This window comes from Streptomyces sp. NPDC025833 (genome assembly GCF_055558055.1).
In genome coordinates, this window is sequence record NZ_JBVHNF010000022.1 from 63,492 (window position 1) to 119,731 (window position 56,240).

The following is a 56,240-nucleotide window of genomic DNA, read 5'->3' on the forward strand; positions in this document are numbered from 1 at the left end:
CGGGGGCAGGTCGAGGAAGGGGTGGGTCACGGCGGTGCTCTCTTCGTTCTCGGGGGACCGGCTCCACCGATCTTAGGTCGAAGGGCTTCTTGGCCATCGGTTTGATTTGAGAGACTCAAACCCCTCCTTATAATCGGAAGCCGTCGTTCCCCGACAGGAGATCCCCATGAAAACGCTCGCAGGGCGCCGGACCCGCCTTCTGGCCGCCACCACCGCGACCGCCGCACTCGTGCTCGTCGTGGCCGGCTGCTCCTCCGGCGGTTCGGGGAGCGGCAAGACCACCGTCAAGGGCGTCCACCTCGCCAAGGCGGGACAGCTCACCACGTGCACCCACCTGCCGTACCCGCCGTTCCAGTCCGAGGTGGACGGCAAGGTGCAAGGCTTCGACGTCTCGCTGATCGACCTCGTCGCCAAGGACCTCGGTGTCGAGCAGCACATCCTCGACACGCCCTTCGAGAACTTCAAGACCGGCGCCTTCCTGAACTCCGGGGAGTGCGACCTGGCCGCCGCCGGCATGACCATCACGCCCGAGCGCAAGAAGAACGTCGACTTCTCCGTCCCGTACTTCGAGGCCACCCAGGCCGTCCTCGTCGACAGGAGCAGCGGGATCGGCTCGCTCGCCGACGTCGAGGCCAAGGGCGGGAAGCTCGGCGCCCAGGCGCAGACCACCGGTGAGGACTACGTCCGGGGCAAGGGCTACGACCCGATCTCCTTCGAGTCCTCCGACGCGGTCCTCAACGGCCTGCGCACCGGCCAGGTCGAGGCCGTCGTCATCGACTACCCGGTCGTCCAGGGCTGGCTGAAGGACAAGGCCAACGCGGACAAGTTCAAGGTCGTCGACAACATCAAGACCGGCGAGCAGTACGGCTTCACGGTCAAGAAGGGCAACAAGGCGCTGCTCGGCGCGATCGACAAGGCGATCAGGACCGCCAAGGCCGACGGCGCGTACAAGAAGATCTACGAGAAGTGGATCGGCCCGTACGACGCCTCCGTCGCGTCCCCCGCCGCCTCGTGACCGACACCGACGCGACGCTGCGGCCGAGGAGGAAGGGACTGACCCGGCGCCGGAAGCGCACCCTCGCGCGCGCCGTGCAGTACGCCGTCTTCGCCGCCGCCGTGATCGCCTTCGCGGCCACGGCGGACTGGGGACGGCTCTCGAACCAGTTCGCCCAGGCGGACATCGCCCGGCAGATGTTCCCGGACGTCATCACGCTGGCGCTGAAGAACACCGTGCTCTACACGCTGTCCGGCTTCGTCGTCGGACTCGTCCTCGGCATGGCCGTCGCGCTGATGCGGCTGTCCTCCGTCGGCCCCTACCGCTGGCTGGCGAGCGTCTACATCGAGATCTTCCGCGGCCTGCCCGCGCTGCTGATCTTCATCTTCGTGGGCGTCGCCGTGCCGCTGGCCTTCCCCGGCACCGAGATCCCCGGCGGCACCTACGGCAAGGTGGCCATCGCGCTCGGCCTGGTCTCGGCCGCCTACATGGCGGAGACCATCCGCGCCGGCATCCAGGCCGTGCCCAAGGGGCAGCTGGAGGCGGCCCGCTCGCTCGGCTTCTCACCGGCCCGGGCCATGGTCTCGATCGTCATCCCGCAGGCCTTCCGGATCATCCTGCCGCCGCTCACCAACGAACTCGTCCTGCTCTTCAAGGACTCCTCGCTGGTGCTGTTCCTCGGCGTCACCCTGGAGGAGCGCGAACTGTCCAAGTTCGGCCGCGACCTCGCCAGTACGACCGCCAACTCCACGCCGATCCTGGTCGCGGGCCTGTGCTATCTACTGGTCACCATCCCGCTCAGCCTCGTCGTGCGCCGCATGGAGTCCAAGTCCCAGGAGGCGATCCGGTGACCCGCCCGGAGATCGAGGTACGCGCACTGCGCAAGTCCTTCGGCGGCAACGAGGTGCTGCGCGGCATCGACCTGGAGATCGGCCGGGGCGAGGTCGTCTGCGTCATCGGCCCCTCCGGCTCCGGCAAGTCGACCCTGCTGCGCTGCGTGAACCTGCTGGAGGAGCCCACCGCGGGCCGGGTGTTCGTCGGCGGCACCGAGCTGACCGACCCCGACGTCGACATCGACGCCGTACGGCGCCGGATCGGCATGGTCTTCCAGCAGTTCAACCTCTTCCCGCACCTGAGCGTCACCGGGAACCTCACGCTGCCCCAGCGCCGGGTCCTCGGGCGGGACAAGGCGGCCGCGGCCCGGATCGCCGCCGAGAACCTGGCCCGGGTCGGCCTGTCCGAGAAGGCGGACGCCTACCCGTCCTCCCTCTCCGGCGGCCAGCAGCAGCGCGTCGCCATCGCCCGCGCGCTCGCCATGGGCCCCGAGGTGATGCTCTTCGACGAGCCGACCTCCGCCCTCGACCCGGAGCTGGTCGGCGACGTCCTCGCCGTCATGCGCATGCTGGCCCGGGAGGGCATGACGATGATGGTCGTCACCCACGAGATGACCTTCGCGCGCGAGGTCGCCGACCGGGTCGTCTTCATGGACGGCGGGGTGATCGTCGAGGACGGCAGCCCGGAGCGGGTCATCGGCGATCCCCGGCACGAGCGCACCCGGCACTTCCTCTCCCGCCTGCTCGACCCGGCCATGGCCGAGGTGGAGGAGGAGTCCGGTGGGGGCCTGCCCTCGGCGGGGAGGACCGAGCCGTAGGCCGTTAGGGTGCGGTGCATGAGCGATGGGGCGGTGCTGCACGTGAAGGGCCGGGTCCTGACGGGCCCGGCGGACGTCCGCGACGAGCTGTGGGTGGTCGGCGGGCGGGTCTCCTACGACCGGCCCGCCGGGGCCCGGGACGTGCGGACCGTCGAGGGCTGGGCGCTGCCCGGCCTGGTGGACGCGCACTGCCACGTGGGCCTGGACGCGCACGGCCCGGTCGACGCGGAGACCGCCGAGAAGCAGGCGCTCACCGACCGGGAGGCCGGGACCCTGCTGGTCCGGGACGCCGGCTCGCCCTCCGACACGCGCTGGATCGACGACCGGGAGGACCTCCCGAAGATCATCCGCGCGGGCCGGCACATCGCCCGCACCCGCCGCTACATCCGCAACTACGCCTGGGAGATCGAACCCGAGGACCTGGTGGCGTACGTCTCCCGGGAGGCCCGGCGCGGCGACGGCTGGGTCAAGCTGGTCGGCGACTGGATCGACCGCGACCTGGGCGACCTGGCCCCCTGCTGGCCGCGCGGGGCGGTGGCCGCGGCCATCGCCGAGGCCCACCGGCTCGGCGCCCGCGTCACCGCCCACTGCTTCGCCGAGAGCTCCCTGCGCGACCTGGTCGAGGCGGGCATCGACTGCATCGAGCACGCGACCGGTCTCACCGAGGACCTGATCCCGCTCTTCGCCGAGCGGGGCGTCGCGATCGTCCCCACCCTCGTCAACATCGCCACCTTCCCCCGGCTCGCGGACGGCGGCGCGGAGAAGTTCCCCCGCTGGTCCGCCCACATGCGCCGGCTGTACGAGCGCCGCCACGACACCGTGCGCGGCGCCTACGACGCCGGCATCCCGGTCTACGTCGGCACGGACGCGGGCGGATCGCTCGCCCACGGACTGGTCGCCGAGGAGGTCGCCGAACTGGTCACGGCCGGCATCCCGCCCGTCGAGGCCCTCTCGGCGACGAGCTGGGGCGCCCGCGCCTGGCTCGGCCGGCCCGGCCTGGAGGAGGGCGCCCCGGCCGACCTGGTGGTGTACGAGGCCGATCCCCGGGCGGACGTACGGGTGCTCGCGGCGCCGCGCCGGGTGGTGCTGAACGGGCGGGTCGTCGAGTAGGCGTGCCCCTGATTCGAATCGGCGTGCGGAATATCCACGTTTGAGTGAAGCGCCTCAGGATCGCTGACCGTTCACCCGCAGTGCGTACAAGGTTGACGAGTCCCAAGCATGTCCATCTGGGGGGCTCACCGCCTTGAACAGCAACAACTTCCGCATGCCCGCACGCCGCCTCGCCGCGCTCGCGGCGGTCACCGCCCTCACCGCGGCACCCGCGGCCCTGGGCGCGGGCACCGCGCACGCGACCGCCGAGCACGGCCGCGCCTCCGCCGTCGTCCTGCGCACCGGGCTCGACGTGTCCCTGCTCAACAAGACCGTGAACGTCCCGCTCGCGCTCTCCCTGAACGAGGTCCGGGCGCCGCGGAGCGCGGACGCGACCACCCTGTCCGCCCGGCTCGACGGCGTGAACGACGGCAAGCCGTTCACGGTGCTCGCCGCGGACGTCGCCTCGGCGAAGGCCACGACGACAGCGCGGCGCGCCGAGGGCTCGGTCCGGGTCGTCCACGCCCGGCTGCACGTCCCCGGCCTGCCGCTGCTGTCCCTGATCGAGGCCGACGCGATCACCGCGAAGGCCACCTGCGAGGTCGGCCGGGCGCCGGTCGCCTCGACGAGCGCCGGTACGGTCACGGTCCTCGGCAAGCGCGTCGCCCTGACCGCCGGCGGGCCGGTCCGGGTCCAGGTGCCCGGGGTCGGAGAGGTCCGCCTCGACCTCGCGCGGCGGACCACCACGACCCGCACGGCCGCCGCGACCGCCCTGCGGCTCAAGGTCTCCGTCAACCCGCTGAAGCTCAACGTGGCCGACGTCGAGGGCACCGTCACCCTGGCCGAGGCCACCTGCGCGTCCCCGATGGTCCCGCCGACCGGCAAGCCGGTGCCGAGCCACGACCCGGCCGCCGACGTCCGCCCGCAGGGAGCCCCGGCCGAGGCCGACCTCGCGGAGACCGGCGGCAACTCGGCGACCCCGTACATCGCGGGCGGCGCGCTGGTGCTGCTGCTGGCCGGCGGGGGAGCCGTGGCGATGACCCGCCGCCGCAAGGGCTGACCCGCGGCCCGGCCGCCGCCCGCCCCGGCCGTCCCCCGGGGCGGGCGGCGGTCCCGGAGCGCACCGGCTCCGGGCGGGCCGCTCAGCCGGGCGGCGTCAGGGCGGCCGACAGCGCCGCCAGGAAGCCGTCCACCGTGCCCCGGTCCCGCACCGCCACCCGGACCCAGTCCGCGCCGAGCCCCGGGAACGTGTCCCCGCGCCGCACCGCGTAGCCGAGGTCCCGCAACCGCCGCCGGACCCCGGCCGCGTCCGGCACCCGCACCAGCACGAACGGCCCCGCCGCGGGCCCCGCCACCCGGACCCCGCGGCCGGCGAAGGACGCCAGCCCGGCCACCAGGTGCGCGCGGTCCCCGGCGATGCGGTGCGCCGCGTGCCCGGCCTCGGCCAGCGCACGCGGCGCCACGCACACCCGGGCCGCGGTCAGCGCCGGCGTCGACACCGGCCACAGCGGCTGCGCCCGCTCCAGCCCGGCGATCACGTCGGGCGCGGCCAGCACGTAGCCGATGCGCAGCCCGGCGAGCCCCCAGGTCTTGGTGAGGCTGCGCAGCACCACCAGGCCCGGCACCCCGGTCCGCCCGGCCAGCGCCTCCCGCTCGCCCGGCACGGCGTCCATGAACGCCTCGTCCACCACCAGGAACCGCCCCGGCCGGGCCAGTGACGCCACCGTCTCCGCCGGGTGCAGCACCGACGTCGGGTTGGTGGGGTTGCCGATCACCACCAGGTCGGCGTCCTCCGGCACGGCCGCCGGGTCGAGCCGGAACCCGTCCTCCTCCCGCAGCAGCACCCGTTCCACGGTGTGCCCGGCGTCGCGCAGCGCGGCCTCCGGCTCCGTGAACTGCGGGTGCACCACGACCGGCCGGCGCACCCGGAGCGCCCGCGCCAGCAGCACGAACGCCTCCGCGGCCCCCGCCGTCAGCAGCACCCGCTCCACCGGCAGTCCGTGCCGCGCCGCCACCGCCGCCCGCGCGGCCCGCCCGTCCGGGTAGGCCGCGAGCGAGGACAGGGAACGGGCGAGCTCCTCGCGCAGCCAGGCCGGGGGCGTGTCCGCGCGGACGTTGACGGCGAGGTCGGTCAACCCGGCCCCGTCGTCCCGTACCTCGGCGTCCCCGTGGTACCGCAGGTCGTGCCCGGCGCCGCCGGTGTCCTCAGTGCGCATGGCTGTGCGAGTGCCCCCCGTGGTGGTGCCCGTGGTGGTGGCCGTCGTCGTCCGGGTGGAAGTGCGGCTGCTGCGGCAGGCCGACCTTGTCCTCGAAGCCCGGCAGCGCGATCCGGTACACGCACGAGTCGCAGTTCATCCGCAGATCGCCCTCGACGGCCTCCGCGTACCGCTCCATCACCAGGTCCAGCAGCTCCGGCTCGGGCCCGATGACATCGGCCGACAGCACCTCCGCCTCCGGGTGCGCGGCGGCCCACTCCCCGGTCTGCCGCCGCACCCGGTCCGGCAGGATGCCGGTGAACAGGAAGTAGGGCAGGACGACGATCCGCCGCGCCCCGAGCCGTACGCACCGGTCCAGGCCGTTCGGCACGTCCGGCGCGGCCAGCGACACGAACGCCGTCTCCACCCCGGCGTACCCGCGGCCCTCCCACAGCAGCCGGGCGGCCTTGTGCACCTCCGCGTTGGCGTCGGGGTCGGTCGAGCCGCGCCCGACGAGCAGCACGGTGACGTCCGAGCGGTCCCCCTCCGTGCCGCCGAGCGCCTCGTCCAGCCGGCGCTCCAGCACGTTCAGCAGCGCCGGGTGCGGGCCGAGCGGACGGCCGTAGGTGTACGAGATGCCCGGGTGCCGTTCCTTCTCACGGGCCAGCGCGGCCGGGATGTCGCCCTTGGCGTGCCCGGCGGACACCAGCATCAGCGGCACCGCGGCGAACCGCCGCACCCCCCGCTCGACCAGCTCGGCGACGGCTTCGCCGAGCGGCGGCGGGGACAGTTCGATGAAGCCGCCCGCGACGGGCAGTTCGGGGTGGCGGCGGCCCAGCTCGCGGACGAAGTCGCGGAACGCCTCGGCTCCGGCGTCGTCACGGGTGCCGTGGCCGGCGATCAGCAGGGCGGGCGGGGTGGTCACGGGTTCTCCTCAGACGGAAGGGGGTGGTAAAGCAGGGCGTTGAGCGCGGCGGCGGCCACCGCCGAACCGCCCTTCTCGGACACGTTGCTCACGGCGGGCAGTCCGCTCGCCCGCAGCGCGGCCTTGGACTCGGCCGCGCCGACGAAGCCGACGGGCAGGCCGATGACGAGCGCGGGGGAGGCGTCCAGGGTCAGCAGCTCCTCCAGGGCGGTCGGCGCGCAGCCGATCACCCACAGGGCCCCCGGCCCGACCTCCTCGTAGGCGAGCCGGACCGCGTGGGCGGAACGGGTCAGCCCCGCACCGGCCCGGGCGTCCCTGAGGCGGCAGACGGTCTCGCGCCGGGTGATGCCGGCCGCGACCATCTCCACGTCCGCGACGACGGGCGCCCCGGCGTGCAGCGCGGCGTGCGCCCGCACCAGGTCGTCCTCGGCCGTGACGAGGTCGGTGGCGTACTCCAGGTCGGCGGCGGAGTGGATGACCCGCTCCACCACCGCCCGGGTCAGCGGCGGGAAGTGCGAGGTGTCCAGGCGGGCGCGCAGCCGCCGGAAGGACTCCTGCTCGATGGGGTGGACCACGCGGTTCACCGGGCCCCCTCCCGCTCCGCGGCCGGGCCGCCGGCCGGTTCGGTGTCCTGCCAGCGGTAGCCGCGCGGGGTCACCATGCGGCCCGCGACGTTCCGGGTCGCGGTGTTGCCCACGGTCACGACCGTCATCATGTCGACCGTCGCCGGGTCCAGGCCGGCCAGTGTCGTGATCCGGTCGGACCCGTCGGGCCGGGAGGCGTTGCGGACGACCCCCACGGGCGTCGCCGGCTCGCGGTGCCCGGCGAGGATCGCCAGGGCCGCGGGCAACTGCCAGTCCCGGCCCCGGGAGCGCGGGTTGTAGAAGGTCACGACGAGGTCCGCCTCGGCCGCCGCCCGCACCCGGCGCTCGATCACCTCCCACGGCGTGTGCAGGTCGGACAGGCTGATGGAGACGTGGTCGTGGCCCAGCGGCGCGCCCAGGACGGCAGCGGCGGCCAGCGCGGCCGTCACCCCGGGCACCCCGACCACGTCGATGTCGTCCGACGCCTCCGCGAGCGCGGGGGAGGCCATGGCGTACACGCCCGCGTCCCCGCTGCCGATCAGCGCCACCGCGTGCCCCGCGCGGGCCTCGGCGACCGCCGTGCGGGCCCGCTCCTCCTCCGCGCCCAGCCCCGACTCCAGTACCCGGGTGCCGGGCCGCAGCAGATCGCGGATCTGGTCCACGTACTGGTCGAGCCCGACCAGCACCGACGCCCGCCGCAGCTCGGCCGCCGCCCGCGGGGTGAGCAGGTCCCGGGCGCCCGGCCCGAGTCCGACCACCGCGAGCCGGCCGCGCCCCGGACGCCGGACCACGGCGCAGGTCGCCCGGGCCGGCTGCCCGTCGGGCCGTACCGACTTCCGCTTGGGCACGACCAGTTCACCACCGCGCAGCAGCGCGGCGGCCTCCGCCACCGACGGCGTCCCGACGGCGGCCAGCGGCGCGCCCGACGGGTTCGGCACCTCGACGCCGGCCAGGTCCCCGGCCGGGTACGTCACCAGGGGCACCCCGAGCCGCCCGGCGGCGGCGACGATGCCCGGCTCCTCGGCCTTGGCGTCCACCGTGGCCAGTTCCGCCACGGACTTCGGCGAGAGCCCCGCCCCGGCCAGCGTCTCCTCGATCAGCCCGAGCACCTCCTCCGCCGGCGCGCCCTTCGACGCACCGACCCCGACCACCAGCGTCGGGGGCCTGAGCAGCACCTCGCGCTCGCCGGGCGCGACGGCCCGGTCGGTGAGCCGGACGGTGCAGGACCCCCCGGCCGCGAACGGCAGCGGCGGCAGCGGCCAGGCCACCTCCGCCGCCAGCGTCACCGGCTCGCCGTCCAGTAGCGCCCGGGACACCGCGGCGACGGCACCCTCGTACGGCAGCCCGAGCGTGTCCAGGCCGGGCAGCCCGACGGCGTCGGTCGCGGTCGTCACGACCGGCTCCGCGCCCAGCAGCGCGCCGACCTCGCGGGCCAGTTCGTTGGCGCCGCCGCCGTGCCCGCCGGCCAGCGACACCGCGAACCGGCCGCCCTCGTCCACGCACACCACGCCCGGGTCGGCCGCCTTGTCGCCGAGCAGCGGCGCGACCAGCCGTACCACCGCCCCCGTGGCCAGAAAGCACACCAACTGCTCGCACTCCCGGAACGCGGACCGTACGGCCTCCGCGACGGGACCGCCGTACACGCGCGTACGGTCCGGCCAGGCCGCGGCCAGCCGGTCCCGCGCCGCGGCTCCCGCCGCGGTGGCGGAGATGAGGCCGATCACTGGGCGACTCCTTCACTGGACACCGGGGTGCGCACACCCCACAGCAGAAAAACGGGATTGGTGGCCGCCAGCCGGGTCACGTCCCCGGGCAGCGGCGCCAGACGCGAGGCGTGCAGCAGCACCCCGTCGCAGGTGAAACCGGCCGCCGTCAGCGCCGCACGCGCCGCCGGCACCCGGTCCAGCGCGGCCACGGCGACGACGACCGTGCGCCGCGCCCGCCGCGCGCACGCGGTGACGACGGCCGGCAGCTCCCGGCCCCCGCCGCCGACGAACACCGCGTCCGGGTCCGCGGCCAGGCCGGTCAGCGCCTCGGGGGCCGAGCCGTGCACCACCTCCACGGCCACCCCGTGGGCGCCGGCGTTGGCACGGATCCGCTCGACCCCGTCCGCGGCCTTCTCGACGGCGACGACGGCCGCGCCGAGCCGCGCGCACTCCACGGCGACCGAACCGGACCCGGCGCCCACGTCCCACACCAGGTCGCCCAGCCGCGGACCCAGCCGGGCCAGGGCCAGCGCCCGCACCTCGAACTTGGTGATCATCGAGTCGCGGTGCGCGAACTCGTCCTCGTCCAGGGCCCAGCGCTCCGGCGCCCGCGGCACCCCGGCCACCGTCCGCACCGCGCCCAGCGCCCGCGCCTCGTCCAGGCACAGCACCACGCTCACCGCCGTGCCCCAGTCCCGGGTGGCCGCCTCGGCGGCCGTCACCCGCTCCACGCGCTCCCGCCCGGGGGCGCCGAGGTCACGCGCCACGACCAGCACCCGGTCCCCGGGCAGCGCGGCGCCCAGCTCGGCCGGCCCGGCCCCCGGCCCGGTCAGCACCGCCACCTTCGGCCGCGTCCGGCACACGTTCACCGCCGTGCGCAGGTCCCGGCCGTGCGCGCTGACCACGACCGCGTCGTCCCAGGGCAGCCCGAGCCGGGCGAAGGCCGCGGCCACGGAGGACACCCCCGGCCGCACGTCCAGCAGCCCGGCCCCGAACCGCTCGGCCAGCGCCCGCACGATCCCGAAGAACCCGGGATCGCCGGAGGCCAGCACCACGACCGGCAGCTCCTTGCCGACGTACTCCCCGATCGTGTCCAGGGCGGGCGCCAGCGGCCCGAGCACGAGCCGCGCGGCGCCCCCGGGCAGCGGTACCGCGTCCAGGTGCCGCCGCCCGCCGACGACCAGCGAGGCCCCGGCGAGCACGGCACCGGGGACCGGCGCCCCCGTCCCCGTGCCGACGACCGTGATCAACTCTTCGCCCGCTGCTCGCGCAGCGCCCGCCGGGCCTCCGGGTCCGCCTTGCGGTACCCGTGGAAGTGCCCCGGGTGGTACAGGTGCGAGCGGGTGCCGTGCGCGTCCAGCGCCGGACCGACCAGGAACAGCGTGTGCTTCCAGAGCCGGTGCTCCTTGACCGTCTCCTCCAGCGTGCCGATCGTGCACTTCACGACCAGCTCCTCCGGCCAGGTCGCCTGGTAGGCGACCACCACCGGGGTGGACGTGGGGTAGCCGCCCTCCAGCAGCTCCCGCACGAGCTGGCCGCTGCGCGCCGCCGACAGGAAGACCGCCATGGTGGTGCCGTGGCGGGCGAACTCGCGCACCTCCTCGCCGGGCGGCATCGGCGTCTTGCCCCCGCCCAGCCGGGTCAGCACCACGGACTGCGCGACCTCGGGGATGGTCAGCTCGCGCCGGGCCAGGGCCGCCACGGCGGAGAAGGCGGAGACGCCCGGGACGACCTCGGTCGCGATGCCGAGTTCGGCACAGCGGTCGAGCTGCTCCTGCGTGCCGCCCCACAGCGCCGGGTCGCCGGAGTGGATCCGGGCCACCCGCAGCCCGTCCGCGCGCGCACGCCGGTACACGGCGACCACGTCCTCCAGCGACATGACCGCCGAGTCCAGGATCTCGGCGCCCTCGCGGGCGTGGTCGAGGACCTCCGCCTGGACCAGGCTCGCCGCCCAGATCACGACGTCGGCCTCGGCGATGGCCCGGGCGGCGCGGAACGTCAGCAGATCGGCGGCGCCGGGGCCGGCACCGACGAAGGTCACCTTGCCGGTGGTGGCATCGGCCATGGGAATCGGTCCTCTCCTACGAGTACGTGAACGGCTGTCGGACGTGCGGGAACGCCGGTCCATCGGATACCAAGGGCCTATGGCGGTCTTCGTCGCGCTCGGCGCGTTCCTGATGACGCTGGCCGGCGGCTGGACGGCACAGCGCGTGACCGACCGCCGCCACCTGGTCCTGGGGCTGGCCGGCGGCCTGATGCTGGGCGTGGTCGGCCTGGACCTGCTGCCGGAGGCGCTGCACTCCGCCGACCGCGAGGTATTCGGCGTCCCCGCCGCCCTGCTGCTCTTCGTCGCCGGCTTCCTGCTGGCCCACCTGGTGGAGCGCACCCTGGCCGCGCGCCGTGCGGCGCACGGCGGCGCCGAGGACCACGGTCACCGGGCGCCCGAGGTGGGCCTGGCGGCGGCCGGCGCGATGGTGGGCCACAGCGCCATGGACGGGGTGGCGATCGGCGCCGCCTTCCAGGTGGGCGGCGGCATGGGCACGTCCGTCGCGCTCGCCGTGATCGCCCACGACTTCGCCGACGGCTTCAACACCTTCACCGTCACCAGCCTGTACGGCAACGCCCGCCGCCGGGCCCTGGCGATGCTGTTCGCCGACGCCTGCGCGCCCGTGCTGGGCGCGCTGTCCACGGCGTTCGTGCACATCCCCGCACCGGTGCTCGGCTGCTACCTCGGCCTCTTCGGCGGCGTGCTGCTCTACCTCGCCGCCGCCGAGATCCTGCCCGAGGCCCACCACGAGCACCCGGCCCGCTCCACCCTGCTGTGCACGGTGGCCGGGGCCGCGTTCATCTGGCTGGTGGTCGGCCTGTCCGGCTGACCGCGGGGACCCGGTCACAGCTTCCCGCCCCGGCCGCCGTCCCGCCGCGGCGGCGCGATCAGCGTCGACAGGTACGGCAGCGGCGCCCCGTCCAACTCGGCGGCCGGCCGCACCGACTCCTCCGGCAGCCCCAGCGCGGACCCCCACACGGCGTTCCCGAGCCGCCCGGTGCGCGCGAGCGCCTCGGCCACCTCGGCGGCCTGCCGCCCGAACTTGTACGCGACCACGGTCCCGGGCCCGGCCAGCGCGTCCTCCAGCACGGCCGACCCCGCCGTGACCGGCACCAGCGTCAGCGGCTCGGTGCCCTCGGTCAGCACGGCGCCGGAGCGCGCCGCGAGGTCCTGCATGGCGGTGATCCCGGGCACGGTCTCCACCACGACCCCCGGCACCAGCTCGGCGATCGTCTGTGCGAGATAGGTGAACGTCGAGTACACGTTCGGGTCGCCGATGGTCGCGAAGGCCACGGACGCGTGCCGTCGCAGCAGCTCCGCGACCCGGCCGCCGGCCACGTCCCAGGCGGCCTCCCGGCGCGCCCGGTCGGTCCGCTCGTTCAGCGCGAACACCACCCGGACGACCTTCCCGGCGGGCACGTAGTGCAGCACGGTCGCCTCGGCCCGGCCCGGCTCCCCGCCGTCCGTCCCGTCGGGCGCGGCCATCACCGGTACGACCACGACGTCGGCCGCGCGCAGCGCGTTGACCCCCTTGACGGTCACCAGCTCCGGATCACCGGGACCGACCCCCACCCCGACCAGCTTGCTCATGACGTCCGGCACCTCTCCACGAACCGACGGGCGACACCGGGCTCGGACGCCCAGTGCGTGTGCAGGTAACTCGCGTGCACGCCCTGCTGTACGAAACCTTCGACCCGCCGGACCGGGGTCCGCACACCCCAGGCGGGGGCGGCACCGGCACCCGGCTCGACGACGGTGCGGTGGAACTCGTGCCCGCGCATCCGCGTCCCGGCCGGCGCCAGCACGCTGTCGCCGACGGCCACCGCGTCCCGGTAGCCGAGGGTCAGCCGCCCGGTCATCCGGGCGCCCGCGTCCAGCACGCCGCACATGGGGAGGCCGTCCAGCTCCCGGCACAGGTAGAGCAGCCCGGCGCACTCGGCGGCCACCGGGGCACCGGAGCGCGCCAGTGCGGCGACCGCCTCGCGCAGCGGCTCGTTGGCCGACAGCTCGGCCGCGTACACCTCGGGGAACCCGCCGCCGACGACCAGCCCGGCCGTGCCCTCGGGCAGCCGCTCGTCCCGCAGCGGGTCGAAGGTGACGACCTCCGCGCCGGCGGCGGTGAGCAGCTCGGTGTGCTCGGCGTAGGAGAAGGTGAAGGCGGGCCCGCCGGCGACGGCGACCACCGCACGCCTTCCCGGCGCCCGCACGGGCGGCTCCCAGGGCGGGCACGACAGGTCTCCCGCGCTCCGCGCCAGGCCGAGCAGGGCCTCCAGATCACAGCCGCGCTCCACCTGGGCGGCCATCGCGGCCACCGCGTCCGTCGCGGCGGAGCGCCGTTCGGCGACCGGCACCAGCCCGAGGTGCCGGGACGGCGTGTCCACCCGCGGGGCCCGCCGCAGGGCCCCCAGCACCGGCACCCCCGCCGCGTCCAGCGCCTCCCGCAGCAGCTCCTCGTGCCGGTCGGACCCCACCTTGTTCAGGATCACGCCGCCGATCCGCACCTCCGGGTCCCAGGAGGCGAACCCGTGCACCAGCGCGGCCACCGACCGCGACTGCGACGACGCGTCCACGACCAGCACCACGGGCGCCCGCAGCAGCTTGGCCGCCTGGGCGGTGGACGCGAGCTCGCCCTCGCCCGCCGCCCCGTCGTACAGGCCCATCACGCCCTCGACCACGGCTAGGTCGCAGCCCCGCGCCCCGTGCAGGAACAGCGGGGCGACCAGCTCCGGCCCGCACAGGTACGCGTCCAGGTTGCGCCCCGTCCGCCCGGTGGCGAGGCAGTGGTACCCGGGGTCGATGTAGTCCGGCCCGACCTTGTGCGGGGACACGGCGAGCCCCCGCGCGGCGAACGCGGCCATCAGCCCCGTGGCCACGGTGGTCTTGCCGCTGCCCGAGGAGGGCGCGGCGACGACCAGCCGGGGCACCGCCGGCCTCACCACTCGATGCCCTTCTGGCCCTTCTGGCCCGCGTCCATGGGGTGCTTGACCTTGGACATGTCGGTGACGAGATCGGCGAACTCCACCAGCTTCCCCGGCGCGTTCCGGCCGGTGATCACCACGTGCTGGGTGCCGGGGCGGGCGCGCAGCACCTCGACCACCTCGTCGGTGTCGACCCAGCCCCAGTGCATCGGGTAGGCGAACTCGTCGAGGACGTACAGCCGGTAGGTCTCGGCGGCCAGGTCGCGCTTGACCTGCTCCCAGCCCTCGCGGGCCTTCTCCTCGTTGTCGAGCTGCGCGTCCCGCTGGACCCAGGACCAGCCCTCGCCCATCTTGTGCCAGTCGACCGTGCCGCCCTCGCCGGAGGCGCCGAGCACGCGCAGCGCGTTCTCCTCGCCGACCTTCCACTTCGCCGACTTGACGAACTGGAACACCCCGATGGGCCACCCCTGGTTCCAGGCCCGCAGCGCGAGCCCGAACGCGGCCGTGGACTTGCCCTTCCCGACGCCCGTGTGCACCACGACCAGCGGACGGTTGCGGCGCTGACGCGTCGTCAGCCCGTCGTCCGGCACGGCACTCGGCTGTCCCTGCGGCACTACGCGGCCCTCCCCTGCGTACCCTGCACATCCCTGACCAGCCCGGCGATCGAGTCGGCCCGCAGCTCCTGCAGCGTCACCGCCGTACCGCCCAGCTCACCCGCGAGCAGTCCGGCGAGACCCAGCCGCACCGGCCCCGACTCGCAGTCCACGACCACCGACGCGGTGCCCTGGGCCGCGAACAGCCGCGCCGCCCGCCCCGCCGTCGCGACCGGTTCCGGTCCTCCGGTGGCGCGCCCGTCGGTCACCACGACCACCAGCGCCCGCCGCGCCGGATCGCGCAGCCGCTCCACCCGCAGCACCTCGTGCGCCTTCAGCAGCCCGGCCGCGAGCGGCGTGCGCCCGCCGGTCGGCAGCGACTCCAGCCGCGCGGCGGCGGCGTCCACGGAGGACGTCGGCGGCAGCGCCACCTCCGCGGCGGCGCCCCGGAAGGTCACCAGACCGACCTTGTCGCGCCGCTGGTAGGCGTCGAGCAGCAGCGACAGCACGGCACCCTTGACCGCGCCCATCCGCTGCCGCGCCGCCATCGACCCCGAGGCGTCCACCACGAACAGCACGAGGTTGCCCTCGCGCCCCTCCCGGGCCGCCTGCCGGAGATCGTCCCGGCGGACCACCAGGCCCGGCCCGGACCGCCCGCGGGCCCGCTGGTGCGGGGCCGCGGCCTGCACGGTCGCCGCCAGGTGCAGCTTGGTCAGCGTCCCGCGGGGCCGCCGGGCCCCGGTCGTCCGCCCGTGCTCCGTCCGCGCCCGCGACCGCCGCCCGGCGGCGCCCTCGCCGATCCCGGGCACGCTCAGCACCTTCGTCCGGAAGGGCTCGGCGGCGCGTGCGGCCGGCTGCTCCCGCCCGCCGGACGCCTGCGGCTCGCCGCCCTCGCCGGCCTCGGGCCGCGCCGCGGCGCCCCCGTCGTCCTGCGGACCGTCGTCCGGCGCGGGCCGCCCCCCGCCGCCGGGCCCGCCGGGGCCGGGATCGGGGTCGTCGTCGCCCTCGCCGTCGTCCTCGCCCGAGAACTGCTCCAGCGTCTCGTCCAGCCGGTCCTCGTCCAGCCCCGGCGCGTCGAAGGGGTTGCGGCGCCTGCGGTGCGGCAGCGCGAGCAGCGCGGCCTGCCGGACGTCCTCGGCGAGGACGTCCGTCCGCCCCGCCCACGCGGCCAGCGCGGTGGCGGTGCGCGCCATCACGATGTCGGCGCGCATGCCGTCCACCTCGAAGGCCGCGCAGGTCGCCGCGATCTGCCGCAGCGCCCCGTCGCCGAGGCGCACCTCGGGCAGCAGCCGCCGCGCCGCCACGATCCGCTGCCGTACGGCGGCCTCCTCCTCGGCCCACCGCGCGGCGAAACCGGCCGGGTCGTCGTCGTACGCCAGCCGGCGCCGGACGACCTCCACCCGCTGGTCCGGCTCCCGCGAGGCGGCCACCTCCACGGTCAGCCCGAACCGGTCCAGCAACTGCGGGCGCAGCTCGCCCTCTTCGGGGTTCATCGTGCCGACGAGCAGGAACCGGGCCGCGTGCCGCACGGAGACGCCCTCGCGCTCCACGTACGAGGCGCCCATCGCCGCCGCGTCCAGCAGCAGGTCGACCAGGTGGTCGTGGAGCAGGTTGACCTCGTCGACGTACAGGATCCCGCGGTGCGCGTCGGCCAGCAGGCCCGGCTCGAACGCCTTCACGCCCTCGGCGAGTGCCCGCTCGATGTCGAGCGCGCCGACGAGCCGGTCCTCGGAGGCGCCGACGGGGAGTTCGACCATCCGGGCCGGGCGCGCCGCGCCGGGCCCCGGCTCGTGCGGCCCGTCCGGGCAGGACGGGTCGGGGGCCGCCGGGTCGCAGGAGAACCGGCAGCCCGGCACCACGGCGACCTCGGGCAGCAGCGCCGACAGCGCCCGCACCGCCGTCGACTTCGCGGTGCCCTTCTCGCCGCGCACCAGCACACCGCCGACCGCCGGGGACACCGCGTTCAGCAGCAGCGCGAGCCGCAGGTCGTCCTGCCCGACGACGGCCGTAAAGGGGAAGGGGGTGGTCACTGGTCGCCCTCCAAGTCGCCTTCCAGCTCCAGGTAGGTGGCGCGCAGCCGCTCCAGCGTGTCCGCGTCCGGCTCCGCCCACAGTCCGCGGTCCGCCGCCTCCAGCAGCCGCTCGGTGATCCCGCGCAGCGCCCACGGGTTGGACTTCTTCATGAACTCCCGGTTCTCCGGGTCGAAGACGTACTCCGCGCCGAGCTTCTCGTACATCCAGTCGTCGACCACGCCGGCCGTGGCGTCGTAGCCGAACAGGTAGTCCACGGTCGCCGCCATCTCGAAGGCGCCCTTGTAGCCGTGCCGCCGCATGGCCGCCATCCAGCGCGGGTTCACCACGCGCGCCCGGAACACCCGGTGGGTCTCCTCGCCCAGCGTGCGGGTCCGCACCTGGTCCGGCACGGCGGAATCACCCACGTACGCCTCGGGGTTGGCGCCGGTCAGGTGCCGGACCATGGCGACCATGCCGCCGTGGTACTGGAAGTAGTCGTCGGCGTCGACCAGGTCGTGCTCACGGGTGTCGACGTTCTTCGCGGCCACGGCGATCCGCCGGAACGCGGTCTCCATGTCGCCGCGCGCCGCCCGCCCGTCGAGCCCGCGCCCGTAGGCGTAGCCGCCCCACACCGCGTACACCTCGGCCAGGTCCGCGTCGGAGCGCCAGTTGCGGGCGTCGATCAGCGGCAGCAGCCCGGCGCCGTACGCCCCCGGCTTGGAACCGAAGATGCGGGCCGTCGCCCGGCGCCGGTCGCCGTGCGCGGCGGTGTCCTCGTCCACGTGCGCCCGCACGTAGTTGGCGTCGGCGGGCTCGTCCAGCCCGGCCACCGCCCGCACCGCGTCGTCGATCAGCCCCACCACGTGCGGGAACGCGTCCCGGAAGAAGCCGGAGATGCGCACGGTGACGTCGATGCGCGGACGCCCCAGCTCCGCGAGCGGGACCACCTCGAAGCCGGTCACCCGGCGCGAGGCGTCGTCCCACACCGGGCGGCAGCCCAGCAGCGCCAGGATCTCGGCGATGTCGTCGCCCTGGGTGCGCATCGCGGACGTGCCCCACACCGTCAGGCCCACCGACTCCGGGTACTCGCCGGTGTCCTGGAGGTAGCGCGCGACCAGCGAGTCGGCGAGCGACTGGCCCACCTCCCAGCTCAGCCGGGACGGGATGGCCTTGGGGTCGACCGAGTAGAAGTTCCGGCCGGTCGGCAGCACGTTCACCAGGCCGCGGGTCGGCGAGCCCGAGGGACCGGCCGGGACGTAACCGCCGTCCAGCGCCCGCAGGATGTGCCCGATCTCGTCGGTGGTCCGCGCCAGCCGCGGCACGACCTCGTCGCACGCGAACTCCAGCACGCCCAGTGCCGGGGGGACTTCGGAGCCGAGCACCCCGCCGAGGACGACGGGCGCGGCCGTGCGCTCCCAGCCCCGCTCCTCCATGCCCTGCGCGATCCGCCGGCACAACTGCTCCAGCAGGTCGATCGCGTCGGAAGCCGTCCGCGACGGCCCCTCGGCCAGCTCGGTCAGCTCCACCGGCACCTTCACCGGCGCGCCCGGCGCGCCCAGCAGCTCCTTCTCGTCCAGCCCGAAGTGGGCGGCCAGCGAGGCCCGCAGGCCGGGCAGCGCGTCGGCCTGCCCGCCCCACACCTGCGCGGCGCGCAGCACCGCGAGGACCAGGTTCACCCGCGGCTCGCCGACCGGGCCGCCGCCCAGGACGTGCAGGCCGTCACGGATCTGCACGTCCTTGATCTCGCACAGGTAGCCGTCGATGTGCATGACGAACTCGTCGAACGCGTCGTCGTCCGGCTGCTCGTCCACGTGCAGGTCGTGGTGGAGCTCGGCCGCCTTGACCAGCGTCCAGATCTGGGCGCGGACGGCCGGGGCCTTCACCGGGTCCAGGTCGGAGACGAGCGCGTACTCGTCCAGCAGCTGCTCCAGCTTGGCCAGGTCCCCGTAGGTGTCCGCGCGGGCCATCGGCGGCACCAGGTGGTCGACGACCGTGGCGTGCCCGCGCCGCTTGGCCTGGGTGCCCTCGCCGGGGTCGTTCACGATGAACGGGTAGATCAGCGGCAGCTCGCCGAGGACGGCGTCCGGGGCGCAGCCGGCGCTCAGCCCGAGGCCCTTGCCCGGCAGCCACTCCATCGTGCCGTGCTTGCCCATGTGCACGATCGCGTCGGCGCCGAAGCTGTTCTCCAGCCAGCGGTAGGCGGCCAGGTAGTGGTGCGAGGGCGGCATGTCGGGGTCGTGGTAGATCGCGATCGGGTTCTCGCCGAAGCCGCGCGGCGGCTGGATCATCACGACGACGTTCCCGAACCGCAGGCAGGCCAGCACGATGTCGTCGCCGTCCACGTACAGACCGCCCGGCGGCTCGCCCCACGCCTCGGTCATCGCGTCCCGCAGCCCCGGGTCCAGCTTCCCGAACCACGCCCGGTAGTCGGCCAGCGGCACCCGCGCGGGCGCGGCGGCCAGCTGCTCCTCCGTCAGCCACTCCACGTCGTGGCCACCGGCCTCGATGAGCCGGTGGATCAGCTCGTCGCCGCCGTCCGGGTACTCGGTGAGCCCGTACCCGGCGTCCCGCAGCGCGTCCAGCACCCGGACCGCCGACGCGGGGGTGTCCAGGCCGACCGCGTTGCCGACGCGGGAGTGCTTGGTCGGGTACGCGGTGAAGACGAGCGCGATCCTCTTCTCCGCGTTCGGCTTGTGCTTCAGCCGGGCGTGCCCGAGGGCGATCCCGGCGACGCGGGCGGCCCGCTCGGGGTCGGCGACGTACACGGGGACGCCGTCCGGGCCCTGCTCCTTGAAGGAGAACGGGACGGTGATCAGCCGGCCGTCGAACTCCGGGATCGCGACCTGCATCGCCGCGTCCATGGGGGACAGCGCCGCGTCGGACTCGTCCCACGCGGCCCGCGAGGAGGTGAGGCACAGCCCCTGGAGGACGGGGACGTCCAGGTCGGCGAGCGCCCCGATGTCCCAGGCCTCCTCGTCGCCGCCGGCCGACGCCTGCGAGGCGTGCGTGCCGCCCGCCGCGAGCACGGTGGCGACCAGCGCGTCGGCCCGGCCCAGCAGCTCGTACAGCGCCGGGTCCGCGCCGCGCAGCGAACCGCAGTACACGGGCAGGGCGTTGGCGCCCCGCGCCTCGATCGCCTGGCACAGGGTGTCCACGAAGGCGGTGTTGCCGCTCAGCTCGTGGGCCCGGTAGAAGAGCACGCCCACGGTCGGCCGGTCCGCGCGCCGCTCGTAGCCGCCGTGCACCCCGAACTCCGGCATCCGGCGCGGCTCCTCGAAGCCCTCGCCGGTCAGCAGCACGGTGTCCGACAGGAACCGGGACAGCTCCAGCAGGTTCTCCGGGCCGCCCTCCACCAGGTACTTCAGCGCCTCGGCCACCACACCGGCCGGCACCGAGGACTCGGCCATCAGCTCGGCGTCCGGCACGGCCTCGCCGCCCAGCAGCACGGTCGGGACACCGGACGCCCGCAGCGCGGCCAGCCCGTCCTCCCAGGCGCGCTTGCCGCCCAGCAGCCGTACGACGGCGATGTCCGCGCCCTCGGTCAGGCCGGGCAGTTCCCCGGCGACGTCGACCCGGGTGGGGTTGCCGATCCGGTAGCCGGCGCCGGAGGCCCGGGCGGCCAGCAGGTCCGTGTCGGCGGTCGACAACAACAACACTGTGCTCATGCGGGCGCTCCCGGTGGGATGAAGGGCAGTCCTCGCGGCGCGCCCGACTCGATGAGCCGCCAGAGCGCGCCGGTGTCCGCGTGCTGTTCGATCAGGTCGCCGAGCCGGTCGAGCTGCTCCTCGCGCAGCTCGGCGAAGGAGGTGTCCGGCGCGGGGACGAACCGGCGGCCCGCGGCCGCGGCCACCTCGCGCAGGAAGGCCCGGCGGAAGCCGTCCGACTCCAGCGAGCCGTGCCAGTGGGTGCCCCAGGTCTGTCCGACCCGGCAGCCGTCCAGGAAGGGGGCGCCCCCCTCGACCGTGGCCACGCCGTGGTGGATCTCGTAGCCCTCGACCGGTTCGCCGAGGGCCGTGCCGGCCGGCCGGGCCAGCGTCTTCTCGCGGGCGAACCGCACCCGCACGGGGAGCAGTCCGAGCCCGGCGACCTGTCCGGCGCGGGACTCGACCTCGTCCTCGATGTGCTCGCCGAGGATCTGGAAGCCGCCGCAGACGCCCAGCACCGGGCGGCCCTCGGCGGCCCGCCGGGCCAGCGCGTCGGCCAGCCCGCGCTCCCGCAGCCACCGCAGGGCCCGGACGGTCCCGCGCGTGCCCGGGACGATGACGAGGTCGGCGTCGGCCAGTTCCTCCGGCCGGTCCACGAACCGCACCACGACGCCGGGTTCGGCGGCCAGCGCGTCCACATCGGTGAAGTTGGACATGAGCGGGACCGCGCACACGGCGACCCGCAGCACGTCCGCGCCGACCGGGGGAGCGACGGCGGACTCGCGGACGGCACCGCGCAGCGACAGCCGCAGCCCGTCCTCCTCGTCGATGCCCAGCCCGTGCCGGAAGGGCAGCACCCCGTACGTCCGCCGTCCGGTGAGGTCGCGGAGCATGTCCAGCCCGGGCTCCAGGAGGCCGACGTCGCCCCGGAACTTGTTCACCAGGAAGCCGGCGACCAGCTCCTGGTCCTGCGGCGAGAGCAGGGCGACCGTGCCGAAGAAGGAGGCGAAGACGCCCCCGCGGTCGATGTCGCCGACGACGAGCACCGGCAGCCGCGCCCCCCGGGCCACGCCCATGTTGACGATGTCGGTCCGGCGCAGGTTGATCTCCGCCGGGCTCCCGGCCCCCTCGCAGATCACCGCGTCGTGGGTGCTCCGCAGCTCGGCCAGGCAGTCCAGCACCGTGCCGAGCAGCCGCTGCTGGCGCCCGCCGTGGTAGCCGCGCGCGCTCAGCTCGCCCACCGGCTTGCCCAGCAGCACCACCTGGCTGCTCTGCTCGCCGCCGGGCTTGAGCAGCACCGGGTTCATCAGCGCGGTCGGCTCGGCCCGGCAGGCCTGGGCCTGCATGGCCTGGGCCCGGCCGATCTCGGCGCCCTCGCGCGTGACGAACGAGTTGAGGGACATGTTCTGCGCCTTGAACGGCGCCACCCGCACGCCCTGGCGCACCAGCCAGCGGCAGATGCCGGCGGTCACGACGCTCTTGCCCGCGTCGGAGGTGGTGCCGGCGACGAGGAGACCACCGTTCACTTGCCACGTCCCTTCAGGAGTGCGCGCGCGGCGACCGTGGCGCCGAGGGCGAGCAGGCCGACCCGGCGGGAGAGCCGTACCGCCCGGTCGATGTCGGCGGCCCGGACCGGCCGTCCGGCGGCGCCGTTGAGCACGGGGCGGTGCTCGACCCGGCCGCCGTAGGAGAGCGTTCCGCCGAGCCGGACGCCGAGGGCGCCGGCGAAGGACGCCTCGACGGGGCCGGCGTTGGGGCTGGGGTGCCGGCGGGCGTCGGCCCGCCAGGCGCGCAGGGCGCCGCGCGGACCGGGTCCGGCCGCCGCGGCCAGCAGGGCCGTCAGCCGGGCCCCGGGCCAGCCGGCGACGTCGTCGAGACGGGCGGAGGCCCAGCCGTAGCGCCGGTACCGGGGCGACTTGTGGCCCACCATGGCGTCCAGGGTGTTGACCGCGCGGAAGCCGAGGAGGCCCGGGACCCCGGCCACGGCGCCCCAGACGAGCGCGCCGACCACCGCGTCGGAGGTGTTCTCGGCGACCGACTCGACCACGGCGCGGGCGATCCCGTCGGCGTCCAGCGCCTGCGGGTCCCGGCCGCACAGGTGGGGCAGCCGGGCCCGGGCGGCCTCGACGTCCCCGGCCTCCAGGGCGCGCCCGACGGCGCGGGCCTCCCGGGCGAGGGAGGTGCCGCCGACGACGGCCCAGGTGGCGGCGGCGGTCAGCGCGGCGGACGCGGCGGGGGAGGGGCGTACGGCCCGTACGGCCAGCGCGCCGAGCGCCACGGCGCCGCCGGCGCACACGACGGTGTGCAGGGCGCCCCAGCCGCGGTGGTCGTGCCACAGGGCGCTCTCCACGGCTCCGGCCGCCCGGCCGAAGACGGCGACCGGGTGCCCGCGGCGCGGATCGCCGAGGAGGAGGTCGCCGAGGACGCCGGCGGCGGCACCGTACGCGTATGTGCGATCGGCACCCATCGGCTCAGCCGGCCGTGGGCACAGGAGCGGTCCTGGTACGGGTCCTTCGGCAGCCGGGCATGGCGATCTGTGTCCTCACTCAGGGTGTCCGCGCCCTGGTTCGACGTGAATCGGCGGTGAGAGTTCCTGGCTCCCGGGGGTTCTTCCCCGGTGACAGTGGCGGGACCGCGCCGGATTCGCACCGGCTTCCTCTCTTGCCGCCGTACTTGGCGTGGGCAGTCCACCACGCGTTCCGAACAGCCGTCAACTTGCCGTTGACCTGCGGAGGGAGAGTGTGCCCATCCCCACAGCGCCTGCCTGCGGGCATGCCGGAAGCTCCCCTCCTGGTGGCGGAGGGGAGCTTCGGGGGGTGTCCGGCCGCGGCCGGACCGGGTCAGGGCTTGGCGACGATCAGGTGGATGCCGTACGCCACCGCCGCCGCGCAGGCCGCGAAGCAGACGTAGGCGCCGGTGACGGCGAGGCCGGCCGAGCCGCCCCGGGCCGCGGCCTTCTCGCGCCGGGCCAGGCCGTTGATACCGAGGGTGAACAGGGCCACCAGGCCCACCGTGAACACGAGGCTGACGCCGAAGACGGAGCCGATGGCCGACCAGTCGATCTTCATGGGGCTGCTTCCTTGGTAACCGGGGGAGGGGCCGGGGTCAGACGGTGGCGGCCGGCGGGGCGGGTTCGGCGACCCGGACCGGACCGGCGGTCTGCTGCGGGAAGGCGGGGACCGGGTTCTCGGCGACGGTGCCCGCGGGCGGCGGGATCACGGCGGCGATGGCGGTGGTGACCACACCGGCCGGCTCCGCGTCCTCGGCGACGACGTTCGTGTGGTCGACGACCTCGCGGCGGGAGATCTTCCAGATCGCGGCGCTGGCGGCGACCAGGAAGACGGCGACGGCGGCGGTGCCCCAGTCGCCCAGGTCGGTCACGGACTCGGCGGCGGCGCCGACCAGCGCGGCGGCCGGGAGGGTGAGCAGCCAGGCGACGACCATGCGGGTCGCGGTGGACCAGCGGACCACACCGCCCTTGCGGCCGAGGCCCGCGCCCATCACCGAGCCGGAGACGACGTGGGTGGTGGAGAGGGAGAAGCCGAGGTGCGAGGAGGCCAGGATGGCGGTCGCGGCGCTGGTCTGGGCGGCGAAGCCCTGGCGCGGCTCCAGGTCGGTCAGGCCCGTGCCCATGGTGCGGATGATGCGCCAGCCGCCGATGTAGGTGCCGAGCGCGATGGCCAGACCGGCCGAGAGGATCACCCAGGTGGGAGGGTTGGAACCGGGGGCGAGGGAGCCGCCGGTGACCAGGGCCAGGGTGATGATGCCCATCGTCTTCTGGGCGTCGTTGGTGCCGTGGGCGAGGGAGACCAGGCCGGCGGAGGCGATCTGGCCGACGCGGTAGCCCTTGCGGGTGGCCTCGCCCTCGGCGCCGGCGATGCCGTAGGAGAAGCGGGTGGCCAGCATCGAGGCGAGGCCCGCCACCAGCGGCGCGGCGACCGCGGGGAGCAGCACCTTGGTGACCAGGACGTCGCCGTGGACGGCGCCGAGACCGGCGGAGGCGACGGTGGCGCCGACCAGGCCGCCCATCAGGGCGTGCGAGGAGCTGGAGGGGAGACCGACCAGCCAGGTCAGCAGGTTCCAGAGGATCGCGCCGACCAGGGCGGCGAAGATGACCTCGGGACGGATGCCGCTCTCGTCGACGAGACCCTTGGAGATCGTGTTCGCGACCTCCACGGAGAGGAAGGCGCCCACAAGATTGAGGGCGGCGGACATGACCACCGCGATCTTGGGCTTCAGGGCGCCTGTGGAGATGGTGGTGGCCATCGCGTTCGCGGTGTCGTGGAAACCGTTCGTGAAATCGAACGCAAGTGCGGTTACCACCACAATCGCGAGGATCAGCGAGAAGCTTTCCATTTACCCAGGCAATCGTTCGAGGTCGTTGGCTGGTTGAACGTAGGCAACCTGGGTGAACGGAAGATGAACTGGGTCGGGCGTGAGAGTGTCCGTAACGCGGGTCCGGCGTTCCGTTTCGCTCCCTCGGCCCAAGCGCCCCTTGGCTACTCGTCCAGGGCGAAGAGCCGCAGGCGGCCCGTGGTGCCGTTGAAGAGATTCTGGTCACCCGGCAGCGTGCCCTTGGCGCGGTACTGCCAGAACGTCCAGTACCGCCAGCCGCCCGGCAGCGCCCCCGGGCGCGAGGTGCCGTGCCGGGCGATCCACAGGGCGTGGTCCTTGGAGAACGCGCGGCTGTTCCCGGTGCACAGCTTCCACCAGTGGGTCGTGGTGTAGATCACGGGGCGGCGGCCGGTCCGCCGCCTGACCTCGTCGCTGAACGACCGGATCCAGCCGACCATCCGCTTCTTGCCCAGTCCGTAGCACTGGTGCTTCGCGTCGTACGGGTTGTACTCGATGTCGAGCGCGGGCGGCAGCGTCCAGCCGTCCGCCTGCCAGCCGCCGCCGTGCCGCACGAAGTACCCGGCCTGCTTGGCGCCGGAGGAGCGGTTCGGCAGGGCGAAGTGGTACGCCCCCCGGAGCAGGCCGGCCTTGAGGGCGCCGTCGTACTGCCCGGAGAAGTAGGGATTGCGGTAGTTCGTGGACTCGGTCGCCTTGACGTAGACGAACCGCGCGCCCTTGGTCCGGGCGGTCCGCCAGTCGACGGTCCGCTGGTGCGACGAGACGTCGTGCCCCTTGGGCCCCTTGGGCAATCCCGTGGCCGCCGCCCGCGTACGGCCGGGCCGCCGCGGCCGGGCGGGCGCCGGGGGCGGGGCGGACCGCGGCGACCGGGCGCCCTCGCGGGAGCCGAGCGGCTCCCCCGGTCCGGCCGGCGTCAGGAACCCGGTGGTACGGGCGGGCGCGGCGGGGACCGCGAGCCCGGTGGTGCGAGCGGGGACGGCGGGGGGCGCGAATCCGGGTGCCGGGGCCGGGGCGGCGGGGGTCGCGTGCGCGGGGGCTCCGGCCGGTGTCGCGGGGGTCGCGAATCCGGGGATCCGGGGCGGCGCGGGGAAGCCGGTCCGCCCGGTGGCCGGCGCGGCCGGAACCGTCAGTCCCGCCGCTTCCCCCGTCCCTGCCGTTTCCCCCAGCCCTGCCGCTTCCGCCGGCCCGGCCGGCCGCAGCGCCGCCGCGGACACCGGCGGGCCGGCCGGTACCGGCGCCGCGGCCGACGCGGGCGCGGCGCCCGTGACGGCCAGGGCCGCCGCCGTGGCCGTCGCGACGACACCGGCGCGGCGGCGGACGGAGGTGTGTTCACGAGACATGCGTCTCCCCGGAGATGGCGGACGACGGGCGCCCCACCCGTGCGGGCGGCGGCGGACGTCGAGTGGGCATGAGGGATCATTGAAGGCTCATTGATCACGAAATCCGGGTCGAATTCAGACGATTCGCCCCGCAATCCGCCCGTTCGGTCGTATGAATTCCGGACCGGAACGCCCCGACCGCCCGCCGCCCGGCGCCCCGGCTGGGAGGATCGCCGCATGGCTGAACCCCGGCGGGACACGGCAGAGGAACGACAGGAAGCCCGGGCGGAACCACGGCCGGACGTGCCGCCGGACGTCGCACGGCTCTGGGCGGATCTGGTCGCCACGGCCCGCCGGACCGTCGCCGACGGGCTGGTGGTCGGCACCTCAGGCAACGTCTCCGCCCGCAGCGGAGACCTCGTGCTGGTCACCCCCTCGGGTGTCCCCTACGACCGGCTCACCCCCGCCGACGTCACCGGCGTCGACCTCACCGGCCACCAGGTGCTCGGCACCCTCGTCCCGACCAGCGAACTGCCCATGCACCTCGCGGTCTACCGCACCACCGGAGCCCGGGCCGTCGTCCACACCCACGCGGTGCACGCGACCGCGGTCTCCACGCTCGTGTCCGAGCTGCCGCTCGTCCACTACATGGCGGCCGCGCTGGGCGGCCCCGTCCGGGTCGCCCCCTACGCCGCCTACGGCACCGAGGAACTCGCCGCGCACATGCTCCGCGCCCTCGACGGCCGCTCCGGCTGCCTGCTGCGCAACCACGGCACGATCACCCACGGCGCCACGCTCGACCAGGCCTACGACCGCACCGCCCAGCTCGAGTGGATGTGCCGGCTGTGGCTGACCGCGTCGTCGGTGCCGGGCCTGACACCGTCCTTGCTGAGCGAGGCACAACTGGCGGAGGCCGGGGCACGCTTGAAGGGGTACGGTCAACGGAGGTGACCCCTTGCCGAGCAGCAACCCGTCCCGCCCCCTGCCGACTCCGCTCGCCCTGCTCCGCCGCGCCCTCTCGGTGCGGCCGGACCGGCGCGTCCTGACCCGCCGCGCCGGTGCCCGGACGCGGCCCGCCTGGCCCGCGGCGCCCAGGCCGCCCCTGCCCAGGGCCTTCTCACCCGGTCCCGGCCTCCCACTGGCCGGTGGCGCGGACCCCCACGACACTGGAGCCGTGCGCACCGTCAAGGCGACCGTCACCGCGCTCACCGCGGTCCTGGCCGCCGGCACGGCCTCCGTGGCCCTCGGCCGGCTCGCCAGCGGCGCCGCGCTGAAGGCGCCCGCGGGCCGGCCCCTGCCCACCGAACCCCGCCTCACCGTGCACGGCACGGCCGCCGGGCAGATCACGCTCACCCGCGACCTGGCCTCCCTGCGGCCCGGTACCTACGGCCTCGCCGGCGACGGCTCCCACGCGGTCGTCGGCCCCGTCGTGGAGTCGGCCGCGCACACCGCCGACACCGCCGTACGGCGCCTGGAGCGCGTCACCCACGGCACCCTGGAGCCCGGCGACGCGGTGTGGCTCACCCCCAACCTCTACGTCGGCAACCCCACCACCGCCCTCGGTCTCGACCACGCCGACATCGACGTGCCCGGCGAGCTGGGCGCGCTGCCCGCCTGGTTCGTGCCCGGCCACCGGGACACCTGGGTGATCGCCGTGCACGGCCTCGGCACCACCCGGGAGCAGGCCCTGAACGTCATGCGCTTCCTGCACGGCCGCCGGCTGCCGGTCCTCGCCCTCGCCTACCGCGGCGACCTCGGCGCCCCGCGCCCGCCGGACGGGCTGCACCACCTCGGCGAGACCGAGTGGCGCGACGTCGAGGCGGCCATCCGCTACGCGGTCCGCTACGGCGCCCGGCGGGTCGTCCTCCTCGGCTGGTCGACCGGCGCCACCATGGCCCTGCGGGCCGCCGAGCACTCCGCGGTCCGCGACCGCATCGCCGGACTCGTCCTCGACTCGCCGGTGCTGAGCTGGGAGGCCACGCTGCGGGCCCTGGCCCGGGCCGGGCGCACCCCGCAGCCGCTGCTGCCGCTCGCCGTGCGGGCCGCGCAGGGGCGGGCCGGACTGCACGCCGACCGGGCCGCCGAGGCCGGCGACCCCGAACTGCTGAAGGTGCCCACGCTGATCATCCACGGCCCGGACGACCAGGTCGCCCCCTGGGAGTTCTCCCGCAGGCTCGCCGGGCGCAGCCCCGGCCTCGTCGCCCTGCACACCGTCCCGAAGGCACCGCACGCCGCGATGTGGAACGCGGACCCCGAGGAGTACGAGGAACGGCTGCGCCGGTTCCTGACCCCGCTGATGTGACACCCCGGCGCCGCCCCGGACGGCCGGGGCCCGGCGGCCGGGGCGGCGCGGGAGCGGCCGCGGCCGCCGGGGCCGGTGCGACAGCGGGTGCGGCGGCCGTACGGCAGCCGGTGCGGGACATTCCGTTTGCGGCCGTACGGCTGGCCGGATCACGTCCGTGCCGCCCTCTGCGCACCCCGTGCGTTGGCCAGCCCCGTCGCCCGCCGTGACATTCCGTTTGGGTTTTCGGACCGTCAACCGGAAGACTGCACCCGTGACGTCCCGTATCCCGCGCGACTCCAGGCTTCGACTCGTCCGACCGCGACCCCTGGCCGCCGCCCCCAGAGCTGTGAACCAGCGGCGCCCGAGCCGCCCCGCACCCCGGCCGCCGGAGGGCACACCCGCCCCCGCGGAACTGGCCGGAATGGCCCGTACCGGGCTGGCCGGCGCGGCTCGTGTCGCCCGCTGGGCCGACGCGGCCCTCGGCCCCGGCAGCGACGGTGCCACCGCCGACGGCAAGGCCACCCTCTCCGAGGCCACCACCGAACGTGCCGCCGCCGACCTCGGGCTGAGCACCGCTCAGGTCCGCGCCGACTGGGACACCGCCCGCCTCGCCGGACTCGTCGAGGTGCACGGCGACAGCGCGCGCCCGGGCTGGCGGCTGCGCGCCTGGAACCGCGACGACAGCGCCGTGCTGCGCGGCTGGGTCGCCCTCTTCGACGCCTGGTCGCTCGCCAGCCCCGAACCGGAGGGGCACGAGCCGGCCGCCGTCGCCGAGGTCGTCTCGGCCATGCCCCAGGTGCTGTCCTTCCTCCAGCTCTCCGCCGGCCCGGTCCCGGTCGAGCAGCTCCTCGACCTGCTCCAGCAGCGGGTCACCGAACTGCGCACCGAGCGCTGCGAGGTCGCCTACGAACCCGGCACCGGAGAGCCCGCCGGGCCCCAGGCCGCCGCGGACCCCGTGCCCGCCGCCGGCGCCCCGCTGGCCCCCCTGCTCGACTGGGCGCTGGGGGCGCTGGCCTCCGTCGGCGCCCTGACCTACGGAGCCGGCCAGGCCACGCTGACCCCGCTGGGAAGCTGGGCGGTCTGGGTCAAGCTGGAGCAGATCTGCGTGGCCGCGCAGAGCCCCGCGGGCAACATCGAGCAGTCCGCCGAGGACATGCTCCGCGGCTGCGCCCAGCTCCGGCCCAACGCGGCCCGCGCCGAGTACCGCGCCTGGCTCGCCGCCCGCCCCGTCGGCGGCGCCGTCTCCGAGCTGGTCGACGCCGCCCGCGGCGAGGACGCCCTGCTGCGCGGCCTGGCCTTCGAGGCGCTGCGGGTGGTCGGCGCCCCCGCCGAGCCCGACGTGCGGGCCGTGGTGGACGAGCCGACGCTCAGACCGTACGCCCTGCTGTGGCTCGCCGAGCACGACGGTATCGACCCGGAGGACGCCCACGAGGTCCTCACCCGGGACGAGGCCACCTGGCTGTGGGTGGACACCGCCGCCGCCGTCACCGACCACGGCGAGGCGCCGATGCTGGTCCGGCACCTGGAGTCCGCGGTGCAGGCCACCGTGCCCCAGCTGCTCGACGAGGTCCGCGCCGTCGGCCACCCGCGCACCGTGCAGGTCCTGGTCGCGCTCGCCGCGGCCCACCCCGACCCGGCCCTGGCGAAGGCCGTCCGCCGGGCCGCGTTCCAGGTGCACACCGGCGGCTGAGCGGCGAAGGGGCGTGCGCCCCGGGCTCCGGGGCGCACGCCCCGAAGCTCCGGCCCGCCGGGGGCCGCGGGGCCCCCGCGCCACGCCTGCCGCGGCCGCACCGGCCGGCGGCTCAGCGGAACGTGTCGCACTGCGCCATGTCGCCGGTCCGGAACCCCTGGCCGAACCACTGCTGGCGCTGCTGCGCGGAGCCGTGCGTCCAGGTGTCCGGCGTCACCCGGCCCTGGAACCGCTCCTGGATCCGGTCGTCGCCCACCGCCGCGGCGGCGTCCAGGCCGTCCCGGACGTCGGCGTCCGTCAGGCTGGTGATCAGCGGGCGCCCGGTCGACTCGTCGGGCGTGCTCGTCGCGTGCCGCGCCCACACGCCCGCGTAGCAGTCCGCCTGCAACTCGGTGCGCACCGAGCCGCCGCCCGCGCCGGTCGTCCCGTCCTGGGCGCGGCCGAGCACCCCGGACAGGTCCTGCACGTGGTGCCCGTACTCGTGCGCGATCACGTACGCCTGGGCGAAGGGGCCGCCCTCGGCGCCGAACTTCGTCCGCAGCTCGTCGAAGAAGCCGAGGTCCAGGTAGACCTTGCGGTCCCCGGGGCAGTAGAACGGGCCGACCGCCGAGGTCGCCGTGCCGCACGCCGTGCCGATCCGGTCGCTGAAGAAGACCGTCGTCGAGGGGGTGTACGTGCGGCCGCCGCGCCGCAGCTCCCGCGTCCAGAAGTCCTGCACGCTGTTCACCACGGCCACCGCCCGGCAGTCGTACCGGGTGTTCGCGTCCCGGCCGGTACGGCAGCTCTGCCGCACCTGGTCGAGCGAGGAGGCGGACGGCGCGGCCCGGTCCCCGCCGGAGGACAGCCCCAGCTGATCCGGCCCGACGCCGAAGAAGAGGCCCAGCAGCAGGGCGATCAGCCCGGCCACGCCACCGCCCACGGTCGCCCTGCCGCCGGGGATCCGGCTGCCGCGGACGTCCTGGACCTCCGAGGTGTCCAGATCCGCGTCGTCGTCGAACTGCACGCGCCACCGCCTCCCGACCGCGCCGCCGCGCGCGTCATCCGAACCCTGGCGCCATCTTCCCCCGCCGCACGGGCAGGCGCCGCCGGTCCAACCGCCGAACGGGGGGACATGTACCCGCCACCCGCCCGGCCATCCACCCGGCCTCCGGGGCGGTGGCTACGCTCGGCCCCTGTCACGGGCCGGTGGAGACCGAGGGGGCAGAGTGACACGACCACCCCGGGACCCCACCACCCCGGCTCCGCCGGCCACGGCCTCCCCGCCTCCGGTTCCGCCGGCCCCGGCCGACCCGGCGCCGGCTCCGTCGAGCGCACCCGGCGCGACTCCGGTTCCGCCGGTCCCGGTCGGTCCGTCCCCGGTTCCGTCGAGCGCGGCGGCCCCCGCTTCGGCCTTGTCGGTCCCGGTCGGCCCGACTCCGCTCCCGCGGATCCCGGGTGCTCCGCTCCCGGTCCCGTCGAGCGCGCCCGGTCCGGCTTCGGCCCGTCCGGCCCGCCCCGCGCCCCCCGCCCGGTCCGCGGGGCACCGGGCGGTCCTCGCCGGCGGGCACGGACGGCGGCGGCCGTCCACCGTCGCGGGAACCGCCTCCGGCGCGGTGGCGCGGGCCCGCTCCCGTCCCGTGGCGTCCGTCCGGCGGGTCGTCGCGGGGGTCCTCGCCGCCGCCCTGGCCGCCGGACTCCTCGGCACGGTCCACCGGCTGCGGCCCGCCCCCTACGGCGACCGGCTGCTGACCGCCGGGCACGGCCAGTGGGCGGCACGCGCGCGGGGCACCGCCGTCGTCGGCTACGACCGCCGCACCGGCGCCCCCCGGTGGCGCTACGCGCGCGCGGGGCACCGCCCCCTCGCCGTACTGCCCGCACCCGGCGCCGTCATCACGCTCTGGGACGACGGTCTGCTCACCGACACCGACGGCCGCACCGTCCGCTGGCACCGCGCCCTGCCCGACGCCGCCGAGTGGCTCCCGGCCCAGGGCGGCACCGGAGTCCTGCGCCTCCTCGGCCACGGCATCCTCGCCGTCGTCACCCCGAGCCGCGTCACCGCCTACCGCACCGCCGACGGCGACCTGCGCTGGGTGCTGCCCGCCCCCAAGGGCTGCGCGTTCCGGCCCGCAAGCGCCGTACGGCGGGGCACCGCCCTGCTCCTCGCCCAGCCGTGCGCGGACGCCGCCTGGACCGGCCAGCTCGTGGCCCTGGACGACCTGGGCCGGATCGTGCCCGGCCGCACCCCGCTGGGGAACGGACTCCCCGCTCCGCCCTCCCGGCATCCGGACGCAGACAAACCGCTTGCCCCGCCCCGTTAGAATTGCCCCCATGGCCATTCTCCTCGCGCATTAGACGGCGGGAACGTCCTCAGCCGCCCACCCGCCAACCCCTGTCTGCCCTGGAGTCTGTCCTTGATCTCCGCCTCCGGTATCGAGCTGCGCGCCGGTGCGCGCGTCCTCATCGAGAACGCCACCTTCCGCGTCGCCAAGGGCGACCGCATCGGACTCGTCGGCCGCAACGGCGCCGGCAAGACCACCCTCACCAAGTGCCTGGCCGGCGAGGGCATCCCCGCCGGCGGCACGATCACCCGCTCCGGCGAGGTCGGCTACCTGCCCCAGGACCCCCGCACCGGCGACCTGGACGTCCTCGCCCGCGACCGCGTCCTGTCCGCGCGCGGCCTGGACGTCCTGATCCGCAAGATGCGCGAGAACGAGGAGCGCATCGCCACCGGCAAGGGCTCCACCCGCGAGAAGGCCCTGAAGCAGTACGAGCGCCAGGAGACGGAGTTCCTCACCAAGGGCGGGTACGCCGCCGAGGCCGAGGCCGCGACCATCGCCGCCGCGCTGAACCTGCCCGACCGGGTGCTCGGCCAGCCGCTGCACACCCTCTCCGGTGGTCAGCGCCGCCGTATCGAGCTGGCCCGGATCCTGTTCTCGGACGCCGACACCCTGCTCCTCGACGAGCCGACCAACCACCTCGACGCGGACTCGATCACCTGGCTGCGGGACTACCTGAAGACCTACCGCGGCGGCTTCATCGTGATCTCCCACGACGTCGACCTGGTCGAGACGGTCGTCAACAAGGTGTTCTACCTGGACGCCAACCGCTCCCAGATCGACGTCTACAACATGGGCTGGAAGCTGTACCAGCAGCAGCGCGAGGCCGACGAGAAGCGCCGCAAGCGCGAGCGCGCCAACGCCGAGAAGAAGGCCGCCGCCCTGCACTCGCAGGCCGACAAGATGCGCGCCAAGGCCACCAAGACGGTCGCCGCGCAGAACATGGCCCGCCGCGCGGACAAGCTGCTCTCCGGCCTGGAGGCGGTCCGCCAGTCCGACAAGGTCGCGAAGCTCCGCTTCCCGGAGCCCGCGCCCTGCGGCAAGACCCCGCTGATGGCCGAGGGCCTGTCGAAGTCCTACGGCTCGCTGGAGATCTTCACCGACGTCGACCTGGCCATCGACAAGGGCTCCAGGGTCGTCATCCTCGGCCTCAACGGCGCCGGCAAGACCACCCTGCTGCGACTGCTCGGCGGGGTGGAGCAGCCCGACACCGGCGAGGTCGTCCCCGGGCACGGCCTCAAGCTCGGCTACTACGCCCAGGAGCACGAGACCCTGGACCCGGAGCGCACGGTCCTGGAGAACATGCGCTCGGCCGCGCCGGACATGGACCTGGTGGAGGTCCGCAAGGTCCTCGGTTCGTTCCTGTTCTCCGGCGACGACGTCGACAAGCCGGCCGGCGTGCTCTCCGGCGGCGAGAAGACCCGTCTCGCCCTCGCGACCCTGGTCGTCTCCTCGGCGAACGTGCTGCTCCTCGACGAGCCCACGAACAACCTGGACCCGGCCAGCCGCGAGGAGATCCTCGGCGCCCTGCGCACCTACAAGGGCGCGGTCGTGCTCGTCACCCACGACGAGGGCGCCGTCGAGGCGCTCCAGCCGGAGCGGATCATCCTGCTCCCGGACGGCGTCGAGGACCTGTGGGGTTCCGGTTACGCGGACCTCGTCGCCCTGGCGTGATCGAATGTCTGATCCACGGAGTATGGATCATTCAGCCGATCCGTGATCCATCATCTGTGTGAGATCTCCTCGTATCGAGGTGTGTCGTACACGGATTTCGCGGCCGATCCCCCAGTCCCGGGGGGTCGGCCGTTGCGCGTCCCTGACCTGCCGCTTCGCGAATCCACCCGTTCGGACCCGCGTGTCCGGCCCGTTGGAATCCGGCATTCCGTATGTGGGGAACGGCTCCTGTCGTCACAACGGGGTCTCACGGACCTTGCCGAATGGGTGGCCATCGGGCCCGGGAGGGGTGATCATGAGGAGACCAGAGCGCACTTCCCATGAGGAGGCACGGGTGGCCGAGACTCTGAAGAAGGGCAGCCGGGTGACCGGCGCCGCGCGCGACAAGCTCGCGGCAGACCTGAAGAAAAAGTACGACTCCGGTGCGAGCATCCGGGCGCTGGCCGAGGAGACCGGCCGCTCGTATGGCTTCGTCCACCGGATGCTCAGCGAGTCGGGCGTCACGCTGCGTGGGCGTGGCGGAGCGACCCGGGGCAAGAAGGCCGCTACGTCCTGACTCCGGGCGGCCATCGGCTTCGATGGTGGCCACCCGGTCGGCGGACTGACCGGCCGGGTGGTTACTGTGCAGTCACTTAGCATGCCGTACGGCACTGCGTGACGACCGCACCCATCGGAGGCGCCCCATGGCTTCGCCCGACCAGGACCTCGCTCCTGCACTCGACAAGGACGGCGTACGGCTCACCGTCGACGACGCGCTCGCCACGGTGACGCTGACCAACCCGGCCAAGCGCAACGCGCAGAGCCCCGCCCTGTGGCGGGCCCTCGCCGAGGCCGGGCGGCTGCTGCCGGGCTCCGTGCGTGTCGTCGTGCTGCGTGGCGAGGGCAAGTCCTTCTCCGCCGGGCTGGACCGCCGGATGTTCACCCCGGAGGGGATCCCGGGCGAGCCGACCTTCGTCGAACTCGCGCGCCGTGACGACGCCGGGCTCGACGCGACCATCGCCGAATACCAGGAGGCGTTCACCTGGTGGCGGCGGACCGACATCGTGTCCATCGCCGCCGTCCAGGGCCATGCCATCGGGGCCGGCTTCCAACTCGCGCTCGGCTGCGACCTGCGGGTCGTCGCCGACGACGTCCAGTTCGCCATGCGCGAGACCAGCCTCGGTCTCGTCCCCGACCTGACCGGCACCCATCCGCTGGTCGGCCTCGTCGGGTACGCCCGCGCGCTGGAGATCTGCGCGACCGGGCGGTCCGTCGGGGCCGAGGAGGCGGTGTCGAGCGGGCTGGCCAATCTCGCGGTGCCCGCGCCGGAACTCGACGCGGCGGTGCGGGACCTGGCCGCCGCGGTGCTGGCCGCGCCGCGGGACGCCGTGGTGGAGACCAAGGGCCTGCTGCGCGGCGCGGCCGGCCGTTCCTACGAGGAGCAGCGTGCCGCCGAGCGGGCGGCCCAGGCCCGCCGCCTGCGGGACCTGGCCGGCCTCGGCGAATGAACCCACGGCACGGGCCCCGGTCCACCGGGTCCCTGCGGAACCGCTGACGACCCCGTACCGGCGGGCGTGCCGCCGTCGTCCGTGACCCGTCCGGTCCGGATCGGTTCGCGGGGCGGCTTCCGGCCGTCCGCGCCCGGCACGATCCGGGCGAGAGGCCCTAATCCGCCGCGGTGACCAGGACGGCCACCGTCGGGTGGTCCTCCAGCGCGTCCCGGACCGCGGCACGGACCTGCCGGGCCACGTCCACGGCCCGGTGACCCGCGCCGGTCGCGATCTCGACGCGCACATGGCGGTGGGGGAGCGCGGCGCCCCCGCCGTGTTCCCCGATGTGCACCGCCCGGCCCAGGCCGCCCAGCGTCCCCGTCAGGCGGACCACCCCGGGGACGCCGAGCGCCGCCGCGGTCACCGCCGCCTCGTCCGGGTCCGCGGGCTCCCGGGCGGCGGGCGGCCGCGGGGACCGTACCGCCTCCCCGGTCCGCTCCTCCGGCTCCAGCAGGTCCGTCACCCGCAGGTCGATCTCCGTGACCGCGAGGCCCAGCCGCCGGTCCGCGGCCGTCGCCAGGGCCAGCCGCAGCCGCTCCGCCGCCGCCGGCAGGGGCTCGGCGCCCGTCGCCGCGAAATCCGCCGTCACCCGCAGCGCGCCCGGCGCCAGCGCGCTCGGCGGCGGTGGCACCGCGGGCTCGTCCGCCTCCGGGCCGGCCGGCGCGATCCGCAGCGTGCCCAGGCGCACCCCCGGCACCCCGTCCGCCACCGCCCGTCCCAGCACCGCCCCGGCCGCCGCCTCCGCGATCCACGCGCCGTCGCGCGCGCCGCCGAGCGGAAGCAGCCTGCCCAGAGCCACCTGTTCCCGCACCATCCGAGTCCACCGATCCACCGTCATTCCACCAGCCTGCCGCATAAACGGCGCATAACGGGTCAAACGCGCATACCGTAGTGAAAGGACGACGGCGGAACGGGACGACGACCGAAGGGACGTACGGCGATGACCGATATGACGACCACTTCCGAGAGCGGCCACGAACCGCAGGGGCTCACCCGCAAGCCGGCCCGGCGGTCCGGGGATCCGGCGACCCGGGGCCGCACCACCATCGCCGACGGCGTCGTGGAGAAGGTCGCGGGCCTCGCGGCACGGGACGTGGACGGGGTGTACGCCATGGGCGGCGGCCTGGCCCGCACCTTCGGCGCCGTCCGGGACCGGGTGCCGGGCGGCAAGTCGGTGACCCGCGGTGTGAAGGCCGAGGTCGGCGAGGTGCAGACCGCGCTGGACCTGGAGATCGTCGTGGTCTACGGCGTCTCGATCACCGATGTCGCCGGCGCCGTGCGGGAGAACGTGATCACCGCCGTGGAACGCATGACCGGCCTGGAGGTGGTCGAGGTCAACATCGCGGTCAGCGACGTGAAGCTGCCCGACGAAGAGGAAGAGGAGCCGGAGCCCCGGATCCAGTGAGGCAGGCCCGGCGCGGCCACCGCCCGCCGGACGGACTGAGGAGCGCTGTATGAGCATGGCCGTGGCCGGCATCATCGCCGGCATGGCGCTGGGCTTCGCCGGATACTTCGGCGGCTTCGGCGCGTTCCTTCTGGTGGCGGCCCTGGGCGCCATCGGCTTCGTCGCCGGCCGGTTCGCGGACGGTGACCTGGAACCCGGTGACTTCTTCCGCACCCGCGACACCCGGCGCGAACGGCGGAGGTGACGCGGGTGACCGTCGAGACCGGCACACCGCGCCCTTCGCCGGACGTCGTCTCCCCGGCCCGGCGCGGCGCCACCCGGATCGCCGACCGGGTCGTGGCCAAGATCGCCGGGCAGGCCGCCCGCGAGGCCCTCGCCCCGCTGCCCGAGGCGGCGGCGCCCCCGCGCGCCACGGTCGCCGTGCTGCACGACGTGGCCCGCGTCCGCGTCCACGTCGAACTCGGCTACCCCTGCCCCGTCGGCGCCCGCTGCGCCGCCGTGCGCAGTCGGGTCACCGAGCGGGTGGGCACGCTGGCCGGCATGGCGGTCCGGGAGGTCGCCGTCGACGTCGAACGCCTCCACCCGGTCACGACGACCCGGGGGAGGGTGGGATGAACCAGCCGCAGAGCACCGGCGACGGCACCGGTACCGGCACCGTCGACGACGGGTCCGGCGAGGTTCCCGACGCCAAGGGCAGCCACCGGTTCTGGTCCCCGCGCCGCGTCCCCGCCGCCGTCGTCGCGGTGCTGCTCCTGGCGGGCGCGGGCCTGCTGCTCTACGACGTCGCCGCTGTCCGGGCCCACCACCCCGCGATGCGCTGGCGCCGCGTCCTCGCCCGGGAACTGGCCCAACGGCACCTGGACGACACCTGGGTGCTGGCCGGCGCCGGCCTCGCCGCCGCCGTCGGCCTGTGGCTGGTCGTCCTCGCCCTCACCCCCGGCCGGCGCGACCTGCTGCCGATGCGGCGCCCGCACCCCGACGTGCGCGCCGCGCTCCGGCGGGACGCGGCCGCGCTGTTCCTGCGCGACCGGGCCATGGAGGTGGCCGGCGTCCACGCCGTACGGGTGCGGATGCGCCGCCGGAAGGCCGACGTCCGCGCGGTCTCGCACTTCCGCGAGCTGGACGACGTCCGGGCCGACCTGGACGGCGTGCTCACCGACGCGGTCCACGACCTCGGACTGGCCCGCCCGGCCGCGCTGTCCCTGCGCGTGGCCCGGCCCGGACGGAAGGGGTGAGCCGATGCGCACCGGCGTCAACCGCGTCCTGCTGGCTCTCGCCGGCTTGGTCCTGCTCGCGCTCGGCGGCACCGTCCTGGCCGCCGGCCTGGGCGCGCCGCCGCCCTCCTGGTGGCTGCACGCCGGCCCCCACGACGTCCTGCTCACCCGCGCCGAACGCACCCACTGGCGCGGCGCGTCCTGGTGGTGGCCGGCGGTCATCGCCGCCCTGGCCCTCCTGGTCCTGCTCGCCCTCTGGTGGCTGACGGCGAACCTGCGCCGGCACCGGCCCGCCGACCTGCCGGTCGACACCGGCGACGGCAAGGAGGCCCGGCTGCGGGGCCAGGCCCTGGAGAGCGCGCTGGAGGCGGAGGCGGCCGGCCTGCCGGGCGTGGCCGACGCGCGCGTCCTGCTGCGGGGCCGGCGCACCCGCCCGGTGGTACGGGCCCGGCTCCGGCTCACGCCGGACACGGCCCCGGCCGGGGCCCTGTCCGCGTTCACCACCGGGCCACTGGCCCACGCCCGCGAGTCGGCGGGGCCGGCGGCACTGCCGGCCGAGGTCCGGCTGGACGAAGTGCGGCACCGGGCGGAGAAGGTGACGTGACCGCGGCCGCCGGGCCGGGATCCGGAGCCCCGCGGACCGGCCCGGCCCGTACGGAGGACCGGGCCGGACGGAACGCCTAGAATCCGTGCCGGGTCCCACCGTCCACCGGCACCATGACCCCGGTCAGGTAGGAGGCCGCGGGCGACAGCAGGAACGCCGCGACCCGCCCGAACTCCTCGGGGGTGCCGTACCGGCGCAGCGGGATCCGCGACTCGTTGGCGGCCCGGGTCGCCTCGGGGTCGGCCGAGAGCGCGTCCAGCTCGCGCATGCGGTCCGTGGCGATCCGCCCCGGCAGCACCCCCACCACCCGGATCCCGCGCGGCCCCAGCTCGTCGGCGATCGACTTGGCGAACCCGGCCAGCCCGGGCCGCAGCCCGTTGGACACGGTCAGCGCCGGGATCGGCTCGTACACCGACCCGGACAGCACGAAGCCGATGACACCGCCCGCGTCCAGCTCCGCCGCCGCCGCGCGGGCGACCCGCACCGCGCCGAGGAAGACGGACTCGAAGGCGGCCCGCCACTGCTCGTCGGTGTTGTCGGCGACGAACCCGGGCGGCGGCCCGCCCACGCTCACCAGCACCCCGTGGAAGCCGCCGAAGTGCTCGCGGGCGGCCGCGATCAGCCGCTCGGGAGCCCCGGCGTCGGCGTTGTCCACGGCCACGCCCACCGCGTCCGGCCCCAGCTCCGCGGCGGCCTCGGCGACCCGCTCGCCGTCCCGGCCGGTGATGACCACCTTCGCGCCCTCGGCGACCAGTTGCCGCGCGGCGGCGTTGCCCAGTCCCCGGGTGGCCCCGGTGACGACGTACACCCGGTCCTTCAGTCCAAGATCCATGGCCCCTATCCTGCCTCCTCGCCCCCGAACGGCGTGAGGGCGGTGCGGACCGGGCCGACGCGGCTGCACGCCTGCGGGAAGCCGCCGAGCCGGCGGCCGTCGCCGGGGCCGTACCTCTCGGCCGTGCGGTCCCGGGGCGGGAGAGGGGGCCGGCCAGGTGGCCCGCCGGGGAATGACGCGTTTCCGGGGACGCGGGGCGCGGTCAGACCGCGGCCGGTTCGCTCTCCTCCGGCCGCGGTTCCGCCGCGGCCTCCTCCCGGTCCCGGATCTCCCGCCGGACCAGGAACCACCAGCCGACCGGGACGCCCGCCGCGAACAGCCACCACTGGATCATGTACGCGTAGTTCAGCGGGGCGTCCTCGCTGCCCGGGTCGGAGATCTGCTCCGGGGAGCCGTCCGCGGGCGCGGGCGCGGTCTGCTGGATGTAGCCGCCGAGCACTGGCGCGCCCAGCCGCCGTGCCTCCTCCGCGCTGTTGACCAGCATGATCTGCCGGTCGGGGAGGCCCTTGACGTTCTTGATGCCGCTCGCCGAGGTCGTCTCGTCGGCCATCAGGCGCCCGGTGACCGTGGTCCGGCCGGCCGGCGGGGCCGGGATCTCCGGGAAGGCGGTCTGCGCGCCGTTCGCGGGGATCCAGCCGCGGTTGACCAGCAGCACCTTGCCGTCGGCGAGGACCAGGGGGGTGAGGACGTGGAAACCGACCTTGCCGTCCGCGCTGGTCCTGCGGCGGACCACGACCTCCTTCGCGGTGTCGAAGGTGCCGGTCGCGGTGACCGTGCGGTACTTCTCGGTGCGGGTCACGGCGTGGCCGGGGGAGGTCAGGCGCTCGACCGGGACCGGATCGGCGTGCAGCGCGGCGGAGACGAGGTCGTTGCGGGCGGTGCGTTCCTCGTACCGGTGCTGCTGCCAGAAGCCCAGCCTGATCATCGTCGGGATCAGCGCGATCGAGACGAGAGTGAGGACGACCCACTGGCGGGACAGCAGGAAGCGGTAGCGGTGCACCCCACGACGGTACCTCCGGGCCGCGGGGTGCAATCGGGCGGGTACCGGGTCACACCCGGTCGACGATGCCCGTCCTCCCCTCCGCCCGGGCGCAGTGCGCGCCGCAGTACCAGTGGCCCTCCACCTCCACGCCCTGGCCGATGATCTGCACCCGGCAGTGCTCGCAGAGGGGGGCCATGCGGTGGATCGCGCAGGAGAAGCAGTCGAAGACGTGCACCCGGCCCTGCGCGTGCACCTCGAAGGTCATTCCGTAGTCGTTGCCGCAGACTTCGCATGTCGCCATGGGCCACAGGGTGAGCCGTCGCCGATTCCCGGGCGAGCGGGGGCCGGGTGAGTCGCCGGCCAACCACCCGTTCGGGCGACCCCTGTCGACCGGGTGCCGTCGACCGGGTGCCCTCGGCAGGGTGCGGGCGGGCACGGGTGCGCGTGGGCGGGGGTGCGTGTGGGTGGAGTGCGTGTGGGTGAAGCGCCCGCCCGTCGGGAGCGGGCGGGCGCCGACGGGTTATCCGTCGGCGGGCTCGACGTCCCGGAGCAACTGCCCGAACGCGGCCTCGTCCATGATCGGCGTGCCGAACTGCCGGGCCTTGACCGTCTTGGAGGTGCCCGAGTCGGGGTCGTTGGTCACCAGCAGGCTGGTCAGCCGGGAGATGCTGGTGGCCACGTGCAGCCCGGCCTCGACGGCGCGGTCCTCCAGCATCTCGCGCTCGGTCGAGGTGTCACCCGAGAAGGCCACCCGCATGCCCTGTTTGAGCCCTTTGCCGTCTTCGTAGCGACCCGGGTTGGGATACGGGCACGCGGGGCGTTTGCGGGAGGGGCGCCAACCGCCCGGCCGGTAGCCGCCGTAGCCGCCCGTCGACTGCCGGGGCACGGGCCGGTCCGACCACTCGGTCAGCGGCAGGCACTCCAGCAGCGGCAGCCGGACGCCGTCCGCCGCCGCGGCGAGCAGGCTGGGCCGGAACGCCTCCGCCAGCACCCGCGCGTCGTCCAGCGCGTGGTGGGCCCGCCGCTGCACCACCCCGTAGTGCGCGGCCAGGGACTCCAGCTTGAAGTTGGGCAGCGGCAGCCCCAGCTCCTTCGACAGCGCGATGGTGCACAGCCGCTGCCGCACCGGCGCCTCGCGCTGTGCGCGCGCGTACTCCCGCGCGATCATCTGCCAGTCGAAGACGGCGTTGTGCGCGACGAGCACCCGGCCGTCCAGCCGGGCGGCGAACTCCTCGGCGACGTCCGCGAACAGCGGCGCGCCCTCCAGCACCTCGCTCGTCAGGCCGTGTATCCACACGGGCCCCGGATCGCGCTCCGGGTTGACCAGCGTGTACCAGTGGTCCTCGACGTCGCCGCGCGCGTCCAGCCGGTAGACGGCCGCGGAGATGATCCGGTCGTCCCGGGCCAGGCCGGTGGTCTCCACGTCAACGACCGCGTATCCCTTCGGATACGCGGTCGGCCACTGGGTGGGGGAGGACACTGCGGTCGCACGGTCTTCGAGCATGGTCACTGAGGATACGGGCCACGACCGACAGCACGGTCCCTCAGGTACCGGCCGGGCGGCCCGGGCTCGCCCCTCCGCTCGGTCATCGCGCACGCGCGCGTACGCGGGGCGGCGCGCGGGCCGGCCGGGGAGCCGCCCCGCGCGGAGGGGCCCGCACGTCAACTCCCGCTCCCGCGCGCGCACGTGGGGACGACCGGCTGGTAGTCCACCCAGGATCACCCGTCCCCGCTCCCGCGCGCGCCCGTGGGGACATCCGCCGGGTGCCGGCCCGGCCGTGGCGCAGGTGGCGGCCCGTCAGGACGGCGGGCGGGCGCCGCCCGGCCCCACCGCACCGGCACGGCGGGGGAGGACCGGCCCGGTGTCCGGTCGGTGGACGCGCCCGGACGCCGGCCGGGCCCCCGGCCCGGGGCGGAGCACCGATGTCGGTCCTGCGGCCGTGACCGCCGGGGTGGGATCCTCCCTGCTGTGATGGAACCCACCCACGACGAGGCCCACGGCGCCGCCCTGGGCCCCCGGCTCAACTGGCTGCGTGCGGCCGTGCTGGGCGCGAACGACGGCGTCGTCTCCACCGCGGGACTGGTCGTCGGCGTGGCCGGCGCGACCGGGAGCCGGGCCGCCCTGCTCACCGCCGGGCTCGCCGGCCTGCTCGCCGGGTCGATGTCCATGGCGGCGGGCGAGTACGTCTCCGTCTCCACCCAGCGCGACTCCGAGATGGCCGCGCTCGCCGTGGAGAGCCGGGAGCTGCGCGAGCAGCCGGAGGCCGAACTGCGGGAGCTGACCGAGTTGCTGGCGGCGCGCGGGCTGTCCCGCGAGGTGGCCCGCGAGGCCGCCGAACAGCTCACCGCGCGGGACGCGCTGAAGGCGCACGCGCGCGTGGAGCTGGGCATCGACCCGGACGACCTCACCAACCCCTGGCACGCGGCCTGGGCCAGCTTCTTCGCCTTCACCGTGGGCGCGCTGCTGCCCCTGCTGGCCATCGTGCTGCCCCCGGCCGGGCTGCGCCTGCCCATCACCGTCGCCTCGGTGCTGGCCGCCCTCGTCCTCACCGGCTGGAGCAGCGCCCGCCTGGGCGCGGCGGCCCCGAGGCGCGCGGTGCTGCGCAACGTGGCGGGCGGGGCCCTGGCGATGGGCGTGACCTACGCGGCGGGGAGCCTGCTGGGGGCGGCGGGGGTGTGAGCACGCCGGAAGACGGCCGGGTGCCCGCCCCTTGGCGGGCCGCGGGATCGGGCCGCGGCCGGTCGAGTGCGCCCCGGCGGGCCACGCCCTGGCGTACCGCGGGCCGGGCGCCCGTCGCCGATGGCCTGCGCGGCCGAGCCGTCAGCGCCACGCCGCCGGGTCCGTGCCCCACGGCACGGGGGGCGCCGCCCAGCCCGTGGGCCCGCCGGTGAAGGACACGGCCGGGCGGGCGTGCCGCAGCCGGCCGAGACGGCTGTCCGTCTCGGCCAGCCAGGCGTCCGGACCCGGGTACGGGGCCTCCCCGGCCGCGTCCGGCGTGATGCCGGCCGTCAGCCAGTGCGCGGTGCGGGCCAGTGCCAGCCGGACCAGCCGGCCGCCACCGTCGTACGTCTGCTCGGTCAGCGCCCGCAGCACCGCTGCCGCCAGCAGGTAGCCGGTGCCGTGGTCCAGGGCCTGCGCGGGCAGCGCGCCCGGCCGCTCGGCCGAACCCTCGGTCACCGCGATGCCGGTGGCGACCTGCACCAGGCTGTCGAAGCCGCGCCGTCCGCCCCACGGCCCGTACGCGCCCCAGGCCGACACCTGCGCCACGACGAGGCCCGGGCGGCGCGCGGCCAGCGCCTCGGGGGAGAGCCCGAACCGGTCGAGGGCGCCCGGCCGGTACCCGGTCACCACGACGTCGGCCGCGCTCAGCAGGGACTCCAGGACGTCCCGGCCGGCGCCCAGGTCGAGCGCGGCGGACCGCTTGCCGAAGCCGGTGTCGGCGTGCTGGTCCGGCAGTTCCGGCAGCCACGGGGCGTCCACGCGCAGCACGTCCGCGCCCAGCAGGGCGAGGGTGCGGGTGGCCACCGGGCCCGCCAGGACCCGGGTCAGGTCCAGGACGCGCAGCCCGGCGGCGGGCAGCGGGACGGGGGCGCCCGCGGCCGGCGCGGGCAGCACGCGCGCGCGTGCCGTGTCCAGCCGTGCCCGCTCGACCAGCGGGCGCGCCGCCACCTCGGCGGCCTGCCGGTGCGCCCGCCACTGCCCGGGTGTGCGCAGGGCAACGGCCAGGCCGCCGGCGTCCTGGACGCTCTCCTCGGTCTCCAGGGCCCCCCGCCCGGCGAGCCGGCCGGCGACCCGCTCCGCCGGGGCGTCCGCCGGCAGGCCCAGCGCGCCCAGCAGGCGGGCGCGGTGGTGCGGGTAGTTGGCGTGGGTGCGCACCCAGCCGTCGGCCGTGCGCCAGAACCGCGACAGCGGCGCGAAGCCGTCCGGTGTCCGGCCGTCGACCGTCACGAGCCGCTCGCTGTGGAAGGCGGCGGCCACCGCGCCGTCGTCCACGGTGACCGCCGGCACCTCGGCGAGTCCGGCCCGCCGCGCCGCCAGTTCCGCGGCGGCCAGCGCGCACGCGCCCACGCACGCGCGCGCCAGCTCCCGTACCGGAAGGGCCGAGCCGAGCGTGTCCCGCCGTACGACGGACGAGACGCGCGACAGCAGGGCGGGCTCCCCGCCCACGGCCGCCCAGGCGTCGCCGAGCGCGGTTCCATTGATGACAGTCATCACTTCACTATGCAGTATTGATTCGATCAACCCTCAGAATCGAGACCGCACAGGGAAGCGCGGAACATTGCCCGGCTCCACCTCCTGCTTGCTCATGCTCGCTCTTACTTGACCGCACGCAACGCGTTGACGACGCCGAAGCCGTAGAAGCCGTTGACCCGCTTGCCGCCCACGCAGGTCGCGTCCACGATCCCGTCACCGTTGCCGTCGTACGGCTCGGTCGGGCAGCCCGGGTTGTCCGCCTGCGCCTTCAGCAGCGCCTGGAGCTGGGCCGGAGTGGCGTGCGGACGGGCCGACTTGAGCAGCGCGGCCACCGCGGCCACGTGCGGGGAGGCCATCGAGGTGCCCTGGAGGAAGCCGTACCGGCCGTTGGGCAGCGTGGACAGGATGCGGCCGTTCTTCGACGGCGTGTCCGGGATCTGGTACCTGTCGCCACCCGGTCCCGCCACGTCGACCACACCCCGGCCGTAGCTGGAGTAGTACGCCTTGGTGCCCTTCACGCCCACCGCGCTCACGGTGACCACGCCGGGCAGCTGGGTCGGCACGTCGAAGCACTTGTGCGGGTCCACCGTGCGGGTCCGCGGCGTCGAGTCGTCGGGGCTCGCGGCGTCCGTGAGCGCGTCGGCGTCCAGGTCGTCGTTGGAGTTGCCCGCCGAGGCGACGTTGAGGGTGCCCTTGCGCTGGGCGTACAGCTGGGCACGGTTGACCGCGTCGACGATGGCGCGCTGGTCCGGGTCGTCCATGCAGTTGTACAGCCACGGGTCGACGTAGTAGCTGTTGTTGGTGATCTCGATGCCGTGGTCCGCGGCGAACACGAAGGCGCAGACCACGCTCTCCGGGTAGAACAGCGAGGTCGAGTCCGGCTGGGACACGGTGATGCTCGCGACCTTCACGCCCGGCGCCACGCCCGCCACGCCGATGCCGTTGCGCGCCGCGGCTATCTCGCCCGCCACATGGGTGCCGTGGTAGTGGTCGGCGTCCGCCGGCCGCCACGCGCCGTACGTCGTGTCCGCCTTGCCGCTCACGCAACTCGCCGACTGCGACGGGGAGAAGTTCGGGGCGATGTCCGGGTGGGTGTCGTCGACGCCCGTGTCGATGACACCGACGGTCACGTTCCGGCTGCCCGGGTTGATCGTCGCGGCCTTGTCCGCGCCGATGGCCCGCAGGTCCCACTGGTCGGCCTCCAGCGGCTCCGCACCCGCCGCGGCACCCCGGGCGGTCTTCGCGGCCTCGGCCTTCGACAGGACCCGCGCCGCGCCCTCGTCCGTCGTGCCCGCCGCCGTCACGGGGGCGGTACGGGTGGCGCCCGCCGACCTGACGCCGCGCTCCGCCCGCATCAGCGCACCGAAGTCCGGGTTCGCGGAGTGGACGACGATGACCCCGATCCGGTCGTAACTCGCCACGACCGTGCCGCCGTTGCGGGTGATCGCCCGCTGCACCGACTCGATCGTGCGGTGGTCCGTCCCGGTGTTGACCACGTACGCGAGAACGGGGCCGTCCGCCGCCCGTACCGCCGCGGCCGCCGGGGTCGCCGCCGAGGCGGCCGAGGGAAGGAAACCGAGCGAGGCGGTCAGCGACAGCACGACCGGTACGGCGAGCGCGAGCCGACGTCTGGGGCGCAGATGGGCCATGGGATCTCCACATCATCCGGGTACGGAACCGCCCGAGACACGGATGTGCTCGGGCAGGTACATGACGCGTGGTGCAGGGCGAAACTATCCCCCGGACCTGATCTGTGAAAGGGGCAGGCCGACTTGAACCGGTCCGTGCGGGGCGCCGTGACCGTGAACGGGGGCCCGGCAGGCCCGGGACCCCGTCGGTCTCACACACGGGAGCGCCCCGGTGACCGCCTGTAGTGTGTGGCCCGTCCTGAGGTCAGCAAGCGCATGTCCGTGACGCGAGGAGACTCCGTGGCAACCGAGACACCGCCCCCCGCGAAACCCCGAGCCCACCTTCCCTCCACCGAGGAGTTCACCGAGGTGCAGCAGAGCGCGGAGTTCGGTGAACTGCGCCGCGCCCACCGCTCCTTCGCCTTCCCGCTGACGATCGCCTTCGCCGCCTGGTACCTGCTGTACGTCCTGCTGTCCAACTACGCGGGCGGCTTCATGGGCACCAAGGTGGCCGGCAACGTCAACGTCGCCCTCGTCCTGGGCCTCGCCCAGTTCCTCACCACGTTCCTCATCGCCTGGTGGTACGCGCGGCACGCCGCCGCCAAGCTCGACCCGAAGGCCGAAGCCATCAAGTCCCGGATGGAGGGCGGCGCATGAGCCCCGCGCAGCACACCCTGCTGGCCGCCGGCGCGGCGAGCGAGCACCGCACCCTGATCATCACGCTGTTCGCCGTGTTCGTCGCCGCGACCCTCGTCATCACCGTCTGGGCGGGCCGGCAGACCAAGGACGCCGCCGACTTCTACGCGGGCGGACGGCAGTTCACCGGCTTCCAGAACGGCCTCGCCGTCTCCGGCGACTACATGTCCGCCGCGTCCTTCCTCGGCATCGCCGGCGCCATCGCCCTCTTCGGCTACGACGGCTTCCTCTACTCCATCGGCTTCCTCGTCGCCTGGCTCGTCGCCCTCCTGCTGGTCGCCGAGCCGCTGCGCAACTCCGGCCGCTACACCATGGGCGACGTGCTGGCCTACCGCATGCGCCAGCGCCCGGTGCGCACGGCCGCCGGCGCCTCCACGATCGTCGTCTCGATCTTCTACCTGCTGGCGCAGATGGCGGGCGCCGGCGTCCTCGTCTCCCTGCTCCTCGGCATCACCAGCGACAGCGGCAAGATCGGCATCGTCGCCCTGGTCGGCGTGCTGATGATCGTGTACGTCACCATCGGCGGCATGAAGGGCACCACCTGGGTCCAGATGGTCAAGGCGGTGCTGCTCATCCTCGGCGCCCTGCTGCTGACCTTCCTGGTGCTGCTCAAGTTCGACTTCGACATCTCGGACCTGCTCGGCTCCGCCGCCGACAACAGCGGCAAGGGCACCGCGTTCCTGGAGCCCGGACTGAAGTACGGCGCGACAGGCACCACCAAGCTGGACTTCCTCTCGCTCGGCATCGCCCTCGTCCTCGGCACCGCCGGCCTGCCGCACATCCTGATCCGCTTCTACACGGTGCCCACCGCCAAGGCCGCCCGCAAGTCCGTGATCTGGGCGATCGGCCTGATCGGCGCCTTCTACCTGATGACGCTCGCCCTCGGCTTCGGCGCCGCCGCGCTGATCAAGCCGGACGAGATCACCGCCTCCAACAAGGCGGGCAACACGGCGGCGCCGCTGCTGGCGCTGCACCTCGGCGGTGTCGACTCCGACTGGGGAGCCGTCCTGCTCGCCACCATCTCCGCGGTCGCCTTCGCCACGATCCTCGCCGTCGTCGCCGGCCTGACCCTCGCCTCGTCGTCCTCGTTCGCGCACGACATCTACGCCAACGTCATCAAGCGGGGCCGCGCCACCGAGCGGCAGGAACTCGGCGCGGCCCGCTGGGCGACCGTCGGCATCGGCGCGGTCTCGATCGTGCTCGGCGCCCTGGCCCGCGACCTGAACGTGGCCGGCCTGGTCGCCCTCGCCTTCGCGGTGGCCGCCTCCGCCAACCTGCCGACCATCCTCTACAGCCTGTTCTGGAAGCGGTTCACCACCTCCGGCGCCCTGTGGTCGATCTACGGCGGCCTGGTCACCGCGGTCGGCCTGGTGCTGTTCTCGCCGGTGGTCTCCGGCAAGGAGACCTCGATGTTCCCCGACGCCGACTTCCACTGGTTCCCGCTGGAGAACCCCGGCATCGTCTCCATCCCGGTGGGATTCCTGCTCGGTGTCCTGGGCACCCTGCTGTCGAAGGAGAAGCCGGACGCCGGCAAGTACGCCGAACTGGAGGTGCGGTCCCTGACCGGCACCGGAGCGCACTGAGGTTCGTACGGACGGCCGCGTCGAGGAGGACTGTGCGGTCCTACGACGCGGCCGGGCCGCACCTCGTGGGATCGGGCCGCTGTCGTCGTCGGCGCGGTCACGTAGGCTCGCAGGTGACGAAGGACGCACGCACAGGCGTGATCGGGAGAGGGAGGGGGCCCACGTGCTCATCGACACCTACGGCCGAGTGGCAACCGACCTGAGGGTCTCGCTCACCGACCGGTGCAATCTGCGCTGCACCTACTGCATGCCCGAAGAGGGCCTGCAGTGGCTGGCCAAGCCCGACCTCCTGACGGACGACGAGATCGTCCGCCTGATCGACGTCGCGGTCCGCGAACTCGGCATCGAGGAGGTCCGCTTCACCGGCGGGGAACCCCTGCTCCGCCCGGGCCTGACCGGCATCGTCGAGCGCGTCGCGGCCCTCGCCCCGCGCCCGCGGATGTCCCTCACCACCAACGGCATCGGGCTGAAGCGCACGGCCACGGCCCTGAAGGCGGCCGGCCTCGACCGGGTCAACGTCTCCCTGGACACCCTCCGGCCCGACGTCTTCAGGACACTCACCCGCCGCGACCGCCACAAGGACGTGCTGGAGGGCCTGACGGCCGCCCGCGAGGCCGGCCTCACCCCCGTCAAGGTCAACTCGGTCCTGATGCCGGGCCTGAACGACGACGAGGCCCCCGACCTGCTCGCCTGGGCGGTGGAGCACGACTACGAACTGCGCTTCATCGAGCAGATGCCCCTGGACGCCCAGCACGGCTGGAAGCGCGAGGGCATGGTCACCGCCGGGGACATCCTCGCCTCCCTGCGCACCCGCTTCGAGCTCACCGCCGCGGGCGCCGACGCGCGCGGTTCGGCGCCCGCGGAGCGCTGGCTGGTCGACGGCGGCCCGCACCGGGTCGGCGTGATCGCCTCCGTCACCCGCCCGTTCTGCGCGGCCTGCGACCGCACCCGGCTCACCGCCGACGGCCAGGTGCGGACCTGCCTGTTCGCCACCGAGGAGACCGACCTCCGCGCGGCCCTGCGCTCCGGCGCGCCGGACGAGGAGATCGCCCGCATCTGGCGGCTGGCGATGTGGGGCAAGAAGGCGGGCGCGGGCCTGGACGACCCCTCGTTCGTGCAGCCCGACCGCCCGATGTCGGCGATCGGCGGCTAGCGGACCCGGGGCTAGGGAGCCTGCGGCCGGCCGTCCTCCGCCGCCCGCCACTCCTCGAACCGCACGACGTCCTTCAGGAACCCGCGCACGCCGAGGAACTGCGACAGGTGCTCGCGGTGCTCCTCGCAGGCGAGCCACGTCTTGCGCCGCTCCGGCGTGTGGACCGCGGGGTTGTTCCACGCCAGCACCCACACGGCGTCGGCACGGCAGCGCTTGGCGGAGCAGATCGGGGTCTCGTCACTCACGGCGTCGTCTCGGGGTCGTGGTCGGGCGGGAACATGGCGACGCCGGGCAGCCACGGGGGGAGCTGCCCGGCGTCGGTCCGTCGCTCCGACGGGGGATGCGGAGCGCGTACGCAGTATGTCACGGGTACCCCACCGCCCGGCACCACAACAGCAGGATTGATCTGAGGTTTTCTTGAGCTTGGCGGCGGCCCCCGTTCCGCTTCCCGCGACCGGGGAGCTCAGGCCGGGCGCCGGCGTTCCCCGGCCGCCTCGCCCGCCGACGCGTCCCCGGATCCCGGGTCCTCGGACGGCGCCGCCGGCCCGGTGCCGGCACCCGGCATGATCATGGGAGGCGTCGGCGCGGTCACGAACGTCGAGGGCAGCGACGGCGGCCTCTCGCGGCCCGCGTTCGCGATCACCACGGCGATGTAGGGGAGCGCCACGCCGAGCACCAGCGCCACGATGGCGACGTACCGCTCGACGTTCCACAGCGAGACGGCGAGGATCACCGACAGGGTACGGATCGACATCGAGATCACGTAGCGCCGCTGGCGGCCCCGGACGTCCTCGGCGAGACCGGTCCGGGCACCGGTGATCCGGAAAACCTGGCTGCCGCCGTCGTGTTGTCTCCGCATCACACTTCCACCATCCGCCCGTATCGGACTCGCCCCGGCCCGCATCCTCGTCCGCGGCCGGCGGGGCACCGCGCCGGGACACCTCTCACGTTACGCCGCGCCCGCCACGCCATCGAGACCGGGTCGTCCCCCGCCCGCGGGGCAGGCCACCGCCCCGCTCGTCCGGGGGAACCCGGCATGCGCCGAACGGTGCACCGGACCACACTGGCCGTAATGCTCACGTCGAGCCGTACGAGGAGGCAGCCATGGGCTGGTTGTGGGCGATCATCGTGGGATTCGTGCTGGGTCTCATCGCCAAGGCGATCATCCCGGGCAAGCAGCACAGTCCGCTGTGGCTGACCACCATCTGCGGCATCCTGGGCGCGATCGTGGGCAACGCGATCGCCCGCGCGGTCGGCGTGGCGGAGACCCGGGGCATCGACTGGAGCCGCCACATCTTCCAGCTGGTGGCCGCGATCATCATCGTCGCGGCCGTGGACGCCCTGTACATGGCGACGCTGGGCAAGCGCAGGGCGCGGCGGGCCTGAGACCGGGAGCGCCCCGCGGAGGGCGCCCCCGCAACCGAGTGCGGGGGACCGGGCGGGCGGCCACGACGAGAGCCGCGACCGCCGGCCCGCCCACACCCCGGCGGCGCTCAGGCGCTCGTGACCTCCACGGCGGCGAGGTTCCGCTTGCCGCGCCGCAGCACCAGCCAGCGCCCGTGCAGCAGCTCCGCGGTGCCCGGGACGTAGTCGTCCGCTGCGACCTTCGCGTTGTTCACGTAGGCCCCGCCCTCCTTCACCGTCCGCCGGGCGGCGGACTTGCTGGCCACCAGGCCGACCTCGGCGAACAGGTCGACCACCGGGGCGAGCTCGGCGACCCGGACGTGCGGCACCTCGGACAGCGCCGCGGCCAGCGTCCGCTCGTCCAGCTCCGCCAGCTCTCCCTGGCCGAACAGCGCCTTGGACGCGGCGGTCACCGCGGCCGTCTGGTCCGCGCCGTGCACCAGCGTCGTCAGCTCCTCGGCCAGGGCCCGCTGAGCGGCCCGGGCCTGCGGACGCTCCTGCGTCTGCCGCTCCAGCTCCTCGATCTCCGCGCGGGACCGGAAGCTGAAGATGCGCAGGAACTTGGAGACGTCCCGGTCATCCGCGTTGACCCAGAACTGGTAGAACGCGTACGGCGTGGTCATCTCGGGGTCGAGCCACACCGTGCCGGACTCGGTCTTGCCGAACTTGGTGCCGTCCGCCTTGGTGATCAGTGGGGTGCCCAGCGCGTGCACCACGGCGTCCGGCTCCACCCGGTGGATGAGGTCCGTGCCCGAGGTGAGGTTGCCCCACTGGTCGCTGCCGCCGGTCTGGAGCGCGCAGCCGTACCGCCGGTACAGCTCCAGGAAGTCCATGCCCTGGAGGATCTGGTAGCTGAACTCGGTGTAGCTGATGCCCGCGTCGGAGTTGAGCCGCCGGGAGACGGCCTCCTTGGCGATCATCTTGTTGACCCGGAAGTGCTTGCCGATGTCCCGCAGGAACTCGATGGCCGACATCCCCTGGGTCCAGTCCAGGTTGTTGACCAGCACCGCGGCGTTCGGCCCGTCGAAGTGGAGCAGCGGCGCGATCTGCGCGCGCAGCCGCTCCACCCAGCCGGCCACGACCTCCGGCGCGTTCAGCGTGCGCTCGGCCGTGGGCTTGGGGTCGCCGATGAGACCCGTGGCCCCGCCGACCAGCGCCAGCGGGCGGTTGCCCGCCTCCTGGATGCGGCGCATCGTGAGGATCTGCACGAGGTTGCCGAGGTGCAGGCTGGGCGCGGTCGGGTCGAAACCGCAATAGAACGTGACGGGGCCGTCCGCGAACGCCTTGCGCAGTGCGTCCTCGTCCGTGGAGAGGGCGATGAGCCCGCGCCACTTCAGCTCGTCGACGATGTCCGTCACGGTTCTCGTGTCTCCTCGGTGATCTCCGGGTGGCCGGGTGACACCCGACCACGAACGCCTACGAGGTTATACGCCCTGGCTGACAGAGCTCATATTGAAATCCGGGATCCGCAGCGCGGGCATCGCGGCCCGGGTGAACCAGTCGCTCCACTCGCGCGGCAGCGTCCGCTCCGTCCGCCCGGCCTCGGTGGCCCGGCCCAGCAGGCCCACCGGCGACTCGTTGAACCGGAAATTGTTCACCTGGCCGGTGACCTCGCCGTTCTCGACCAGGTAGACGCCGTCCCGGGTCAGGCCCGTCAGCAGCAGCGTCGCCGGGTCCACCTCGCGGATGTACCACAGGCAGGTCAGCAGCAGCCCGCGCCCGGTGCCCGCGACCATCTCCTCCAGGGAGCGGCCGTCCCCGCCGTCCAGGACGAGGTTGCCGAGCGCCGGGGCGACCGGCAGACCCGTCAGGGCCGCGCTGTGCCGCGTCGTCGTCAGGTGCTTCAGCACGCCGTCGCCGATCCACTCGGTGGCGTGCGCCGGCAGCCCGTTGTCGAACACGGACTGGTCGCCGCCGGAGGAGTGGGCGATCACGAAGGGCGGGCACTCCAGACCCGGCTCGCCCGGGTCGCTGCGCAGGGTCAGCGGCAGCGCGCTCAGCTTCTCGCCGACCCGGGTGCCCCCGCCCGGCTTGGAGAACACCGTCCGCCCCTCGGCCGCGTCCCGGCCGGACGCCGACCAGAGCTGGTAGATCAGCAGGTCCGCCACGGCGGTGGGCGGCAGCAGCGTCTCGTACCGGCCCGCGGGCAGCTCCACGCGCCGCTCGGCCCAGCCGAGCCGTACGGCAAGCTCGGCGTCGAGCGCGCCCGGGTCGACGTCCTTGAAGTCCCGGGTGGACCGGCCGGCCCACGCCGAGCGCGTGCGGTCGGGCGACTTGGCGTTCAGCTCCAGCGTGCCGGTGGGCTGGTCGTGCCGCAGGCGCAGCCCGGTGGACGTGCCCACGTACGTCGACACCAGCTCGTGGTTGGCGAAGCCGTACAGCTCCCGGCCGCCCGCACGCGCGCGTGCGAACGCCTCGCCGAGCGCCGGGGCGAAGTCGGCGAACACCGCGGAGGACGTCTCGGCGGGCCCGTCCGTGAAGTCCGGGGACGCGGGCACACCGGAGACCAGCGGCTGGGCGTCCTCGGCGGGCCCGGCACCGCGCGCGGCGGCCTCCGCGGCCCGCACCAACGGCTCCAGCTCCTCGGCGGTGACGGCGGAGCGGGAGACGACACCGGAGGCGGTGCCCTCCCTGCCGTCCACGGTCGCGATCACGGTGAGCGTACGGCCGCGCGTCACGCCGTTGGTGGTGAGCGCGTTGCCCGCCCAGCGCAGGTTGGCGGTGGACTCCTCGTCGGCGATGACCACGCAGCCGTCGGCGCGGGACAGCGCCAGGGCCTGCTCGACGACCTCGTGCGGCTTGTCGGTACGGGCGCTCATCGGCCGGCCTCCTGCGTGGTGTTCAGAATGTTGACGCCCTTGAAGAGGGCGGACGGGCACCCGTGGGACACGGCGGCCACCTGGCCCGGCTGGGCCTTGCCGCAGTTGAAGGCCCCGCCGAGGACATAGGTCTGCGGCCCGCCCACGGCGGCCATCGAACCCCAGAAGTCGGTGGTCGTGGCCTGGTAGGCGACGTCCTTGAGCTGCCCGGTGATCCGCCCGTTCTCGATCCTGAAGAAGCGCTGGCCGGTGAACTGGAAGTTGTACCGCTGCATGTCGATCGACCAGGAGCGGTCGCCGACCACGTAGATGCCGCGGTCGACCCCGCCGATCAGGTCCTCGGTGGACAGCCCGGCCGGGTCCGGCCGCAGGGACACGTTGGCCATGCGCTGCACCGGCACGTGGGCGGGGGAGTCGGCGTACGCGCACCCGTTGGACCGGTCGAACCCGGTCAGCCGCGCGATGCGGCGGTCGAGCTGGTAGCCGACCAGAGTGCCGTCCTTCACCAGGTCCCAGGACTGCGCCTCGACGCCCTCGTCGTCGTAGCCGACGGTCGCCAGCCCGTGCTCGGCGGTGCGGTCGCCGGTGACGTTCATCAGCTCCGAGCCGTACCGCAACGTGCCGAGCCGGTCGAAGGTGGCGAAGGAGGTGCCGGCGTAGGCCGCCTCGTAGCCGAGGGCGCGGTCCAGCTCGGTGGCGTGCCCGATGGACTCGTGGATGGTCAGCCACAGGTTGGACGGGTCGACCACCAGGTCGTACAGGCCCGGTTCCACGCTCGGCGCGCGCATCTTCTCGGCGAGCAGCTCCGGGATCCGCTCCAGCTCGCCGTCCCAGTCCCAGCCCGTGCCCGTCAGGTACTCCCAGCCGCGCCCCGCCGGCGGCGCGACGGTGCGCATGGAGTCGAACTCGCCGCTCGACCCGTCGACCGAGACGGCCGTCAGCTGCGGGTGCAGCCGCACCCGCTGCTGGGTGGTCACGGTCCCGGCGGTGTCCGCGTAGAACTTGTTCTCGTGCACGGTGAGCAGCGAGGCGTCGACGTGGTCCACGCCGTTCGCCGCCAGCAGCCGCGCGCTCCACTGCGCGAGCAGCGCGGCCTTCTCCTCGTCGGGCACCGAGAACGGGTCCACCTCGTAGGAGGAGATCCACGTCCGGTCGGCGTGCACCGGCTCGTCCGCCAGCTCCACCCGCTCGTCGGACCCGGCGGCCTTGATCACCTGCGCGGACAGCCTGGCCATCGCCACCGCCTGGGAGGCGACCCGGGCGGCGGCGTCCATGGTCAGGTCCACACCGGACGCGAAACCCCACGTACCGCCGTGCACGACCCGGACCGCGTACCCGAGGTCGGTGGTGTCCGACGATCCGGCGGGCCTGGCGTCCCGCAGCCGCCAGGACGCGCTGCGCACCCGCTCGAAGCGGAAGTCCGCGTGCTCGGCCCCCAGCGCCCGCGCGCGTGCGAGCGCGGCGTCGGCGAGGGCCCGTAGCGGAAGCGCCGTGAAGGCTTCGTCGATGGAATGAGGCACGGAGGTCTCCCTGCTGTCGTGGCCTGTCGGGTCCGATCATGTCGCGGGAGCGGGCCGGGCTACCACAGGTTTGGCCACCCGGACGGGCTCTTTCTGTAGGGATCCGACAGTGCCGTCCCCGAGCCACTGTCGGTGCCCGCTTCTCCGCGCGCAGGGGGCTACCGATAGGTTTTCGATGAAGCCGCCTGTCATCCAGGTGTTCGGGCGGATGTGTCAGACCGCTAAGGAAAGGGTGATCCGTTGAGCCGCTCGGTTCTCGTCACCGGAGGCAACCGGGGCATCGGCCTCGCCATCGCCCGCGCTTTCGCCGATGCCGGCGACAAGGTCGCGATCACGTACCGCTCGGGTGAGCCGCCGGCCGGCTTCCTCGCGGTCAGGTGCGACATCACCGACCCGGAGCAGGTGGAGCAGGCCTACAAGGAGATCGAGGAGCGGCACGGTCCGGTCGAGGTCCTGATCGCCAACGCCGGTGTCACCAAGGACCAGCTCCTGATGCGCATGTCCGAGGACGACTTCACCTCGGTCGTCGACACCAACCTCACGGGCACCTTCCGCGTCGTCAAGCGCGCCAACCGCGCGATGCTGCGCGCCAAGAAGGGCCGCGTCGTCCTGATCTCGTCCGTGGTCGGCCTGCTCGGCTCGGCGGGGCAGGCGAACTACGCCGCCTCCAAGGCCGGCCTGGT

At 74.7% G+C, this 56,240-nt stretch carries 54 protein-coding genes and 1 riboswitch (2 of these 55 cut by a window edge); of the genes, 24 read left to right on the forward strand and 30 right to left on the reverse strand.

Translation table 11 applies throughout. The features are described from left to right. Positions 1–30 carry the 5' portion of a pyridoxal-phosphate-dependent aminotransferase family protein gene (locus ACZ4K2_RS32120; RefSeq protein ID WP_467478927.1) on the reverse strand. 1,071 nt of this gene lie to the left of the window's left edge, so only the first 30 of its 1,101 coding nucleotides appear in the window; the start codon lies at positions 28–30; its stop codon lies beyond the left edge, outside the window. A gap of 136 nt (positions 31–166) precedes the next feature. On the opposite strand from ACZ4K2_RS32120, the gene ACZ4K2_RS32125 reads away from it, so the two are divergent. The 5 genes from ACZ4K2_RS32125 (at position 167) to ACZ4K2_RS32145 (ending at position 4,794) form a co-directional block, all read left to right on the forward strand. Continuing rightward, a complete protein-coding gene (locus ACZ4K2_RS32125; RefSeq protein ID WP_467478929.1) occupies positions 167–1,015 on the forward strand; it encodes a transporter substrate-binding domain-containing protein in 849 nt (282 codons plus the stop codon). Further along, the gene (locus tag ACZ4K2_RS32130) at positions 1,012–1,845 is read left to right on the forward strand and encodes an amino acid ABC transporter permease (protein ID WP_467478931.1); all 834 of its coding nucleotides are present in this window, start codon (positions 1,012–1,014) and stop codon (positions 1,843–1,845) included. The genes ACZ4K2_RS32125 and ACZ4K2_RS32130 overlap by 4 nt, the downstream gene beginning before the upstream one ends. Next, on the forward strand, positions 1,842–2,645 hold the full coding sequence (locus ACZ4K2_RS32135; protein WP_467478932.1) for an amino acid ABC transporter ATP-binding protein: 804 nt from the start codon (positions 1,842–1,844) through the stop codon (positions 2,643–2,645). The genes ACZ4K2_RS32130 and ACZ4K2_RS32135 overlap by 4 nt, the downstream gene beginning before the upstream one ends. 18 nt (positions 2,646–2,663) lie before the next feature. Next, complete coding sequence (locus ACZ4K2_RS32140) at positions 2,664–3,755, forward strand: amidohydrolase family protein (RefSeq protein WP_467478934.1); 1,092 nt, start codon at positions 2,664–2,666, stop codon at positions 3,753–3,755. A 133-nt stretch (positions 3,756–3,888) separates the two neighbouring features. Continuing rightward, positions 3,889–4,794, forward strand: a complete 906-nt coding sequence (locus tag ACZ4K2_RS32145) for an SCO1860 family LAETG-anchored protein (protein ID WP_467478936.1) — start codon at positions 3,889–3,891, stop codon at positions 4,792–4,794. Positions 4,795–4,876: 82 nt separating this feature from the next. Here ACZ4K2_RS32145 and cobC read toward each other — a convergent pair whose 3' ends face one another. Genes cobC through cobM form a run of 6 tightly spaced genes read right to left on the reverse strand, consistent with a single transcriptional unit; the run spans position 4,877 to position 11,209 of the window. Beyond that, positions 4,877–5,950, reverse strand: coding sequence for an Rv2231c family pyridoxal phosphate-dependent protein CobC (gene cobC / locus ACZ4K2_RS32150; protein WP_467478938.1), 1,074 nt, complete (start codon positions 5,948–5,950; stop codon positions 4,877–4,879). Next, positions 5,940–6,854 carry a sirohydrochlorin chelatase gene (locus ACZ4K2_RS32155; protein WP_467478940.1) on the reverse strand — a complete coding sequence of 305 codons (915 nt, stop codon included), beginning with the start codon at positions 6,852–6,854 and terminating at the stop codon, positions 5,940–5,942. The genes cobC and ACZ4K2_RS32155 overlap by 11 nt, the downstream gene beginning before the upstream one ends. After that, positions 6,851–7,438, reverse strand: a complete 588-nt coding sequence (locus tag ACZ4K2_RS32160; RefSeq protein ID WP_467478942.1) for a precorrin-8X methylmutase — start codon at positions 7,436–7,438, stop codon at positions 6,851–6,853. Before ACZ4K2_RS32160 ends, ACZ4K2_RS32155 begins: the two co-directional genes overlap by 4 nt. Then, positions 7,435–9,162, reverse strand: coding sequence for a precorrin-3B C(17)-methyltransferase (gene cobJ / locus ACZ4K2_RS32165; RefSeq protein ID WP_467478944.1), 1,728 nt, complete (start codon positions 9,160–9,162; stop codon positions 7,435–7,437). The genes ACZ4K2_RS32160 and cobJ overlap by 4 nt, the downstream gene beginning before the upstream one ends. Further along, entirely contained in the window at positions 9,159–10,394 is a 1,236-nt protein-coding gene (gene cbiE / locus ACZ4K2_RS32170; RefSeq protein WP_467478946.1) for a precorrin-6y C5,15-methyltransferase (decarboxylating) subunit CbiE, read from the reverse strand. Before cbiE ends, cobJ begins: the two co-directional genes overlap by 4 nt. Next, entirely contained in the window at positions 10,391–11,209 is an 819-nt protein-coding gene (gene cobM / locus ACZ4K2_RS32175; RefSeq protein WP_467478947.1) for a precorrin-4 C(11)-methyltransferase, read from the reverse strand. Before cobM ends, cbiE begins: the two co-directional genes overlap by 4 nt. A 79-nt stretch (positions 11,210–11,288) precedes the next feature. On the opposite strand from cobM, the gene ACZ4K2_RS32180 reads away from it, so the two are divergent. After that, positions 11,289–12,020, forward strand: a complete 732-nt coding sequence (locus tag ACZ4K2_RS32180; RefSeq protein ID WP_467478949.1) for a ZIP family metal transporter — start codon at positions 11,289–11,291, stop codon at positions 12,018–12,020. Positions 12,021–12,034: 14 nt separating this feature from the next. Here the strand turns inward: ACZ4K2_RS32180 and cobI are convergent, their stop codons facing one another. The 10 genes from cobI to ACZ4K2_RS32230 all read right to left on the reverse strand — a co-directional run bounded on the left by cobI (position 12,035) and on the right by ACZ4K2_RS32230 (position 25,502). Further along, positions 12,035–12,793, reverse strand: coding sequence for a precorrin-2 C(20)-methyltransferase (gene cobI, locus ACZ4K2_RS32185; protein ID WP_467478951.1), 759 nt, complete (start codon positions 12,791–12,793; stop codon positions 12,035–12,037). Beyond that, a complete protein-coding gene (locus ACZ4K2_RS32190; protein ID WP_467479052.1) occupies positions 12,778–14,127 on the reverse strand; it encodes a cobyrinate a,c-diamide synthase in 1,350 nt (449 codons plus the stop codon). The genes cobI and ACZ4K2_RS32190 overlap by 16 nt, the downstream gene beginning before the upstream one ends. Further along, the gene (gene cobO / locus ACZ4K2_RS32195) at positions 14,124–14,723 is read right to left on the reverse strand and encodes a cob(I)yrinic acid a,c-diamide adenosyltransferase (protein ID WP_467478953.1); all 600 of its coding nucleotides are present in this window, start codon (positions 14,721–14,723) and stop codon (positions 14,124–14,126) included. The genes ACZ4K2_RS32190 and cobO overlap by 4 nt, the downstream gene beginning before the upstream one ends. Beyond that, positions 14,723–16,732, reverse strand: coding sequence for a putative cobaltochelatase (locus ACZ4K2_RS32200; RefSeq protein ID WP_467478954.1), 2,010 nt, complete (start codon positions 16,730–16,732; stop codon positions 14,723–14,725). The genes cobO and ACZ4K2_RS32200 overlap by 1 nt, the downstream gene beginning before the upstream one ends. Continuing rightward, positions 16,729–20,379, reverse strand: coding sequence for a cobaltochelatase subunit CobN (gene cobN, locus ACZ4K2_RS32205; RefSeq protein WP_467478955.1), 3,651 nt, complete (start codon positions 20,377–20,379; stop codon positions 16,729–16,731). Before cobN ends, ACZ4K2_RS32200 begins: the two co-directional genes overlap by 4 nt. Then, positions 20,376–21,884: a cobyric acid synthase gene (locus ACZ4K2_RS32210; protein ID WP_467478957.1), complete on the reverse strand. Its 1,509-nt coding sequence runs from the start codon at positions 21,882–21,884 to the stop codon at positions 20,376–20,378. The genes cobN and ACZ4K2_RS32210 overlap by 4 nt, the downstream gene beginning before the upstream one ends. Next, positions 21,881–22,825 (reverse strand): cobalamin biosynthesis protein, encoded by a 945-nt coding sequence (locus ACZ4K2_RS32215; RefSeq protein WP_467478959.1) that lies wholly within the window; start codon positions 22,823–22,825, stop codon positions 21,881–21,883. The genes ACZ4K2_RS32210 and ACZ4K2_RS32215 overlap by 4 nt, the downstream gene beginning before the upstream one ends. 100 nt (positions 22,826–22,925) lie before the next feature. Continuing rightward, positions 22,926–23,066, reverse strand: a riboswitch (cobalamin riboswitch). A gap of 132 nt (positions 23,067–23,198) precedes the next feature. Beyond that, the gene (locus ACZ4K2_RS32220) at positions 23,199–23,426 is read right to left on the reverse strand and encodes a hypothetical protein (RefSeq protein WP_467478960.1); all 228 of its coding nucleotides are present in this window, start codon (positions 23,424–23,426) and stop codon (positions 23,199–23,201) included. A 37-nt stretch (positions 23,427–23,463) separates the two neighbouring features. Continuing rightward, positions 23,464–24,714, reverse strand: coding sequence for an inorganic phosphate transporter (locus ACZ4K2_RS32225; protein WP_467478961.1), 1,251 nt, complete (start codon positions 24,712–24,714; stop codon positions 23,464–23,466). A 143-nt stretch (positions 24,715–24,857) separates the two neighbouring features. Next, positions 24,858–25,502 (reverse strand): lysozyme, encoded by a 645-nt coding sequence (locus tag ACZ4K2_RS32230; protein WP_467479054.1) that lies wholly within the window; start codon positions 25,500–25,502, stop codon positions 24,858–24,860. Positions 25,503–26,267: 765 nt separating this feature from the next. Here ACZ4K2_RS32230 and ACZ4K2_RS32235 point away from each other — a divergent pair. The 3 genes from ACZ4K2_RS32235 to ACZ4K2_RS32245 all read left to right on the forward strand — a co-directional run bounded on the left by ACZ4K2_RS32235 (position 26,268) and on the right by ACZ4K2_RS32245 (position 30,004). Next, the gene (locus ACZ4K2_RS32235; protein WP_467478962.1) at positions 26,268–26,981 is read left to right on the forward strand and encodes a class II aldolase/adducin family protein; all 714 of its coding nucleotides are present in this window, start codon (positions 26,268–26,270) and stop codon (positions 26,979–26,981) included. 223 nt (positions 26,982–27,204) lie between these two features. Then, positions 27,205–28,332, forward strand: coding sequence for an alpha/beta hydrolase (locus ACZ4K2_RS32240; RefSeq protein WP_467479056.1), 1,128 nt, complete (start codon positions 27,205–27,207; stop codon positions 28,330–28,332). Between the two features lie 403 nt (positions 28,333–28,735). Further along, the gene (locus ACZ4K2_RS32245) at positions 28,736–30,004 is read left to right on the forward strand and encodes a hypothetical protein (RefSeq protein ID WP_467478964.1); all 1,269 of its coding nucleotides are present in this window, start codon (positions 28,736–28,738) and stop codon (positions 30,002–30,004) included. Positions 30,005–30,116: 112 nt separating this feature from the next. Here ACZ4K2_RS32245 and ypfJ read toward each other — a convergent pair whose 3' ends face one another. Further along, positions 30,117–31,007, reverse strand: coding sequence for a KPN_02809 family neutral zinc metallopeptidase (ypfJ, locus tag ACZ4K2_RS32250; RefSeq protein WP_467478966.1), 891 nt, complete (start codon positions 31,005–31,007; stop codon positions 30,117–30,119). A gap of 613 nt (positions 31,008–31,620) precedes the next feature. On the opposite strand from ypfJ, the gene ACZ4K2_RS32255 reads away from it, so the two are divergent. The 4 genes from ACZ4K2_RS32255 (at position 31,621) to ACZ4K2_RS32270 (ending at position 35,480) form a co-directional block, all read left to right on the forward strand. Beyond that, entirely contained in the window at positions 31,621–32,301 is a 681-nt protein-coding gene (locus tag ACZ4K2_RS32255; protein ID WP_467478967.1) for an outer membrane protein assembly factor BamB family protein, read from the forward strand. 93 nt (positions 32,302–32,394) lie between these two features. Continuing rightward, the gene (locus ACZ4K2_RS32260; protein WP_467478969.1) at positions 32,395–33,993 is read left to right on the forward strand and encodes an ABC-F family ATP-binding cassette domain-containing protein; all 1,599 of its coding nucleotides are present in this window, start codon (positions 32,395–32,397) and stop codon (positions 33,991–33,993) included. 334 nt (positions 33,994–34,327) lie between these two features. Then, positions 34,328–34,549 carry a helix-turn-helix domain-containing protein gene (locus tag ACZ4K2_RS32265; RefSeq protein ID WP_010355597.1) on the forward strand — a complete coding sequence of 74 codons (222 nt, stop codon included), beginning with the start codon at positions 34,328–34,330 and terminating at the stop codon, positions 34,547–34,549. Positions 34,550–34,676: 127 nt separating this feature from the next. Then, a complete protein-coding gene (locus ACZ4K2_RS32270; protein ID WP_467478971.1) occupies positions 34,677–35,480 on the forward strand; it encodes an enoyl-CoA hydratase/isomerase family protein in 804 nt (267 codons plus the stop codon). 157 nt (positions 35,481–35,637) lie between these two features. Here the strand turns inward: ACZ4K2_RS32270 and ACZ4K2_RS32275 are convergent, their stop codons facing one another. After that, entirely contained in the window at positions 35,638–36,360 is a 723-nt protein-coding gene (locus ACZ4K2_RS32275) for an Asp23/Gls24 family envelope stress response protein (RefSeq protein ID WP_467478973.1), read from the reverse strand. A 102-nt stretch (positions 36,361–36,462) separates the two neighbouring features. On the opposite strand from ACZ4K2_RS32275, the gene ACZ4K2_RS32280 reads away from it, so the two are divergent. From ACZ4K2_RS32280 to amaP, 5 genes are read left to right on the forward strand one after another with little or no spacing between them, the layout of a single operon-like run. Continuing rightward, complete coding sequence (locus tag ACZ4K2_RS32280) at positions 36,463–36,927, forward strand: Asp23/Gls24 family envelope stress response protein (protein WP_467478975.1); 465 nt, start codon at positions 36,463–36,465, stop codon at positions 36,925–36,927. Positions 36,928–36,976: 49 nt separating this feature from the next. Further along, on the forward strand, positions 36,977–37,171 hold the full coding sequence (locus ACZ4K2_RS32285; protein WP_467478977.1) for a hypothetical protein: 195 nt from the start codon (positions 36,977–36,979) through the stop codon (positions 37,169–37,171). Further along, complete coding sequence (locus ACZ4K2_RS32290) at positions 37,168–37,542, forward strand: Asp23/Gls24 family envelope stress response protein (protein ID WP_467478978.1); 375 nt, start codon at positions 37,168–37,170, stop codon at positions 37,540–37,542. Before ACZ4K2_RS32285 ends, ACZ4K2_RS32290 begins: the two co-directional genes overlap by 4 nt. Beyond that, on the forward strand, positions 37,539–38,162 hold the full coding sequence (locus ACZ4K2_RS32295; RefSeq protein ID WP_467478980.1) for a DUF6286 domain-containing protein: 624 nt from the start codon (positions 37,539–37,541) through the stop codon (positions 38,160–38,162). Before ACZ4K2_RS32290 ends, ACZ4K2_RS32295 begins: the two co-directional genes overlap by 4 nt. A 4-nt stretch (positions 38,163–38,166) precedes the next feature. After that, positions 38,167–38,745, forward strand: coding sequence for an alkaline shock response membrane anchor protein AmaP (gene amaP / locus ACZ4K2_RS32300; protein ID WP_467478981.1), 579 nt, complete (start codon positions 38,167–38,169; stop codon positions 38,743–38,745). Positions 38,746–38,821: 76 nt separating this feature from the next. On the opposite strand, the gene ACZ4K2_RS32305 is transcribed toward amaP, so the two are convergent. The 4 genes from ACZ4K2_RS32305 to ACZ4K2_RS32320 all read right to left on the reverse strand — a co-directional run bounded on the left by ACZ4K2_RS32305 (position 38,822) and on the right by ACZ4K2_RS32320 (position 42,063). Further along, entirely contained in the window at positions 38,822–39,577 is a 756-nt protein-coding gene (locus ACZ4K2_RS32305; protein WP_467478983.1) for an SDR family oxidoreductase, read from the reverse strand. Between the two features lie 202 nt (positions 39,578–39,779). Continuing rightward, the gene (locus ACZ4K2_RS32310; protein WP_467478985.1) at positions 39,780–40,577 is read right to left on the reverse strand and encodes an SURF1 family cytochrome oxidase biogenesis protein; all 798 of its coding nucleotides are present in this window, start codon (positions 40,575–40,577) and stop codon (positions 39,780–39,782) included. Positions 40,578–40,626: 49 nt separating this feature from the next. After that, positions 40,627–40,860 (reverse strand): hypothetical protein, encoded by a 234-nt coding sequence (locus ACZ4K2_RS32315; protein WP_467478987.1) that lies wholly within the window; start codon positions 40,858–40,860, stop codon positions 40,627–40,629. A 219-nt stretch (positions 40,861–41,079) separates the two neighbouring features. Then, on the reverse strand, positions 41,080–42,063 hold the full coding sequence (locus tag ACZ4K2_RS32320; protein WP_467478989.1) for a DEDDh family exonuclease: 984 nt from the start codon (positions 42,061–42,063) through the stop codon (positions 41,080–41,082). Between the two features lie 465 nt (positions 42,064–42,528). On the opposite strand from ACZ4K2_RS32320, the gene ACZ4K2_RS32325 reads away from it, so the two are divergent. Next, the gene (locus ACZ4K2_RS32325; protein WP_467478991.1) at positions 42,529–43,239 is read left to right on the forward strand and encodes a VIT1/CCC1 transporter family protein; all 711 of its coding nucleotides are present in this window, start codon (positions 42,529–42,531) and stop codon (positions 43,237–43,239) included. Positions 43,240–43,380: 141 nt separating this feature from the next. On the opposite strand, the gene ACZ4K2_RS32330 is transcribed toward ACZ4K2_RS32325, so the two are convergent. Both ACZ4K2_RS32330 and ACZ4K2_RS32335 read right to left on the reverse strand, forming a co-directional pair. Beyond that, the gene (locus ACZ4K2_RS32330) at positions 43,381–44,772 is read right to left on the reverse strand and encodes a CoA transferase (protein ID WP_467478993.1); all 1,392 of its coding nucleotides are present in this window, start codon (positions 44,770–44,772) and stop codon (positions 43,381–43,383) included. A 104-nt stretch (positions 44,773–44,876) separates the two neighbouring features. After that, positions 44,877–46,403: a S8 family peptidase gene (locus ACZ4K2_RS32335; protein WP_467478994.1), complete on the reverse strand. Its 1,527-nt coding sequence runs from the start codon at positions 46,401–46,403 to the stop codon at positions 44,877–44,879. A gap of 279 nt (positions 46,404–46,682) precedes the next feature. Between ACZ4K2_RS32335 and ACZ4K2_RS32340 the strand changes: the two genes are divergently transcribed. The 3 genes from ACZ4K2_RS32340 (at position 46,683) to moaA (ending at position 49,814) form a co-directional block, all read left to right on the forward strand. After that, on the forward strand, positions 46,683–47,039 hold the full coding sequence (locus ACZ4K2_RS32340; RefSeq protein WP_467478996.1) for a DUF485 domain-containing protein: 357 nt from the start codon (positions 46,683–46,685) through the stop codon (positions 47,037–47,039). Next, complete coding sequence (locus ACZ4K2_RS32345) at positions 47,036–48,661, forward strand: solute symporter family protein (protein ID WP_467478997.1); 1,626 nt, start codon at positions 47,036–47,038, stop codon at positions 48,659–48,661. Before ACZ4K2_RS32340 ends, ACZ4K2_RS32345 begins: the two co-directional genes overlap by 4 nt. A gap of 163 nt (positions 48,662–48,824) precedes the next feature. Beyond that, positions 48,825–49,814 (forward strand): GTP 3',8-cyclase MoaA, encoded by a 990-nt coding sequence (moaA, locus tag ACZ4K2_RS32350; protein ID WP_467478998.1) that lies wholly within the window; start codon positions 48,825–48,827, stop codon positions 49,812–49,814. Between the two features lie 11 nt (positions 49,815–49,825). Here moaA and ACZ4K2_RS32355 read toward each other — a convergent pair whose 3' ends face one another. Together ACZ4K2_RS32355 and ACZ4K2_RS32360 are read right to left on the reverse strand one after the other, a co-directional pair. Next, positions 49,826–50,059, reverse strand: a complete 234-nt coding sequence (locus ACZ4K2_RS32355; protein WP_467478999.1) for a hypothetical protein — start codon at positions 50,057–50,059, stop codon at positions 49,826–49,828. A gap of 218 nt (positions 50,060–50,277) precedes the next feature. Next, complete coding sequence (locus ACZ4K2_RS32360; protein WP_467479000.1) at positions 50,278–50,673, reverse strand: DUF3099 domain-containing protein; 396 nt, start codon at positions 50,671–50,673, stop codon at positions 50,278–50,280. 245 nt (positions 50,674–50,918) lie between these two features. Between ACZ4K2_RS32360 and ACZ4K2_RS32365 the strand changes: the two genes are divergently transcribed. Beyond that, a complete protein-coding gene (locus ACZ4K2_RS32365; protein ID WP_467479002.1) occupies positions 50,919–51,200 on the forward strand; it encodes a GlsB/YeaQ/YmgE family stress response membrane protein in 282 nt (93 codons plus the stop codon). Positions 51,201–51,307: 107 nt separating this feature from the next. On the opposite strand, the gene tyrS is transcribed toward ACZ4K2_RS32365, so the two are convergent. The 3 genes from tyrS to ACZ4K2_RS32380 form a co-directional block, all read right to left on the reverse strand. After that, complete coding sequence (gene tyrS / locus ACZ4K2_RS32370; RefSeq protein WP_467479004.1) at positions 51,308–52,576, reverse strand: tyrosine--tRNA ligase; 1,269 nt, start codon at positions 52,574–52,576, stop codon at positions 51,308–51,310. Between the two features lie 66 nt (positions 52,577–52,642). Continuing rightward, complete coding sequence (locus tag ACZ4K2_RS32375; protein WP_467479006.1) at positions 52,643–54,037, reverse strand: metallopeptidase TldD-related protein; 1,395 nt, start codon at positions 54,035–54,037, stop codon at positions 52,643–52,645. After that, complete coding sequence (locus ACZ4K2_RS32380) at positions 54,034–55,557, reverse strand: TldD/PmbA family protein (protein ID WP_467479007.1); 1,524 nt, start codon at positions 55,555–55,557, stop codon at positions 54,034–54,036. Before ACZ4K2_RS32380 ends, ACZ4K2_RS32375 begins: the two co-directional genes overlap by 4 nt. A 240-nt stretch (positions 55,558–55,797) precedes the next feature. On the opposite strand from ACZ4K2_RS32380, the gene fabG reads away from it, so the two are divergent. Beyond that, on the forward strand, positions 55,798–56,240 hold the 5' portion of the coding sequence (fabG, locus tag ACZ4K2_RS32385) for a 3-oxoacyl-[acyl-carrier-protein] reductase (RefSeq protein WP_467479009.1). The gene runs 262 nt beyond the window's last position; only the first 443 of its 705 coding nucleotides appear in the window; it begins with the start codon at positions 55,798–55,800; its stop codon lies off the right edge, out of view.

Bases quoted from the DNA above. Each gene is read 5' to 3' on its own strand.
- ACZ4K2_RS32125 (WP_467478929.1), top strand. From the start codon at position 167: ATGAAAACGCTCGCAGGGCGCCGGACCCGCCTTCTGGCCGCCACCACC.
- ACZ4K2_RS32140 (WP_467478934.1), top strand. From the start codon at position 2,664: ATGAGCGATGGGGCGGTGCTGCACGTGAAGGGCCGGGTCCTGACGGGC.
- cobC (WP_467478938.1), bottom strand. From the start codon at position 5,950: ATGCGCACTGAGGACACCGGCGGCGCCGGGCACGACCTGCGGTACCAC.
- cobM (WP_467478947.1), bottom strand. From the start codon at position 11,209: ATGGCCGATGCCACCACCGGCAAGGTGACCTTCGTCGGTGCCGGCCCC.
- ACZ4K2_RS32180 (WP_467478949.1), top strand. From the start codon at position 11,289: ATGGCGGTCTTCGTCGCGCTCGGCGCGTTCCTGATGACGCTGGCCGGC.
- cobN (WP_467478955.1), bottom strand. From the start codon at position 20,379: ATGAGCACAGTGTTGTTGTTGTCGACCGCCGACACGGACCTGCTGGCC.
- ACZ4K2_RS32215 (WP_467478959.1), bottom strand. From the start codon at position 22,825: ATGGGTGCCGATCGCACATACGCGTACGGTGCCGCCGCCGGCGTCCTC.
- ACZ4K2_RS32220 (WP_467478960.1), bottom strand. From the start codon at position 23,426: ATGAAGATCGACTGGTCGGCCATCGGCTCCGTCTTCGGCGTCAGCCTC.
- ACZ4K2_RS32225 (WP_467478961.1), bottom strand. From the start codon at position 24,714: ATGGAAAGCTTCTCGCTGATCCTCGCGATTGTGGTGGTAACCGCACTT.
- ACZ4K2_RS32235 (WP_467478962.1), top strand. From the start codon at position 26,268: ATGGCTGAACCCCGGCGGGACACGGCAGAGGAACGACAGGAAGCCCGG.
- ACZ4K2_RS32245 (WP_467478964.1), top strand. From the start codon at position 28,736: ATGGCCCGTACCGGGCTGGCCGGCGCGGCTCGTGTCGCCCGCTGGGCC.
- ACZ4K2_RS32270 (WP_467478971.1), top strand. From the start codon at position 34,677: ATGGCTTCGCCCGACCAGGACCTCGCTCCTGCACTCGACAAGGACGGC.
- ACZ4K2_RS32275 (WP_467478973.1), bottom strand. From the start codon at position 36,360: ATGACGGTGGATCGGTGGACTCGGATGGTGCGGGAACAGGTGGCTCTG.
- ACZ4K2_RS32280 (WP_467478975.1), top strand. From the start codon at position 36,463: ATGACCGATATGACGACCACTTCCGAGAGCGGCCACGAACCGCAGGGG.
- ACZ4K2_RS32285 (WP_467478977.1), top strand. From the start codon at position 36,977: ATGAGCATGGCCGTGGCCGGCATCATCGCCGGCATGGCGCTGGGCTTC.
- ACZ4K2_RS32295 (WP_467478980.1), top strand. From the start codon at position 37,539: ATGAACCAGCCGCAGAGCACCGGCGACGGCACCGGTACCGGCACCGTC.
- amaP (WP_467478981.1), top strand. From the start codon at position 38,167: ATGCGCACCGGCGTCAACCGCGTCCTGCTGGCTCTCGCCGGCTTGGTC.
- ACZ4K2_RS32305 (WP_467478983.1), bottom strand. From the start codon at position 39,577: ATGGATCTTGGACTGAAGGACCGGGTGTACGTCGTCACCGGGGCCACC.
- ACZ4K2_RS32315 (WP_467478987.1), bottom strand. From the start codon at position 40,860: ATGGCGACATGCGAAGTCTGCGGCAACGACTACGGAATGACCTTCGAG.
- ACZ4K2_RS32320 (WP_467478989.1), bottom strand. From the start codon at position 42,063: ATGCTCGAAGACCGTGCGACCGCAGTGTCCTCCCCCACCCAGTGGCCG.
- ACZ4K2_RS32330 (WP_467478993.1), bottom strand. From the start codon at position 44,772: ATGACTGTCATCAATGGAACCGCGCTCGGCGACGCCTGGGCGGCCGTG.
- ACZ4K2_RS32335 (WP_467478994.1), bottom strand. From the start codon at position 46,403: ATGGCCCATCTGCGCCCCAGACGTCGGCTCGCGCTCGCCGTACCGGTC.
- ACZ4K2_RS32345 (WP_467478997.1), top strand. From the start codon at position 47,036: ATGAGCCCCGCGCAGCACACCCTGCTGGCCGCCGGCGCGGCGAGCGAG.
- ACZ4K2_RS32360 (WP_467479000.1), bottom strand. From the start codon at position 50,673: ATGCGGAGACAACACGACGGCGGCAGCCAGGTTTTCCGGATCACCGGT.
- ACZ4K2_RS32365 (WP_467479002.1), top strand. From the start codon at position 50,919: ATGGGCTGGTTGTGGGCGATCATCGTGGGATTCGTGCTGGGTCTCATC.
- ACZ4K2_RS32375 (WP_467479006.1), bottom strand. From the start codon at position 54,037: ATGAGCGCCCGTACCGACAAGCCGCACGAGGTCGTCGAGCAGGCCCTG.